Raw genomic sequence first — 57,172 nt, 5'->3', positions numbered from 1 at the left:
GGGATCGACGCGACGCTCAACGTCTACGTCAACGGCACCTTCCTCAAGCCCATCGACCTGACCTCCAAATACGCCTGGCTGTACGGGAACGAGGCCGGCCCCGGCAACTCCCCGGGAGCGGGCGGACCGCGTCACGTCTACGACGAGGCCAACCTCATGCTCGGGACCACCGTCCCGGCGGGCAGCAAGATCCGGCTGCAGAAGGACCCCGCCAACACGACCACGTACGCGATCGACTTCATCAACACCGAGCAGGCGTCGCCCATCGCCAACCCCGACCCCGCCAGGTACGCGGTGCCCGCGGGCTTCACGCACCAGGACGTGCAGAACGCGCTCGACAGGGTCCGCATGGACACCACGGGCGCCCTCGTCGGCGTCTACCTGCCGCCGGGCACCTACCAGACGGCGAGCAAGTTCCAGGTGTACGGCAAGGCGGTCAGGGTGATCGGCGCCGGCCCGTGGTACACCCGGTTCCGCGCCCCCTCGACCCAGGACAACACCGACGTCGGGTTCCGCGCCGAAGCGTCGGCCAATGGCTCGACGTTCGCGAACTTCGCCTACTTCGGCAACTACACCTCACGCATCGACGGCCCGGGCAAGGTGTTCGACTTCTCCAACGTCGCGAACATCGTGATCGACAACATCTGGAACGAGCACACCGTCTGCCTCTACTGGGGCGCGAACACCGACAACATCACGATCAAGAATTCCCGGATCCGTGACACGTTCGCCGACGGCGTCAACATGACCAACGGCAGCACCGACAACCTCGTCAGCAACAACGAGGCCCGTTCGACGGGCGACGACAGCTTCGCGCTGTTCTCGGCCATCGACGCGGGCGGGGCCGACGAGAAGAACAACGTCTACGAGAACCTGACGGCGATCCTGCCCTGGCGTGCCGCGGGCATCGCGGTCTACGGCGGGTACGCCAACACCTTCAGGAACATCTACATCGCGGACACGCTGACCTACTCCGGCATCACGATCAGCTCGCTCGACTTCGGCTACCCGATGAACGGTTTCGGCGCCGATCCGCCGACGCGGTTCGAGAACATCTCGATCGTCCGAGCCGGCGGGCACTTCTGGGGCGCGCAGACCTTCCCGGCGATCTGGGTCTTCTCCGCCTCGAAGGTGTTCCAGGGCATCCGCGTCAGCGACGTGGACATCGTGGACCCGACCTACAGCGGCATCATGTTCCAGACGAACTACGTCGGGGGCCGGCCGCAGTTCCCGGTCAAGGACACGATCTTCACGAACATCTCGATCACGGGCGCCCAGAAGAGCGGGGACGCCTATGACGCCAGGTCCGGGTTCGGCCTGTGGGCCAACGAGCTGCCGGAGCCCGGTCAGGGACCGGCGGTCGGTTCGGTGACGTTCAACGACCTGAAGCTGAGCGACAACGCCGTCAACGTGCGTAACACCACCTCCACCTTCACCATCACCACCAACCCATAGGAAAGCCACAGGACGGCCGACGATCAGGGCGCCGCCGGGAGGTCCACTTCCCGGCGGCGCCCGTCGTCTTCCCGGAAGGTGCAGCAAGTATGTCGATCCGCCCCGAATTACCGGCCACCGAATTCATCCGGCCCGCATACCTGGTAGGACGGAGGGAACGCCCGCCCTGTGAACTGCGGGTCTAAGGAGTTTCCATGTCAACCGAAGGCGCGGCCGCGCTCCTCATCTCGTTCGGCTCGCTCGGAACCGCCGTCGTCATCCACGCGATCGGCGAGCTCGACTACGACTACGCGCCCGTGTTCCGGCGCGAGCTCGCCCACGTGTGGGACAGCGGCCCCGCACCGCAGCTCATCCTCGACCTGGCCGGGCTCACCTTCTGTGACTCCACCGGGCTCGCCGAACTGCTGTGGACCCTGCGCCGGAGCCAGGAGACCGGAACCCGCCTGGTGCTGGCCGGGGTGGGCCGCACCCTGCGTCACATGCTGACCACCACCGGCCTGCTGCGCTACTTCACCATGTCCGCCTCCGTGGAGGAGGCCCTGCTGGACGAGTGACGCGAGCGGCGGAAGTCAGGCCGGTGGAAGGGTGATGTGCAGGCGGACGGTCGTGCCGGTCTCCTGGGCGGACCGGATCTGGACCAGATCGCACAATTGGTGGACCAGCCACATGCCCCGGCCGCTCAGCGGCCGGAAGCTCGGCATCCTGCGGCCGACCATGGGGTCGGCCATCACCCCGTCGTCATGGAACTCGCAGATGAGCGTGCCCTGCTGGACCCAGGTGCGAAGGGTTCCGCGCCCACCACCGTGGACGATGCTGTTGCCGGCCACCTCGGTGACCGCGACGAGCGTCTCCCGCCGCCGCTCGCCCCGCAGGCCGTACGGCATGGCGAAGGCGGACACCCTGTCCCGGACGGCCGCGAGGTCTCCCTTGCCGTAGAGGAACTCCTCGAACGGTTCGCCGACCGGATCCAGGTCGTCCCACAGGAAGGGTGCCTGAACGTAGTCCGGGTACGGCCGGTGGACCCCACTTTCCAGGACGAACGGGTGGCACTCGCTGATCGTCCGCATCGTCTCCGGGTCGATCGCGTCAGTGTCGTAGGGGCACAGCAGCCACCAGGCCGGCGAGCCGGTGAAGGCGAGATTCAGCAGCCACTCGTGGTAGCGCAGCTCGGCGATCTCCGCCGCGCCGCGCCCGCTCCAGTCGGTCTCGCCGATGCCGCGCACCGGGCGGCCCTGTCCGGTGCGCTCGCTGATCCACCGCTGCCAGGCGGGGATCAGCCGGGCGGGATTGCGGCCCAGTTCGGAGGCGTCCATGAACACCACGCGGGGGTCGGAGCCGGCCAGCTCGGCGCGCAGGATCTGCTCTTTGCTCTCGGGCACGGACACCAGGACGACCTCGTCTGCGGCGAGGGCGTCGTCGATGAAGGACAGGGCCCCGTCGAGGAACTGCGCCTCCCCCGAGTAGGAGTAGAGCTCGTGGCGGAGGCCCTCTGTCCGGTCCACACCGGTGACTTCGGTGGTCATGGCGTCAGCTCCACGGGTGCCTCGTAGCTGCCGTAGCCGAGCATCTCCCAGCACGAGCGCACCGTGGGGTTCGCGCCCTCGACCGTGATGCTGCGAACCGGGGCACGGGCGGCGACCTCCGCGAGAGCGCGCATACCCGCGGCGTCCATCAGCTCCAGCTCGTCGAAACGGAGCCGCAGCGCGGGAGAGAGCACCGCGGCGGCGGTCAGTGCGGCGCTGAACGCCGCGGCGCCGTCGGCGTCGACCACCCCGCACACACTCCAGCTACCCGGCCCCGAGTTGAACATCCGGAACGACGGCCCCGTCCACCTGCTGCCCAGCTCGTTGGGATGAACACACGCGACATGGTCCAGCGTGGCGGCGCCGAAGCGGTCACGACCGTAGGCGCAGACCATGATGGCCGCGCGGTCGGCCACGAACTCGTCCATGCGCAGCTCGTGGTCGATCAGCATGTCCGCGCCCGCGTCCGGCGGCACGAGCTGGTCCATCACGGCCAACACGCGAAGGGCGCGGTAACCCTGGCGTCCGGCCCGGTCCGCCTCGCGTCGCACCAGGCCCAGCATCGAGCCCATGTCGAGGGTGGGACCTGTGCCGCGGATCAGCCGCGGATCGACGACCACCGCGTCCCGCGGAGGACTCACGGACGGGGAGGGCTCCCTCAGCGACCCGACGATGACCACCTTGTCACCGAAGAGCTCTCCATCGGCCAGGAACGTCGAGGTGGCGGCCATGTATCCCTGGGCCGGGTCCACGATCCAGCACACATGCTCGCCGACATCCACCGGATCGAGCGTTGGCATGATCCCTGACTTCCGCACCGTGAACTCACCTCGCTCTCGCTGCGACACCCGGTGCCAGTTTATTGCGTGCGTCCGGCGCCCCCGGTCGCGGCAGAGGGGCCGGCGCGGTCACGGACGCGGGAGGCGATCACACGAGATCACGGGCGCAGGGGATCACGGGCACAAGGACCGCGAGATCAGGGGATCACCAGATCAGGGGGTCACCAGATCGGGTGGGCCGGGAAGGTCAGGGGGATTCCAGCGGGATGACGTCCTCGTCGTAGGCGGCCAGCAGGGCGGCCGCGACCTCCGTCACGTCAAGTTCCACGACGACCTCTTCGCCCGAGGCGACGCCGCGGTCCGACACGGCGAGGCCGATCAGCGCAAGGGACGCCGCGCGATCCCGGACCCGGGCCTGCTCCGCGGTCTCCTGGCCCACCTCCCCCTCCTCGTCACGGTCCCACGCGGCGACCGCGGCCCGTGCCAGGTCCCTGGACAGCCGGACGGTGAGACGCGCGACCTGGGGATCGAGGAAACGTCCGATCTCGGCGAGCACCGCCGAATCCTGGCGGTACCTGGTGTATTCCTGGCTCTCATCCACACCACGAGCCTACGCAGCATGCCGCCGCCGCTCAGCCCACCCACCACATGCGCATGGGACGTTCCCGGCCGCAGGGCTCGCGGCAGGGCTCGCCGGGGATCAGGTGCAGGTCCCGGGGGTGAGGAGCCGGCGGACAGCCGTTATCGATGAGAACGATCTCGCTAGTAAGGTTTCCAGTAGTGATCAAGGAGTTTCCCAGGGATATACCGCTGACCCGCGATAACGCAGCGCTCTGTGACTGCGATAACGCAGCGCTGTATGACTACTGAACTTCTGTGTCGCAGCTTCGGGGCCGACGCTGAGTCGGTGCCCTGTGGGCTCGATCCTGGTGCGATCCCCACCACCGCGATCGTGTTCTTCGCCTTCCAGCGGCATTTCGTGTCCGGCTTGTGTCGGCGGGTGCCGGCAGATGACGCCCGGGACGTCATGCGCGCGGTCGCGACCACGCCGGCCGCGACCGTAGGCGAACATCGATTTTGTTGTTACTTGACCGGCGACCAGCGGCAGCGACACCGAGGTGCCGGCCAGGTCGACGGTGACCTTGGTCCCGGTGCCGGTTTCGGCGTTGCCGAGGTCGGCGTTGGTGCCGGTCAGCACCAAGCCCAGCCGGTGTCCGGCCTTGAACTCGTAGTCCTGCGGCAGCATCTTCCAGGTGAGCTGGTACGGCCTGCCCGGCCGCAGCGGCGTCTGGCGGCTCAGTGACATGCGGTTCTGCGCGTCCATGATTCCGCGGGTGACCACGTGAAAGCCGGAGGTCATCGTGTTGTCGACGGCCTTGCGGTAGCAGCCGTCGTCGTCGGCCGCGCCCTGGCCGATGCAGTCCTTGGCGTCGAGGAACTTGAAGCCGTACGCGCGGTCCGGATTCGCGCCGATCTCGCTGTAGTTGATGCGGGTGTCGGTGCCGTAGTCGACGAGCAGGACGCCCAGGTTGGCGGTCGGCTTGTCCAGCTTGAGGCGCAGGCTCACCGACGGGGTACCCGACAGCCGTGTCGCGCTCTTCAGCGGCGCCGTCAGGAAGGCCAGCCGGTCGGAGTTGACGGTGCCCGGGTTGTCGGCCACGGCGTTCTCGCTCTGGGCGGTGTCGAGGTAGCCGCCGGTCCCGGTCGACGGGGTACGGCCCAGCGAGCCGTCCTGCCGCGGCCGCAGGGTCGTCGTCCGCGTGCGTGCCGGCCAGTCGGCCTGGGTGATCCAGCGGTCCGGGCCGAGCTGCACGTCGGCGCGCGGCCGGCGCATGATGTCGTTGTCCACGCCCATCAGTTCGTGGTCGAACCACTGGTGCAGGGTGTTGACCCATACCTCGCGGCGGGCCCAGAACGGGTCGAGGTGCCCGTACTGGGTCACCCACGCCTTGCGCTGCACCCCGCGGGGCAGCTTGGCCCACCACTCGGAGAACTGGTTGCCCATCACGTTGCGGTCCTGCATCCCCATCACCGAGAAGACGCTGGCGCGGACGTTACGCACGTTCGAGATCGGTCCGGTCCGGTAGTCGAGGTCGTGCCAGTAGGCGTTGTAGTTGCCGGTGGCGTCGTCGGAGCCCTCGGTCATGCGCTGGTGCGCCGCCGCGCATTTGGCGTCCGGGTCCTCATCGATCCACTTGGCCATGTACTCCTGGCCGCCCGTGAAGTCGGTCAGGGTGCCGTTGGCGCGCCACATGTCGTACCAGCTGCTGGGGCCCGCGAGCGGCACGATCGTCTCCAGCCCTTGCACCCCGGTGCCGGCCACGCCGATGGCCAGTCCTCCCTCATAGGAGTGGCCGATCATCCCGGTACGGCCGGTGCTCCAGGTGGCTTTGACCGGGGCGCCGTTGTCGTCGTAGGCGTTCGCCCGGCCGTTCAGCCAGTCGATGACCGCCTTGCCTCCCAGCACATCGGAGGGGCCGCCGGTGGTCGGGCAGCCGTCGGACAACCTCGTGCCGATCATGTCGACGGACACGTACGCGTACCCGCGCGGCACGAAGTAGTTGTCGTAGAACAGCGGGAACTTCGTCAGGTTCCCCTGCGCGTCGTACGTCTTGTGCTCCACCTCGAAGCCGGCGCCGGGCTGGTCGAAATACGGGCTCTGATGCATGATCACCGGGACCTTGAGCCCGGAGTCGCTCTCCTTCGGCCGGATGATGTCCACCCGGACCAGGTCCTTCTTGCCGTCGCCGTCGCTGTCGACCGGCGACTGCACCCGGACGTGCTCGCGGACGGCGTCGGCATAGGAGAAGACGGGCTGGGTGACCCCGCCGGAGACGTCGATCTTCGGCTCCGCCGTCGCGGAGGCGGCGGGAGCGTTGGCGACCACGAGCGCGGTCGCGATTGCGATCGTGGCGAGGAACCCTCGCCGTGGGGAGTCGGACATGGATATCCCTTGTAGACGGTGAAGTCATCGAGGCTGCACCCGCCCGGCACAGCGGAGCAGATTTGGTCACAGCGCATGCGGCCGTGTCACGAGGGTCCGGAGAGAACCTCATGACACGGCGCGGCTGGGCAGGTCAGGCGGCGTCGAGGGCTGCGGTGATCTTGCGGGTCATCTCGGCCAGGACAGGGCTGGGCTCGCCCTTGTGGATCTGGGCGCCTGTTTCGATGGCGACGATGACGGTGCTGCGGAAGTTCTCGGCCTCGGCCGGATCCTGCTTGAGCAGGCCCATGGCCGCGGTCAGCATCGGCAGCACGGTGTCGGCCAGGTCCGCGACGGACTTGCCGTCCAGGATGATGTCCCTGCTCTTCTCGGCCAGCACGCGTCCGACCAGGCCGGTGGCGGAGTTCAGAGCGATGCTGCCGTCGGTGGCGATCCGGTGGGCTCCGGGCTTGCCCGCGGCGCCGGCGGCGGCCATCAACGAGACGGCGCCGTACGCAGCGGTACGCAGGGTGCTCTTGTCCTGGTCGGAAAGGGTGACGGACATGGTGATGTGCTCCTTGAGGTCTGGTTCAGGAAGATTTCGATGGGAGAACGGCCGTGGGGTCAGTTGTCGATGGCCTGGTAGAGAGTGGTCCAGAAGTCGTGGATCAGCCGCGCCGGGTCCGGGACGGACAGTCCGACCTGGGTGAGCAGGACGCCGGTGAGCTGGTTGGCCGGGTCGGCGTACGCCGTGGTGCCGGTTCCGCCGTCCCAACCGAACTGGCCGAGCGGGGCGTAGTCGCCGCGGTAGGTGCGCACCGCCATCCCGAGGCCCCAGCCGCCCTGCTGGCCCTGGCCGAAGGACACCTGGACGCTGTTCCTGGCCAGGTCGTTGCGGGCGGCCGCCTGTTCGGGCGTGAGCCGGTCAGTGGTCATCAGCTCCACCGCGGCCCGCGACAGAATCCGCTCGCTGCCGTGCATGCCGCCGTTGAGCAGCATCTGGAAGTAGGCGTGGTAGTCATCGACGGTAGAGACCAGCCCACCGCCGCCGGAGGCGAAGGCCGGAGCCTGGCTGACCCGCCCGCCGACGGACTCGTCCCACACCACGAACTCGCCGCTCTGCGGGTCGGGGGCGTAGCTCGGCGGCAGCCGGTCGATCTGGTCGGCGGGCACGTGGAAGGAGGTGTCCTTCATGCCCAGCGGTTCCAGGACGCGTTCGCGCAGGAACGTCTCAAACGACTGGCCGGATACCCGGGCCACCAGCACGCCGAGCACGTCGTGGCTGATGTGGTACTGCCACTGCGCTCCGGGCTGGTACATCAGCGGCAGCTCGCCCAGGCGGCGCATCCACTCATCCGGCTCCGGCGTCTCCCCATGGCCGGTGAGCTCCCGCTCGAAAACCGCGTTCATGATCGGAGTGCCCAGCGCCGTCAGATCCATGCCGAGCCCGAAGGTGGAGGTCAGCAGGTCGCGTACGGTGATCGGCCGCCGCGCCGGCACGGTGTCCTCCAGCGGACCGTCTACCTGCCGCAGCACCCGCCGCTCAGCCAGCTCCGGCAGCCACTCCTGGACCAGGTCATCCATACGCAGCCGGCACTCATCCAGCAAAACCATCGCCGCCGCCATCGCCACCGGCTTGGAGGTGGAGGCCATCCGGAAGAGCGTGTCCCGGCGCATCGGCGCCCCGCCCTCATGCCGCATCGTCCCGAGCGCCTCGACGTGCGTCTGTCCACCTCGGCTCACAAGGGCGACCAGCCCGGGGATCTTCCCCGACTCGACATACCCCGCCAGCACCTCGCGCAGCCTGCGCAGCCCCGTCTCGGAGAACCCGCTGTTGTTGTTTCCCATCATGAATCTCCTTATCTACAGTGTTCGCTCCGCGGGACCCGTCCCGGCGTGACGCCTATGGCCTCGGCGAGCTGGAGCTCGGTCATGGGGACTCCCTCTGTGGTGCCACCGGCGCCGCAGATGTTCGGTAATCCCTGAACGACTGCAAAACTACATTGCGTTTATAAATTCGTCAACATGCAATGATGATCTATTTTGCCTGATCCTTCTAGGCAAATTAGCGAGCATTGCAATGATTGTGATGCTAAATGCAATGGGTGATCAGGCTTGCGTTGCAATGGATTTCGAGTGAATGCATGCTGCGCAGCGGAGTGTGCCGGGGCGCCGAGCTCCGCGCATGTCGACAGATGGGGGTCCCGGTAGCAATCGCGGAAAAATCCAACGAACCTACCTCTGACCCGCTCTGATGTGAGGTCACCGAGGGACTGGTGTGCCGGTCGGTAGACGCGGCGGGCCGGGCCGAGGATGCCGCCGACCTTGCCCGGATGCTCCAGGTCGACGCTGGTCGCGATATCCGTTGGATTCTCCGCGATCACTACCGGGATCCCCACAGGGCCGATGAACAGCCACGCTGCGGTCCGAGCTCTCCGCCAGATGATCGAGCCGATCACTCACGGCTACTTCGCCCCTGCTGACGCCGACCCGAGTGGGGAGCCTCGTTGGGTGTGTCGGCCAGACCTGCCGGCCCGCGGAACCGCGTCGGCGCCGTCCCGGGAAACTCGGCCAGGATGGCCGCCGTTACGTCGTCCTCGACAGGGAAGAAGGAATCGAGCCGCCTCTCGGGACCGGCGATGAACCCGGCGATGGTCGAGCCGACGAAATAGGCGAGTGTCCGCATCCAGGTCCCCCGTGGTGGTGATGGTGGTGCCGGTCCAGCATCGAGCGAGACCACGACCGGGAACAACGCCGGATTCCGCATGGCCTCGATAACATGCGGCTTATGACGCAGAGCGGGGCAGAACGAAGCTAAGGGACATTGAGATCTTCCTGACCCTCGCCGAGGAGTTGCACATCGGACGTACGGCATCCCGCCTTCACCTCACCCCCGGGTCTCGCGGCAGGGCACGCCGGGGATCAGGTGCAGGTCTCGCGGTAGGGCACGCCGGGGATCAGGTGCCGCCACTCCCGCTCCGGCAGGCCCGAGCCGGCCCGAGCGCAGACCGACTCGGCGAGCAGGGAGGGATCCACCGGCAGGCGGCCGACCGAGCCGTCGGGGGCCACCGCGTTGAGGGTCCGGCCGTCCGGGCCGAAAGCGAGATCCAGGACGTTGGCGCCGACCGGAAGGACCCCGATCTCCCGCTGGGCGGCCACGTCCCACAGGCGCACGTCGTCTCCCACCGTGACGAGCAGCCGCCCGTCAGGTGAGAACCGCAGGATCCGCTGGGCTCCTTGGACGCCCAGCGCGCCCAGCCGCGTGCCACGCCCGGCGTCCCACAGCAGGACCCGCTGGTCGTCGAGGCTCAGCGCCAGGACGCGGCCGTCGGGGGTGAAGGCGGTGGCCCGTACGTCCGGGCGGAAGGCCCGGCTCCCGGCGGGCACCAGGCCCGCCGTCCCGGTGGTCCCGCCCGTGCGCACGTCCCAGGTTCGGACCTTCCCGTTCCCCACGCCGGCCACGAGCGTCCGGCCGTCCGGGCTGAAGGCGAGGGTCGCGATCGGCTCGGTCCCGGTGTCCAGGGTGGCGAGGCCCCGGCGGGTGGCCACATCCCACAGGGTCACCGCCGAGCCGTCCCGGCGGGGAATGGCGAGCGTCCGGCCGTCCGGGCTGAACGCCCCGGCCGAACCCGCGTCGACGGCCAGCGGGCCGCCGATCGGGGCCAGACGGGTGGGGTCCCAGAGCCGGACCACTCCCAGGTTGGCGTAGGCGAGCACCCGGCCTCCGGGCGCGAAGACCGCGCTCTCCCAGCCGCTGCGTTCCCTCGGCACGTTCAGGGTGTCGGTGTGGGTGACGGCGCTGATGTCGATCGAGACGACCGAGCCGTGCTCGGTCGGGTAGCGAAGCGTGCGGCCGTCGGCGGTGAAGCGCGCCTTCCCCATGGTCGTCACGGGAAACCGCGCGGAGATGGTGCGGTCGGCCACCTTCCAGAGGTAGAGGGCCTCCTCCGCCTGCTCGGCGAGGAAGCGGCCGTCCGGGCTGAACCTGAGCGAGCCGTCGCCGACGCTCGCGAACGGCTCGCCCCGCTGCTTCCCGCGGGCCGGGTCCAGCAGCACGATCGAGGTGTCACCGCCGACCGCGAGCGTCGCGCCGTCCGGGCTGAACGCGATCCGCGGCGCCTCCCTTTCTCCTCGGGAGGTCACCGGGCCGTCGGTCCTGCGGGTGAACGCCCGTTTCCCGGCGGTCAGGTTCCACACCTCGACCTCGCCCTGACGCTCGGCCACTGCCGCCCACCGGCCGTCCGGCGACACGGTCGCCTCCGGCTCGAACCCGACGGACGAGACCAGCGGCTCTCCCCCGTCCAGCGGGCGCATCACCAGCCGGTCAGGGCCGATGACCGAGACGAGCCGCCGCGGTGACTCCAGCTCCGCCGTCGCCCCCTCGGGGATCGCCGGGCCGACGGCTCTGCCCGTGGCGCTGTCCCAGAGTCTGCCGCCGACCTCGACGGTCGAGCCGTCGGGGCTCGCCGCGGTCACGATGGCGTGCTTTCCCGTTCCCCCGAATGACCGGACCGGCCGGTGGGTGACCACGTCGTACATCCGCACCTCGCCACCGCCGGCCCGCACCAGCGTCCGCGCGTCGGGGGTCAGAACGTAGGAGGCGCCGGAGGTGGCGTCGGGATCGGTGAACACGTCGACCTTCGCCTGGGCCAGGGCCGCCTGCAGCGCGGAGCGCGCCTCCGGCACCTGGGCGATCCGCCAGGCGGCCACGCTGAGCCGCATGGCCGTGCGGGGGTCGGAGTCGCGCAGGCCGTCGGCGCGGGCGGCGACCGCCCTGGCGGCCGACTCGTCGCGCTGCCGCTCCAGATCCTCGGCCTGTCCGGCGAGAACCTGCTGCTGCCGCAGGGCGATCACGGTCACGCCCAGCGAGAAGACGAGCAGCACGGCCATCGCCGCGGTGGCCAGCCGCCTCCCGCGCAGACGGCGCCGCTCCACCGCCGAGGCGGCGTCGAGGAAGCGCCGTTCCCGGTGGTCGACGCCGAGATAGCGCCGCTCGGTCGCGGCCCAGTGCAGCGCTTCTCGCAGCGCGGCCCCCCGGTACAGGTCCGCCGGGGCCCGCCCGCGCTCCTCCCAGGACCTGGCCGCCTCGGCCAGTCTCCGGTGCACCGGCAACCCGTCGCGTTCGGCCTCAAGCCACTCGCGCATCCGAGGCCAGGCCCTCGGCAGGGCGGCACCGGCAGGGACGGCCGTGGTGCCCCGCCTGACCAGGAGTCCGGCGTCGGCGAAGCGGGCGATCACCGGCTCGTCCTCCGGACGGCACTCGACGCCGTGGACGGAGTCGTCACCGACCATGCGCAGCAGCACCCCGGGAGCGTCGGCCTGCGCGGCGGGCGACAGCCCGGCGAAAGCCTCCTCGGCGATCAGCCCGAGCGCGGGGGCGCCGGGCCCGGGCGGCGGCAGCCGGCCGCCGGCCCGCGCGCCCGCCGCGAGGTCCTCGTCCGTCTCCTCCCCTGCCGTCGTCACCTCCGGTCCGGGGTCGCCGTCCGTACTCGCCCCGGGCAGGACGGTCCCGGGCAGGACGGCCTCCCGTACGGCCGTGCCACCGAGCAGATCCATCAGCAGTTCGCGCGCGGTCGGACGGTCGGCGGCGTCCTTGGCCAGCGCGGCGGCCATCAGCGAGCGCAGCGGCTCGGCGACGTCTCCGAGGTCGGGATCGACGGTGAGGACCCGGTGCATCACGCCGCCCAGGCTCTCGGCCTTGAACGGGTCCTCGCCGGTGGCCGCGAACAGCGACACCCCGCCCCAGGCGAACACGTCCGCCGGAGTCCCGGCCCGCTGCCCGACGAACACCTCCGGCGCCATGAACGTCGGCGTCCCGGCGACGATCCCCGTCGGGGTCAGCGACATCTCCTCGGTCCTGGCCACACCGAAATCGATCATCCGGGGCCCGTCCGGGCCGAGCAGCACGTTCTCCGGCTTGACGTCGCGGTGGACCACCCCCGCCTGGTGGATCGCGGTCAGCGCGGTGGCCAGCGCGACGGCGAGCCGGTGCAGGGTCTCCCCGGTGTACGGCCCGGCCTCGCGGACCGCCTCCCGCAGGTTCGGCCCGGCGACGAACTCGCTGACGATGTACGGCCTCGGCGCGTCGAAGTCCGCCGCGAGGACCCGGGCCGTACAGAACGACGCCACCCGCCGCGCCGCCTGCGCCTCCTTGACGAACCGCGCCCGCAGCCCCGGATCGGACGTGACGTCCCCGTGCAGCGCCTTGATCGCTACCCGGTGACCCTCGTCGTCGTACGCCTCGTAGACGATTCCCTGGCCGCCCACGCCCAGCCGCCCGGCCAGCCAGTATCGGCCCAGTTTCGCCGGGTCTCCCGGAGCGAGCGCCGTCAATCCCATGGAGAGAACCCCCCGCTCCCGCCGACGTCACCCCTTAGACGCCGGTGCGTCCGGAGAAGTTGTGGAAGATGCGGTGAATCGCGCACACAGGGCTGACATGTGCGTCAAAATCTTCTTACCGCGAAAGTCCGCTAACCCCCCGAGAGTGGGTTCCGATGCGGAAGATGTTGCCGCGCATGACCGCGGAGTCGCTGCCCGAGAAGCTCGACGACCTGCCCGTGGAGTCGAAGGACTTCCTCCAACTCGTAGCCGTGGATTTCGGCGGGACCTACCACGTCTACCTCGCGGCCAAAGACGAACGGCTCAAGATGACCAGGCTCTCGATGAGCCTGCTCGCGGCCCCGTTCGCCGCGGCCATCGCGCTGGTGAGCGCGAAGGTGCTCGACCCGGTGGCGTTGACCTCGTGGGGCGGCGTGCCGTGGTACCTGTTCGCGATGGTCGCCGCGTTCGGGGTGCTGAACCTCCTGCCGTTCCTGCGACTGATCGAGGCGGTGAACGCGCACATGCGGACCGCGCGTGCGCTCAACAACTTCCGCCTGCTCTACGTGGTCCAGCTCAAGGACCACTTCTCGGCCCTCGGCTGGACCCCCAACCTGCCGGTCGACCCCCGCTATCCCGAGACCTACGCTCCGCTCGCCTGGCCGGGGGTCAACGTGATGATGCTGGCCCTGGTCAACAGCTCCTACGTGGCGGTCGGCGTGCTCGGGCTGGTCGGGACCGATCCCAACGCGGCTCTGCTCCTGGTGGTCATCGGGCTGCTCGCCCTGCTCCATTACTTCGTCTACTACGTCCGCGCCAACGTCTCCCGACAGCGCAGACTCCCACACAACCCATTCCATTTCCCCAATGTGGAGACCTGAATGCCCGACCTCCTCAGATTCACGTCTTGTGGGGAGACGTGGATCTGGCTGATGCGACACGTAAACAACACCGGCAGGCCCGCGGAGGACGACCGGGGCCCGATCATCGAAGCTCAGGCGGTGCTTTTCGAGATCGCCGGCCTCGGCTGGGACGATCCGATCCTGGAGTCCTTCGGCGACTCGGGGAAGATCCCGCTGTACGCCAGCAAGTTCAGCGAGTGCGCGGTCGTCCCGCCCTTCAAGTACAGCTACGGCGGCCGGCTCCGCCAGTTCCTCGGCGTCGACCAGCTCAACTGGGTCGCCGACGTGCTGCGCGCCAAGCCGTACACCAAGAGTGGCTGGATCTCCCTCACCGCCCCGGGCGAGTCTCCCGACGCGGTGCCCTGCCTGACCAGCCTGGCCTTCCGGCTCCGCGACGGGCGGCTGGCGATGACCGCCGCCTTCCGCTCGCAGAACGTGTTCACCTCCTACCTGAACTACGTGCCACTGCGTAGTATCCAGAGCGAGGTCGCCGGCGACCTCGGGGTGGGTTGTGGGTCAATGAGGGTCTTCGTCGACGTTCCGCACTTCTACGCCGCGGATGCGGCGACGGTCGGGGAGATCCTCCGGCTGTCGGAGCGCGATGGGCTCGGCGAGGGAACATCGGTACGAGGTCCTGCTCGTGGATTTGGACGGGACCGTGGTCGACTACGCCCGAACGGAGCGAGGCGCGCTTCATGAGGTCCACCACCGCTTCTTCCGGATGGGTCGCGCGGAGTTCCTGACGGCCTTCCACGCCGCCAACGAGCCGCTCTGGGCGGCCTACCGGGAGCATCGGATCACCCTGGCCGAGCTGCGGCTGGAACGCTGGGCCAGGATGGGCGCCCGCCCCGCCGTCGCGACCGCGTTCGAGGACGCGCTCGGCCGGAACGTGACCCTGTTCCCGGAGGCCAGGGCCGCCCTGCGGCGGTTGTCCCGGCGCTTCAGGCTGGCCTTGGTGACCGACGGCATCGCCCATGTCCAGCGGGCCAAGCTCCGCCGCACCCGCATCGGCGGGTTCTTCGAGCACGTGGTGATCGCGCCCGAGGTGGGGCTGCGCAAGCCCGACGGCGCGCTGCTCCATCACACCCTGAACCTGCTGAGGGCCAAAGCCGGCCAGGCGCTCATGGTCGGCGACTCCCCGGTGAGCGACGGCGGCTGCGCCCAGGCCGCCGGAGTGGACTTCTGCTGGGTGAACCGCACGGGAGCGCCGCCGGCCCCCGGCATTGCCGTGCACCGGACCGCCACCTGCCTCGCCGCCCTCTAGGCCCATCGGGTGGACGACGGAACCGGACTGGACATCACCGAGCAACGCCACCCGTAGCATTCGCTGCCAGGAGAGAAGACCAGGTCATGCCAGCGCTACGCGCACACAGCGCGAAATCTGACCGCTGCGGTCGGGGGCGGCTGGTACGCCGTGCGGCGCGTGGCGGTCTCGGCTCACGGAAGTGCGCACGGCCTGTCCGATGTCCGCTGCGGAGCGATCCTGACCGAGCTGGCGCGCAATCTGGAGGCCGAGACACGGATGGAAGGCCAGGTCTGGATGCGCGCCCCGTCGCAGCGGGCGTCGTAGCCCATAGACGGGCGTGGCGGCGTGGGATCTGGAGGGACGCACGTCGCCACGTCTGCCAGGAGTCATCCGGGAACTCCTGGCCCCGTTCCTCCCCCGTTCTCGGCGACTGCCGGTCTCGTGACCTGGCTGAGGTCGGCTCCGTTCTGGCGCGTCCCCACGCGCGCGATGCATCGTTGCCCCCACAGCGCGCATCGGCGGAGACGACGTACGCCAAGGGACACGAGCACGTCAGGCGGTCGAGGGTGGGGGAGGAATCACCCGGCATCGCCGGAGAAGCCATCGACGAATGTCATCGCATGGCACACCGCATCACGTTTGGGCATGTCAAAGCCCTTTTGTTCATCTGCTGAACATCGGGGCTCGTCAGGCTGCGTTGAAGTTGGGCCTTGCCGAAAGCCTGCCTGAAGGTAACTTCTGTAGCTAGATCTTCACAGCGCGCAGGCGATTCTGGCCGATGACCGTGATGTCCTCGACGTCGGAGGTGAGGACGGTCACCGGCCCGGGAAGGCGGAGCGCGGTGGCGCACACCATGGCGGCGACGGCGTATTTGTGACCGTGCAACCCGACCGCGGCGAGCAGCCGGGCCGCGTCACGGGCGATCTCCCGGCTGACGGGTTCGACACTCAGCCGGGAGAGGGTCCAGTCGTAGCGAGCCCGGTTGAGCCGGGGGTAGGACACCTCGACGAGAGTGGCGGCGCTGACGACGACGCGAACGTCCTCCTCCTCCGCCGCCACCAGCCAGTCGGTCAGCTCGGGCGTCTGGAGGATCGCCTTCGACAGGCCCTCGCAGTCCAGGACGAGTGATCCCGGCATCATGCGGCCGATGGGTGATCGCCACCCCGCGCCTCGGGTTCGGTCCGCAACAGGGCACGCTTGGCCTCCACCCCGGCGCGGTCCGCCGGACCGTGCCGGGACTCGGCGGCGGCGATGAGTTCGCGGAGATTGTCGCGCTCCACCTGCCGGGCCAGCGCCTTGGAGACGTACGCGGAAAAGCTGGCACCGCCGATCCGCGCCTGCACGGTTGCCGCCAATTCCTCGGGAATTGTGACGCTGAACTTCTTGGTTCCACCGCTCATGCCACCAGAAGTAGCATATTCAAGGCGATGAAACTCGATCCACCGTAGGACCCGGGTTTTTGCGTTCTGGATCACCGGAACCGGCGCAGTCGCAGGCTGTTGGTGACCACGAAGACCGAGGAGAAGGCCATGGCGGCTCCGGCGATCATCGGGGTGAGCAGCCCGAGGGCGGCCAGGGGGATCGCCGCCACGTTGTAGGCGAAGGCCCAGAACAGGTTGCCCTTGATGGTGCCCAGCGTGCGGCGGGACAGACGGATCGCGTCGGCGGCGACCAGGAGGTCACCCCGGACGAGGGTGAGGTCGGAGGCCTCGATCGCGACGTCGGTGCCGGTGCCCATCGCCATGCCGAGATCGGCCTGGGCCAGCGCGGCGGCGTCGTTGACGCCGTCGCCGACCATGGCGACGGTGCGGCCTTCGGCCTGGAGCCGTCTGATCACCTCCACCTTGCCGGCGGGCAGCACGTCGGCGACGACGTCCCGGATGCCCACGGCGTCGGCGACGGCACGGGCCACCGCCTCGCCGTCGCCGGTCAGCAGGATCGGACGCAGCCCCAGCCGGCGCAGGGCGGCGACCGCCTCGGCGGAGGTCGGTTTGACCGCGTCGGCGACGGTCAGCACCGCCCGGGCCCGACCGTCCCAGCCGACCGCGACGACGCTCTCCCCACGGGCACGGGCCCGGCCCAGCTCCCGTTCCAGCCCGTCCGGCAGGCGCTGGGACCACCGCTCCAGCAGGCTCGGCCGTCCCACGAGGACGGCGTGCCCGTCCACGACGCCCTGGACGCCGAGGCCTTCCACGTTCGCGAAGTCCTCGACACCGGCGGTGGAGCCCGCGGCCCGGGCGATCGCCCGGGCGATCGGATGCTCGGAGGCCGACTCCAGCGCTCCCGCCAGGCGCAGGACCTCCCGCGGGTCCTCGCCCTCGGCGGTGAAGACGTCTTTGAGAGTCATCTTCCCCGAGGTCACGGTGCCGGTCTTGTCCAGCACGACGGTGTCCGCCTCGCGGGTCGACTCCAGCACCTCGGGCCCCTTGATGAGGATGCCGAGCTGGGCGCCCCGGCCGGTGCCGACCATCAGCGCCGTGGGCGTGGCCAGGCCCAGGGCGCAGGGACAGGCGATGATCAGCACGGCGACGGCCGCGGTGAAGGCGGTCGTGGCGCCGTTGCCGGTGCCGAGCCAGAGCCCGAGGGTGGACAGGGACAGGACGATCACGACCGGCACGAACACTCCGGAGATGCGGTCGGCCAGCCGCTGCACCTGCGCCTTGCCGTTCTGCGCGTCCTCCACCAGCCTGGCCATCTGCGCGAGCTGCGTGTCGGAGCCGATCCGGGTCGCCCTGACCAGCAGCCGCCCGGAGGTGTTCACCGTCGCGCCGGCCACGGTGTCCCCGGGGCGCACCTCCACCGGGACGGATTCGCCCGTCAGCATGGAGACGTCCACGGCCGAGGAGCCCTCCTCGACCACGCCGTCAGTGGCGATCTTCTCGCCGGGCCTCACCAGGAACAGGTCACCGGCTGCGAGCTCGTCGATCGGGACGAGCCGCCCGGAGGCCAGTGTGACCTCCTTGGCGCCCATCGACAGCAGCGCCCGCAGCGCGGCGCCCGCCCTGCGCTTGGAGCGAGCCTCGAAATAGCGTCCGGCCAGGATGAAGGTGGTGACCCCCGCCGCGGCCTCGAAGTAGACGTTGCCCATCCCGTCACCGGGCGTCAGGGGGAACACGAGGTCGTGCCGCATGCCGGGCATGCCCGCCGTACCGAACAGGAGCGTCCACAGCGACCAGCCGAAGGCGGCGAGGGTGCCCAGCGAGACCAGAGTGTCCATGGTCGCGGTGCCGTGCCGCAGGTTGGTCCAGGCGGCCTCATGGAAGGGCCGGCCGCCGTAGACCACGACCGGTGCGGCGAGGCAGAGGGAGAGCCACTGCCAGCCGTCGAACTGCAGCGCCGGAACCATCGCCAGCGCGACGACCGGCACGGACAGGGCGGTCGAGACGGCCAGGCGCCGCCGGAGCGTGGCGAGCCCGTCACGCTCGCGCCCCTCCTCCCTCGCCGGCCCGGCGGCGGGCAGCCGGGCGGTGTAGCCGGCCTTGCGCACCTCGGCGACCAGGTCCGCGGGGCTGACGTCCCGGGGGTAGGAGACCTTGGCCTTCTCGGTGGCGTAGTTGACCGCCGCGGTCACGCCGTCGAGCCTGTTCAGCTTGCGTTCGATCCGGGCCGCGCAGGAGGCGCATGTCATGCCGCCGATGGCGAGCTCGACCTCGCCGCCGCCGTCCGACGGCCCGGTAGTGGTCATGGACGTCACGGTTTCTCCTTGTGCCTGGTCTACCATCGTGCGCGCCCGACGACCGCGGAGGGTAATCGGGGGGTACGAAAACGACGACCGGCTAGGAAACGAACAACGTCTGCGATGACTTCCGCGTCACGCGGTGATGGCTGGGCAGGATCGTCGGCCCGCGTCCGACGCGGGGAACGTCCGTGGAACGCCTCGGCGAGCAGGCCCACCGGTGGTGTTCAGCTCGGCGAGCAGGCCCACCGGCGTGTTCACCTCGGCGAGCTCCATCCCGCCCGGTCCTGACCCCCGTGACTCCGGTGCACGAAGGGTGCCAGCAGCCCGGGCACCGATTCCTCGGCGAACGCCAGCCCCTGCGGGACGGAGACGTCCCTGACCTTGTAGGCCTTCTTTCCAGCCGCCGTGGTGGCCGCGAGCGTGAGCAGGCCCGCTCTCCGCTGGAAGGGCGAACGGCTGACGGTCCAGCCGATGATCGCGCTACGGCGGAGCACCACGGTCCTGCGCCGGGCCGTGCCGTACCGGGTGACGAGGTAGCCACCGTGGAGACCGTGGCCCAGGTTGCGGTAGGCGTCGCGGGCCAGGAGCAGCCCGGCGGACAACCCGGTGAGCAGCAGGACCGGGCCGACCGGCCAGAGCAGATCCGGGATACGGCTCAGCCACGCGGCGAGCCCGGCAAACAGCGCCACGAGGACCAGCGGCGGCCAGAGCGCGTGGACGATTCTGCGGCGCAACGCTGCCCGGGGGTGGGGCCTGAGCGTCATGAGGGTCGGTGAGACGGCCTCGGCGAGCACCGCGGCGGCGCTGCGGTGGACCTCGGCGCGGGGGGACGGAGGCAGCAGGGCCGTCGAGTCGTCCTCGGCGAGCCCGGTGGCCACGGCGTTCAGCCTGGCGCCCCCGCCCCAGCGCAGCGGCAGCGGCTCGGCCACCTCGACCCCGCGCAGCCGCCGCTCCTCCAGCGACAGGGACCGGGTGGTCAGCAGGCCGCGCCGGACGAGCAGGGTGCGATCGGGCTCGCGGGTCAGGCGGAACCTCCACCAGGACTCGATGTAGAGCAGGAGCGTGCAGGATAGGCCGATCACCAGGACGACACCGGCGGAGACGGCGGCGACCGCGATCGGGTGCGTCATGGTGACGGCCCACAGGTCGCCGAGGAAACCGACCTCCGCGGGGTTGATGCCGAACATGTCCAGCACGCGGAAGAACAGGCCGAACGGGGCCAGACCGAGCGGCAGCGACCAACTGCTCAGCAACGCGTAGCCGATCCAGGCCGGGCGCAGCTCCGCGATGGCGGAGTCGGCGGGGGCCGCACGACCGAGCAGGCTCTGCCTGAGGCGCAGAGCGTCGGCCCGGGAGACCCCGTCGAGGGCGAATCCCTTCTCAGCGTCGTTCTGGCCGGTGCCGACTTTGACCGTGGTCAGGCCGAAGATCCGGTGGAGCGGATTGGCCGTCAGGTCGACGCTGCGCACCCGGTCACGCGGGACCGACCGATGCCTGCGGAAGAGCAGGCCCGAGCGCAACTCGACGCGTTCGCCGGTGACCCGGTAGCGGGTGGTGGCGTAACGGAGCAGGCCGATCACGCTGATCACGGCGAAGGCGACGAGGATCGAGCCGAGAGTGATGGCGGTCTGCAGATTCAGCCGGTCGCGGGCGACCAGGGCGGTGATCGCCAGGGGTGCCAGCGGCCCGGCCACCCAGCCCAGGCTCAGCCACGGCATCCGCGGATCGAGACGCATCCACTCCGCGCCGTGTTTCCCCTGTTCGCCGTGCTCACCGTGTTCGCGGGCAGTCGCCCACGGGTGTCCTGCGGCATCGGCGGGAACTCCGCCGGGCTCTCCTGCGCGGCGCCTTCGGCCGGTGGTCGTCTCATCGCGGTTCACGTGGCATCACCGGGGGTGTCCTGGGTCCGCGCGGTGAGCCGCTCGACGAGGGTGACGGCGAGGGCGTGATCCAGCCCATTGATCTTTATCGCGCCCGCCGCCGAGGCGGTGGTGACGGTCACCCCGGCCAGGCCGAAGATCTGCTGGATCGGGCCCCGGACCGTGTCGACGGTCTGGATCCGCGACATCGGCGCGACCCGCCACTTCTGCCAGATCCATCCGGAGGAGGCGTAGACCGCCTCATCGGTGATCTCCCAGCGGTGCACCCGGAAACGCACACGTGGCATCACCAGCGCGTAGACGATCCCCGGCAGCGCGATGACCAGCGCCGGCAGCAGCAGCCAGAACCGGGCGGGCGGGATCAGGAGAGCGAGCAGGACCAGCACCAGGACCGGGGGCGCCACGATCACGGCCGCCTGGCTCGTCCACCACCCGATCGCCCTGCCGTCCACCGGATGCCGGGGCGGGCGGAGCCTGAGGTCCCCGCCGGCCGCGGCGCCCCACGCTCCGGACTCCGGATATCGGGCCGCCTGACCGCCGACACCTGTCTCGCCGATCTCCATCACCACTCTCCCGTCCTCACGGCCCGCGCCCGGTGGATCACCTCGGTGAGCGATCATGATTTCTGGTCGCATGTCTCATTTTTTGGCCGTGTGGCCAAAATCTAGCACACGCGGCCAGGATTCTCGGATCCAGTTCTCGGCGGGCGCGGTCGCCCGGCGGAAGGCGCGCGCCGCGGGGAGAAGCCCCGGGAGCGCACGCCTCCCGCGGGACGATCAGGCCGGCAGGCCTCTGATCCGCTCCGCGGCCGGGTCGTAGAGGGGTTCGGCGGTGACGACGGCACCCACCCAGACGCCGGTGACGCCGACCTCGACCCGGTCACCGGGGACGGTCTCGGCCGGCAGGTAGGCGTAAGCGATCGAGCGCTCCACGCGATGGCCGTACCCGCCGCTGGTCACCCGGGAGGCCGGCTCGCCGCCCACCCGGACCGGCTCCCCCCCGAGGCAGACCTGACGGGGGTCGTCGAGGACGAGACAGACCAGGCGCCGCCCCGGGACCGCTTCCAGCGCGGACCGGCCGAGGAAGTCCTTGTCCCGAGCCACCGCGAAGCCGAGGCCCGCCTCGGCGGGGGTGGTCTCCGGGGTGATGTCCAGGCCCCAGACCCGGTAGCCCTTCTCCAGGCGCATCGAGTCGATCGCCCGGTAGCCGGCCGGGCGCATGCCGTACGGCGTGCCCGCCTCCATGAGCGCGTCCCACAGCGTCAGGCCGTATTCCGACGGGCAGTACAGCTCCCAGCCGAACTCGCCCACGAACGTCACCCGCTGGGCCAGCACCGGGACGTTCCCGACGCTGATCTCCCTGGCCTTCATGTAGCCGAAGGTCAGGTCGTCGTCGGACAGCCTGCCGAGGATGTCCAGCGCGCGCGGACCCCACAGGCAGTAGCAGGCGTGGGCCGAGGTGACGTCCCGGACGTCGAGGTCGTGGCCGCGCAGCCAGGCCGCGTCGTGGACACCGAAGGCGGTGCCGGTGACGAGGCGGAAGCGGTCCTCGGCCAGGCGGGTGACGGTGAGGTCGGCCTCGATGCCGCCGCGCTCGTTCAGGAGCTGGGTGTAGACGATCGAGCCGGGGGGCCGGTCGAGCTGCCCGGCGCACACGCGCTGCAACCTCACCAGAGCCTGATGTCCAGATATTTCAAGCTTTGAGAATGAGGTCTGGTCGAACAGCCCGGCCGCGTCCCGCGTGGCCAGACACTCCTGCCGGATCGCCGGCGACCAGACGCGGCCGGCCCATCCGGCCGGGCGCACCTCCCGCGCCGACGCCCCCTGCGCCGGCGACTCCCATGTCGGCGACTCCCGTATCGGCGTCTCCAGCGCCTGCGTCCCCTGCGCCGGCGACTCCCGTATCGGCGACTCCCGTATCGGCGACTCCGGTGCCGGCGTCTCCAGTGCCTGCGTCCCCTGCGCCGGCGACTCCCGTATCGGCGACTCCCGTATCGGCGACTCCGGTGCCGGCGTCTCCAGTGCCTGCGTCCCCTGTGCCGACGCCTCCGGTGCCGACGTCTCTCCTGCCGGTGTCTCCCGCGTCCGGGGCGATGGGCCCGCGTTGGACTCGAACCAGTTGACCCGCTCCCAGCCCGCCTTCTCGCCGAACGCCGCGCCCAGCTCCGCGTGCCGTACCCACGCCGGAGAGCGGCGCAGCGGACGGGCGGCGGTGCGCTCCTCACCCGGGTAGACGATGTCGTAGTACTTCGAGTAGGAGTCGAGCGCCTTGGCCCGCGCCCACGACGCGGACCGGGCATGGCCACCGAAGCGGCGCAGGTCCATGCCGAACACGTCGTATTCGGGCGAGCCGTCCACGATCCACTCGGCCATGACCTTGCCCACGCCGCCCGCGGCGGCCAACCCGTGGACGCAGAACCCGGCCGCCGCCCACAGACCGCGGACCGCGGTCTCGCCGAGCAGGAACTCGCCGTCCGGGGTGAAGGCCTCGGGTCCGTGGACGACCTTCACGATCCCGGTACGGCCCAGCGCGGGAACCCTCCGCACCGCCGACTCCCACGATTCCTGAAATTTCGGCATATCGGCAGCGAATAGTGTCCGAGGCTCCGCCAGCGGGTGCGCCGCGTCCCAGATCTCCGGGGTCCGGATGTATCCCCCGACCAGGATGCCCCCGCGCTCTTCCCTGAAGTAGACGATGTTGTCCGGGTCCCGGACCGTGGGCATAGAGGAGGGAACGTCGAAAGGCTCGGTGACGACATACTGGTGCTTGATCGGAACAACGGGGATGTCCACCCCGGCCAGCCGCCCGACCCACCCGCTGGCCGCGCCCGCCGCGATGACCACGGTGTCGGCCTGGACCGACCACTCTTGCGCGCCCTCGCCGCCCTCGGAGGCCTTCGCGACCGACGCGAGACGGACACCGGAGACCTCGCCGCCCACCACGTCGAGTCCCGTCACCCGGACACCGGTGAAGATCCGCACACCCAGCTTCTCCGCCCCGGCCGCCAGCGCTTTGGCCAGCAGCGCCGGGTCGAGCCAGCCGTCTCCCGGCAGCCAGAGCGCGGCCCGCACGTCACGCGCGTCGAGCAGCGGCAGCATCTCCTTCGCCTCGGCCCCGGAGAGCACCGACAGGCCCAGGCCGTAGGTCTCCCCGGCTCCCGCCAGCCGCAGCGACTCCTCCACCCGCTCGGGCGTGGTCGCCAGGCGAAGGCCGCCCACCCCGTGCCAGCCGGGGTCCATTCCGGTCAGCTCGGCCAGCTCGGGATAGAGACCGGCCGAATACATGATCATCTTGGTCTGGGTGACGGTCGAGCGGAGCTGGCCCACGAATCCGGCCGAGTGCCAGGTGGTCCCCTCGGTCAGCTCGTGCTGCTCGACCAGGATCACCTCGCTCCAGCCGAGCCTCGCCAGATGGTAGGCCACGCTGCATCCGGCCACCCCGCCGCCGATCACGACGGCCCGTGCGGAGTTGGGAAGTTCCAAGGTCGGCAACCCCTCTGTAACAACTCACTCGCATAATCGGATCAATGGTCTGAAGGTAGGCCAAAGGAGTGCGGCATGCCAGATGCTCTCGCGGACGTCCGGAAATGGGCCGGACAGCCCGTTACCGAGACACCGATCAAGGGTGGGTTCAGCCACCGGATCGCCCGGCTGGACGCAGCCGACGGACAGCGATGGCTGCTGCGGGTGCTCGATCCGAGGGTCGCGGAGGCCGGGCTCGGCATCCCCCTCGACCAGGAGATCGCCAACACGCTGCGCGCGGCCGAGACCGGAGTCGGCCCGCGGGTCCTGCACCGGATGCCCGGTGCCCTGCTGCTGGAGTATCTCGACGGCCTCACCCTGAGCGCGCACGACGTGCGGACGCTCCCCGGCTCGATCGCGGCCGCCTGCCGCCGCCTGCACTCCGGGCCCCGGTTCGTCAACGACTTCTCCATCTTCCGCAAACTCGACGAATTCCTCGCCATCTGCCATACCCACGAACTGCGTACACCCGACGGCTTCGAGGACCGGTTGCCGGCCGCGGCGGAGATCGAACGGGCGCTGGCCGCCGACCCGCTGCCCTCGGTGCCCTGCCACAACGACCTGTTGCCGGCCAACCTCATCCGGTGCGGCATGGAGATCAGGATCGTGGACTACCAGCTCTCCGGGAACAACGATCCGGCCTTCGAACTGGGCGACATCGCCGCCGAGGCGGATTACGACCCCGACCTGACCGGCCGGCTGACCCGCGCCTACTTCGGCGAGAGCGATCCGCGGCTGATCTCCAGGGTCCGGCTCAACCTGATCATGTCCAACCTGACCTGGTCCCTCTGGTTCGCCGTGCACCACGGGCTGCTGGGGGAACAGGCGGCGGCGGCCGACTTCGACTACGACGCGGAGGCGGCCGACAAATTCGCGCGAGCCGTACGGGACCTGGACGGATCGGGGTTCGGGCGGCTCGTCGACGACGTCCGGGGCGGGCGCACACCGGGCGCCCCGGATTCCCCACCCCGGGGTGACTCCCCAGCCTCGCGGGTAAGACCCCCCATGTAAGACGCAAGGAGGCTTGAATGACCAAGCCAGTGCCAACCACGGACGCAGACGCCAAACGGCTCGCCGAGCTGGGCTACAAGCAGGAGCTCTCTCGCAGCTGGAGCGGCTTCTCCAACTTCGCCATCTCCTTCTCCATCATCTCCATCCTGGCCGGCTGCTTCACCACCTTCGGGCAGGCCTGGAACAACGGCGGCCCGATCGCCATCGCCTGGGGCTGGCCGCTGATCTCGATCTTCATTCTGATCATCGGCCTGTGCATGTCCGAGCTGGTGTCGGCCTATCCGACCGCCGGCGGGATCTACTGGTGGGCCGCCAAGCTGGGCAGGCCGATCCACGGCTGGTTCACCGGCTGGTTCAACCTCATCGGGCTGATCGCGGTCACCGCCTCGGTGGACTACGGCTGCGCGACGTTCATGAACATCACGGCCAACCGGTTCGTCGAGGGCTTCGAGGTCTCCCTGGGCAACACCTTCATCCTGTTCACGATCATCCTCGTGCTGCACGCGCTGATCAACATCTTCAGCCACCGGCTGATCTCCGTGCTGCAGAACGTCTCGGTCTGGTGGCACGTGTTCGGGGCGGCCGTGGTGGTGATGATCCTGGCCTTCGGCCCGGACCGGCACCAGTCGCTGTCGTTCGTGTTCACCGAGCGCTTCAACAACTCCGGCTTCTCCGACACGTCGTTCTGGTTCTACGTGCTGCCGCTCGGCTTCCTGCTGACCCAGTACACGATCACCGGCTTCGACGCCTGCGCGCACGTTTCCGAGGAGACCCACGGCGCCTCCACCGCGGCGGCCCGCGGGCTCTGGCAGTCGATCTTCTACTCGGCGATCGGCGGCTGGGTGCTGCTGCTGGCGTTCCTGTTCGCGGCCACCGACGTGGACGCGGTGAACAAGGAATTCGGCTTCGTGGGAGCCATCTTCACCTCGTCGCTCACCCCGGTCCTGGCCACGGTGATCTTCGGTATCTCCACGCTCGGGCAGTTCTTCTGCGGGATGAGCTGCGTGACCTCGATGTCCCGGATGACGTACGCGTTCTCGCGGGACGGCGGCATCCCCGGCTGGCGGCTCTGGTCGAAGGTGGACAAGAACCGGACCCCGGTCAACGCGATCGTGTTCGGCTGCGTCGCGGCGCTCGTGCTGACCCTGCCCGCCCTCTACAAGGCTCCGACCGGCACCCCGCTGGCGTTCTACGCGGTGGTCTCGGTCGCGGTCATCGGCCTCTACCTCGCCTTCGCCATCCCGATCTGGCTCCGGCTGAGGATGGGGAACCGCTTCCAGCCCGGCCCGTGGACGCTGGGGGCGAAGTACAAGGTCATGTGCTGGATCGCGGTGATCGAGATCGTGGTGGTCTCGATCTACTTCATCATGCCGCTGGCCCCGGCGGGCGTGCCGTTCAACAAGGACGACCCGGCCACCCCGGGAGACGAGACGTTCACCTGGACAGCGGTCAACTACGCGCCGATCGTGGTCGGGCTGATGGTCCTCGGGGTGGGCCTGTGGTGGGCGCTGTCGGCCCGGCACTGGTTCACCGGGCCGCGCCGTACGGTCGACGAGGACCAGCCGGCCCTCTGATCTCCCGCCCCTGGATCAGCTCGCCTCGAAGGCCTCCGCCACCGCGGTCCGGACCCGGTCCATGACTCCGGTGGTGGAGGTCTCCCGGCCCAGCGAGGTCATGTCGACCTCCGGCATGCCGCAGGCCACCGCCCAGCCCCACGGGGCCAGGTCGCCGTCCACGTTGAGGGCGAACCCGTGGCTGGTCACGCCCCGGCTCTGCCGCATGCCGATCGAGACGATCTTCCGGCCCGTCTCGATCGTCCACACGCCCGTGAGCAGCTCCGAGCCGGGCGGGGTGTCACGGCGCTCGGCGGGGACGCCCAGCGCGCCGAGCGCCCGGACCAGCCGGAGCTCGACCTCGCGGACGTAGTCGACGATCCCCTCGTCCTCGCCGAGCTTGACGATCAGGTATCCGACCAGTTGGCCCGGGCCGTGGTAGGTGAGCTGCCCGCCGCGACCCGTGCTCACGACCGGGATGCCGTGGGAAGGGTCGGGCAGGTGCTGCTCGGACGTGCGCCGACCGATGGTGTAGACCTGCGGGTGGCTGAGGAGCCAGAGTGTGTCGGGGCGCTCGTCGCGCTGACGCTGACCGACCAGGTCGGTCATCCGCTCCATGGCCTTCTCATAGTCGACCAGGTCGTCCTGGACGAGTGACAGGGGGCGTTGCCTCATGCCCCCAGCTTATTTTCAGTAGCGGACCGCGGGCGCCTTGGGGACGAGGATCCACATGAGCACGTAGACCACCCACAGCGGTCCCGGGATGAGCGAGAGCAGCAGCCACAGCACCCGGACGAGAGTGGGCGACCAGCCGAGGCTCTCGGCGATCCCGCCGCACACGCCGGCGATTATCTTGTGGTTTCTCGAACGGTGCACGTTGTCTCCCCGGATCGTTGTTCTTCACCTGTCCAAACGAAGGACGAAGACACCCACGTTCCCCGGCCGTCCCTGAGAAAACCCTGTCAGGGTCGATCCCAGGGCCGGACGGCCCGGATGACCAGATGACCCGGATAACTATTCGTGCACCTCCAAGTCATGGGCCTAGGCGAGGCTGCTTGATCACGGTACGTTCCGCCTTAGCACGCATGGGACCCCCAAGTTCCACCCCCCCAAGGAGCGTTATGCGCCTGCGCCTACGACGCAATCTGTTCCGGACCGCCACCCTGGTCACGGCCGCCGCCCTCCCGCTCGCCTTCACCCCGCCCGCGAGCGCGACCCCGACCACCACGGCCGGGACCGGTCTATCCGACGTCCTGGCCAATGCCCTTTCCTCCCAGGTCAAGGGCAAGAACGTGAAGAAGCACCTCGACAGGCTCCAGGAGATCGCCACCGCCAACGGCGGTACCCGCGCCGCGGGCACGCCCGGATACGACGCGTCCCTCGCCTACGTGAAGGACAAGCTGCGGCGGGCCGGCTACCGGGTCTCCACCACCGACGTGGAATACCCCGTCAACTGGGAGGAGTTCTCCCCCTCGGTCCTGGAGCAGGTCACGCCGGAGGCCAAGGCCTACGCCAACCCCGCCGACTTCGTCACGGTCGTCTCCTCGAGCGCCGGGGACGTCACCGCGCAGATCCAGGTGGTCGACGCGGTCATCCCGACACCGCCGAACCCCAACACCTCCACCGCGGGCTGCGAGGCCGCCGACTTCGCCGGGTTCGTACCCGGCCGGATCGCGCTCATCCAGCGGGGCACCTGCCCGTTCGTCGACAAGGCCACCAACGCCAAGGCGGCCGGCGCGGCCGGTGTGATCTTCTTCAACGAGGGACAGCCGGGCCGCACCGACCCGTTCCAGTTCGACATCAGGGAGTGGCGCTTCGGCTTCCCGGTCGTATTCGCCTCCACCGCCGTCGGCCTCGACCTGGCGGACACCCCTGGAACGACCGTCCACCTGAAGGTCGACGCGAAGACCACGGTCGGTAAGACCAGGAACCTCATCGCCGACTCCCCCTGGGGCGACAGGGACGAGGTCGTGATGGCCGGCGCCCACCTGGACAGCGTCACCGAAGGCCCCGGCATCAACGACAACGGCTCCGGCAGCGCCGCCATCCTGGAGACCGCGCTGAAGCTGGCCCACCTGCCCACCAGGCACAAGGTGCGGTTCGCCTTCTGGGGCGCCGAGGAGCTGGGCCTGCTCGGCTCCGACCAGTACGTCGCCGGGCTGTCCCAGGCCGAACGGGACAGGATTCGGCTCTACCTGAACTTCGACATGATCGCCTCGCCGAACGACGTCACCTTCCTCTACGACGGCGACGACTCCGACGCCGAGGGTTCCGGAGCGGGCCCGGCCGGATCGGCCGAAATCGAGAAGCTGCTGGAGAGGTTCTACGGCAAGCGCGGCCTGGGCTTCCGGGGCACCGACTTCGACGGCCGCTCCGACTACGGCGCGTTCATCGCGGCGGGCATCCCGGCCGGCGGGATCTTCACCGGTGCCGAGGGCATCAAGACCGCCGAGGAGGCCGCCGCGTTCGGCGGTACGGCGGGCGCCCCCTACGACCCCTGCTACCACGCGGCCTGCGACACCATCACCAACATCAACGACGCGGCGCTCGACCGCAATTCCAGGGCGATCGGCTACGCCGTCGCGTTCTACGCCTACGACCTGTCCACCATTCCCGACCGTGACGCCGCCGCCCTGGCGAAGTCCGCCACGGCCGCCGAGCGGGCGCCGGAGAACGCGGCCCGCTGACCCGTGTCCCGCGGATCTCACTGACGGCCGCCGCAGGCGGCAGATCCGAAGGCCACCGCCCAAGCGCACCACCACGCTGTACGGCGCGCACCCGCCAGGTGCGCGCCGCTCGGGGGACCCACGCAACCTCCCAACCCGAGGAGCATGATGCGCAACCTGTGGACCATCGGGATGGCGGCGATCCTGGCCATCCCCCTGGCGCTCACCACGCCGGCCGCGTCGGCGGCCGTCCCACCGGACATCTCGCTGGCCAACGTGAAGGCACACCTGGCGCAGCTGCAGTCCATCGCCACCGCCAACGGCGGCAACCGCGCCCACGGCCGGCCGGGCAACCTCGCCTCGGCGAACTACGTCAAGGGCCTGCTCGACGGCGCCGGGTTCACCACCACCCTGCAGACGTTCACCTACAACAGCGCGACGGGCTACAACGTCATCGCCGACTGGCCGGGCGGTGACCCCAACGACATCCTCATGGTCGGCGGCCATCTCGACAGCGTGACCGCCGGGCCGGGCATCAACGACAACGGCTCCGGCAGCGCCGCCATCCTGGAGACCGCGCTGGAGGTCTCCCGGCAGGCCCTGACGCCCACCAAGCATCTGCGCTTCGCCTGGTGGGGTGCCGAGGAGCTGGGGCTGCGCGGCTCGCAGTACTACGTCACCAACCTCCCCGCCGCCGAACGGTCCAAGATCAAGGGCTATCTGAACTTCGACATGGTCGGCTCGCCCAACGCCGGCTACTTCGTCTACGACGGCGACAACTCCGACGGCGTCGGCTCGGGTCCCGGCCCGGCCGGCTCCGCCCAGCTGGAGGCGACGCTCCAGGCCTACTTCACCTCGATCGGCGTGCCCACCCGGGGCACCGACTTCGACGGCCGCTCCGACTACGGGCCGTTCATCAACGTCGGCATCCCGGCGGGCGGCACGTTCACCGGCGCCGAGGGCATCAAGTCCAGCGCCCAGGCCACCCTCTGGGGCGGCACGGCGGGGCAGGCGTTCGACTCCTGCTACCACCGGGCGTGCGACACCTCGGCGAACATCAACGACACCGCGTTGAACCGCAACGCCGACGCGATCGCCTACGCGGTATGGACGACCGCCACGGCGGTCCCGCCCACGGTCGTCTGGCAGGACACCTTCGAGACGGCGACCGGCTGGACCGCCAACCCCGCCGGCACCGACACCGCCACCCTCGGCCAATGGGAACGCGGCGTCCCCCAGGCCACCACCTCCAGCGGCGCCAAGCAGCTCGCCACCCCCGTCAGCGGCAGCAACGACCTGGTCACCGGCCGCCTGGCCGGCACCTCCGCCGGCGACCACGACATCGACGGCGGCACCACCACCATCCAGTCCCCGGCCATCACCCTGCCGTCGGGCGGCCCGCTCAAGCTCGGCTTCTCCTGGTACCTCGCCCACGGCTCCAACGCCTCCAGCGCCGACTACCTGCGCGTGAAGGTCGTCGGCTCCACCACCACCCAGGTCTTCCAGCAGCTCGGCGCGGCCACCAACCGCAACGGCGCCTGGGCCACCGCCGAGGCCGACGTCTCCGCCTTCGCCGGCCAGAGCGTCCGCATCCTCGTCGAGGCCGCCGACGCCTCCACCGCCTCCCTCGTCGAGGCCGCGATCGACGACGTCAAGATCACCAAGTAGGCGCGGGCGCGGCTCCCGCTCCACGGATGGGAGCGGGAGCCGCGCCCGGATGATCAGTCCCCTTCGTGGACGTAGCCCCGGAGCGAGGACTCCGATCCCGCCTTGACGGTGAAGGCGGACTTCCTGTTGATCTCGCTGAGGCGACGGCCTTCGATCTGGTTGCCGCCGGGATCGCTGGTTGCCGCCGGGATCGGCCGTCCGGTTCACAGTCATCTCAAACCAATGACCGAGTCACGGAAAGTCCCACGCTCCGCTAGCCTCGCGTAGGTTACGCACGCACTGGGACGGAAGGTACCCAAGTTGATCGGCTGGTTCGAAGCGGTGGTCCTCGGACTCGTTCAGGGATTGACGGAATTTCTGCCGATCTCCTCCAGTGCCCACATTAGGGTCGTTTCGGCCTTGTTCGGGTGGCAGGATCCGGGAGCCGCGTTCACCGCGGTGATCCAGATCGGCACCGAGGCCGCGGTGGTCATCTACTTCCGCAAGGAGATCTGGGAGATCATCTCAACCTGGGTCCGCGCGTTGTGGACACCTGACCTGCGCAAGCACCACGCCGCCCGGATGGGCTGGTACATCATCGCCGGCACCCTGCCGATCGTCGTGCTCGGCCTGCTGTTCAAGGACAGCATCGAGACCGTCTTCCGCGACCTGCGACTGATCGGCACCACGCTGATCGTCTTCGGTCTCATCCTCTGGCTCGCCGACCGCACCGCCCGCAACAGGCTCACCCTGGACAAGCACCTCAGCTTCACGCACGCCCTGATCTACGGCTTCGCCCAGTCCCTGGCCCTCATCCCGGGCGTCTCCCGCTCCGGCGGCACGGTCAGCGCGGGCCTGCTGCTCGACTACCGCAGGGAGGAGGCCGCGAAATACTCCTTCCTGCTGGCCATCCCGGCCGTGCTGGGCGCGGGCCTCCTGGAGCTGTTCAAGATCGGTGACGGCAGCGCCCCCGACTGGGGCCCCACGATCCTGGCCACCGTGATCTCGTTCGCCGTCGGCTACGCCGCGGTGGCGTGGTTCCTGAAATACATCAGCACCCACCGCTTCACCGGGTTCGTGATCTACCGGATCATCCTCGGCATCCTCATCATCGCCCTGGTGAGCTTCGACGTCCTGTCCCCCACGGCCTGAGGCCGCCGCACGGCCCGGGTCCGAGGTCCGAACGTCCCATGGGTCCGGGGTCCGAGCGCCCCGTGACCTGAGGGCACCCGGCCGGCCGCCGGGCCCTTCCCGGCGCCGGCCGTACCGGCGGAAACAGCCCTCGCGGGATCAGACGATGACAGAGCGGTAATGAGTCGTCAGCCGTCCCTCGTCGTCCAGGACGTGGAAGGCGAGCGCGGGCGGCAGGTCGAGGTGGACGTGGTCCTGCGGGTGCGCGCGGGGCTCCCAGGGGAGCCGGAGCGTGGAGACGACCCCGGGTGCGACCAGCAGGGGCCGCCCGGCGAAGGTGGTCGCCGCCGGAGTGTGGGCGTGCCCGCACAGGAAGGCGGCGATCTGGGGGTGGCGGTCCGCCAGCTCGGCGAGTCCCTGTTCGCCGAACTGGCGGAGGCTGTCGATGTAGGCGCTGTGCAACAGGGCCGGCGGATGGTGGAAGGCGACCAGAACGGGCACCTCGTCCGGGGTCTGGGCGAGCACGTCCTCCAGCCAGGCCAGCGTCTCCTTCTCGAGAAGACCCTCGTCCTTTCCCGGCACCGATGAGTCGCACAGCGCGATGACGAATCCGGCGGCCCGGTGCACCTGGTTGACCGGCGCCGCCGATTCCGGCTGCAGCAGCAGGGAGCTCCGGAACGCGGCGCGCTTGTCATGGTTGCCCGGACAGATCAGCACCGGGTGCCGTGAGGTCAGCAACTGACGGGCCTGTTCGTACTCGGCCGGCAGCCCATGGTCGGCGATGTCCCCCGTGACCAGGACGGCGTCCAGGTCGTAGGGAAGGCCCTCCAGGTAGTCCATGACGGCCCGGGTGCGCTCGACGCTGCGCGGCTCACTGTCGATGTGGATGTCGCTGAGATGGGCGATCACGATCATCTCGGGGGCTCCTTCCGGGAGTGGTGCGGGATGGGGCGAGGACGGCCGGATGACCCCGGCCTGTGCGTCTCGCGTCTTCGACGTCCCGCGTCTTCGACGTCGGCGAGCCGGTCCGCCGCCGCGACCATCAAACCCCGGCCAAGAATCTACCGTGCGGCCCCATCATGGAAAGGTCCAGTTGTGTGCTGATCCGGTGGTCCAATTTCCGGGTGCCGGCCACGCCCGCCTGCCCTTAGAGACCTGGCCGACCAGGGCGAGCACGGTTCCGGTCAATGGCGGCCGTTGGAGACGGGCACGGGCTGCGCGACCTGTGGCGCCGCGGGCGGCCTGCGGTAGGTCGTCAGGGTGAACAGCAGCGCGACAAGACCGAAGGCGGTCGCCAGGACGGCGATTCCCGCCCTGCCGTACCGGTCCAAGGCCAGGCCGCCGGCCAGGGCGGCCAGGAAGACGCCCACGTACTGGGTGGCGGCCAGCAGCCCGAGCCCCACCGAGACGTTGCCCGCGACCGAGGTGACCATCCGGTGCTGCTGGGCGGGGGCTATCAGCCAGCCGAGCGCACCCCAGAGGAAGGCCCAGACGAGGGCGACGGGAAGGCTGGCGGTGGCCACCGGAACCAGGGCCACGGAGACGGTGATGCCCGCGATGCCGAGGAAGACCATCAGCCGGGGGCCGTAGGCGTCGGTGAGGCGGCCACCGAAGAGGTTGCCGATGATCCCGCCCAGGCCCCAGGCCCACAGGACGGCCGGGAGGGGGATGTCCAGCATGGAGCCCAGGTAGGTGTAGAGCGTGAAGGCCGCGGCGAAGGTGAGCGCCTGGGTCGCCAGGATGGCGAGCACTCCCCGGTCGGCGAGCGGGGCGAGCCGGTCGCGCAGGCTCGCGGGGACCCCGAGCCGGACCTCGGGGACGGCGGCGGCCACTCCCGCAAGGGCGAGCACGCCAAGCGCCGCGACCAGCCACAGGGTGGCGCGCCAGCTCAGCGCGGTGCCCAGCCAGGTGCCGATCGGCACGCCCAGCGCGGTGGCGACGGTCAGCCCGCCCATCACCAGCGCCAGCGCGCGTCCCCGCCGTTCGGGCGGGGCCAGGGCGGTGGCGACCGCCGAGGCGGTCGGGGTGAACAGTGCCGCACCCGCCGCGGCCAGCACGCGGGTGAGGAGAACGAGGGCGAAGCTGGAAGCCAGCGCGGTCAGCGCGTTGCCCACGACGAACACCCCCATGGCCGCGAGGAGCACATGCCGCCGCGCCATCTTCGAGGTGAGCGCGGCCAGGATCGGCGACAGCAGCGCGTAGGACACGGCGAACACGGTCACGAGCTGACCGGCGGCGGCCGGGGAGACGGCGAGGGAGCGGGAGATGGGGAGCACGAGACCGGCGGTGACGAAGGTGCCCGTGCCGATGGCGAACGTGCCCAGGGCGAGGGGGTACAGCCGAGGATTCACGAAACCTCCGAAATGGTTTGATGTCCTTCAAACTGTCCTATAGTTTGATCATTGTCAAACCATTTGGCCGAAGGCAAGGTGAGGAAGATGAACCGGTTGCCGCAACCCGCCATGGAGGACTTCCGGCTCGCCGACGTCCTGCGTGCCCTGGCCGATCCCGTCCGCCTGGAGGTCCTCGTCCGGATCTCCGGCGGAGGAGAGCATCCCTGCGTGCAGACGGGCGCCTCGCTGGGGGTGCACAAGTCGACCATGTCGCACCACTACCGGGTCCTGCGCGAGGCGGGCATCACCAGCACCCGCCAGGAAGGCCGTATCAAATACCTCAGCCTTCGCCGCGACGAGCTCGACAGCCGCTTCCCCGGCCTGCTCGACGCCGTCCTCGCCTCGGCCCCGCCACGACTCGACGCCGCCCTCACATCGGCCCCGCCACGAACGGCCTCCGACGCCTCGTCGCAGGAAACCCCGCGAACGGCCGCCCCGGCCTCCCCTTAGCGGGCCCCGCGAACACCGCTCCCGCCGGCGTTGGTCACCCGGTCGGCAGGACTGACGGGGTCAGCGTGACGTGGGGAATGCGGCGCGCGGTTCGGCCCCACATGAACGCGGTCACCTCGCGGCCCCTGACCGAGAGGATGACGACCACGATGAGGACTGCGACGCTGAGCGCGCCGTAGGCCGCGACGAATTTCTTCACCCTGCCGAAGGCCTGTCGGGTATGCGGGTGGTTGACGTGGCCGGCCTCGGTCGTGGTGCGGTTGGGGGTTTCCATGTCTCCACCTTCCTTCGTGTTGTCCGGTATGGACTCGAAGTTAGGGAGTGCGCAGGTGGGGCGGTATGGGCCTGGACGCACGGTTGGGTGGGTCTGGACCTACTTAAGGCCTAATCTGACGGGAATCGGGCTCCGTGCGCTGCACAGTGGACTCACCACACCGTTTCCGGCCGGTTCGGCGTAGCGCGGGACCCGCGGAGGCCCACGGTCGGGTCATGAAGTAAGAAGGAGAATCATGAGACAGCCGGTGTCCTGGGTGGCGAGCGCCTGCGTGGGGTTCGTGCGAGCGTGCGTCGTGGTGGTCGTCGCCATGCTGGTGCCGGCCGTGTGGGCCGCTGCCGTGGTGCTGTGGATCTGGTGGTGGGGCGGAGACCCGTGGTCGGGGATAGTGCCGCTCTTGTGGGCGTGTATCGGCACGCTCGCCCTGTCCCGCCCGGTGTGCCGGATGGTCCGCTCCCTCGTCGCGAAGTGGACGGGCACCGTCATTCCCGCCGGATACCGGCAGGCCGGGCCGGTGACACGGATGTCAACCGGGTACTGGTGGAACGGATACTCCTACGAGCGCACCGATCGGGACGCTCGCCAAGATCAGAAGATGCGGATCTGGTGGAGCGATCCCGCCACGTGGCGTGATCTGCGGTTCACAGGGATCGCGCCCGTCACCGTGGGCGTGATCGCGGCTGTCCCGCCGGCCGGAGCCGCGGCGGCGGTCCTCGGGTTGTCCCAGCCGGCGCTCTCCGCACGCCTTGCCGGGGTGCTCGGCCTGGTCGTGGCGATCGCCGGCGCCCCGTACGCGTGGCGGGCCGTCGAGCCGGTAGCCGTCCGCTTCCTGCGCGCGTCGCCTGCGATGACGATGGCCGACAGGGTGGATGAGCTGACGGCCCAGCGCGCGGACACAACGGTCGCACAGGCCGCCGAGATCCGCCGGATCGAAAGGGACCTGCACGACGGAGCGCAAGCACGCCTGGTCGCGCTCGGGCTGTCGTTGGCGACCGCGGAGAAGCTGATGGAAACCAACCCTGACCAGGCCAGGGCGCTGATGCGGGAGGCGCGCGTCGGCGCGGCCACGTCACTGACCGAGCTGCGTGACCTGGTCAAGGGGATCAGCCCGCCGGTGCTGAACGAGCGAGGGCTCGTCGACGCCGTCCGCGCTCTCGGCTTGGACAGCCCGCTCGAAGCGACGGTGGACGCCGACGTTCAGCTGCGTCTGGACCCGCCGATCGAGTCCGCCCTGTACTTCGGAATCGCCGAACTGCTGACCAACGCGGCCAAGCACGCCCACGCGTCCCGGGCGCGGATCTCCATCGCCCGGGACGACACCGCCGTCATCGTCGATGTCGAAGACAACGGCCGGGGTGGGGCCGGCGTGAACGCCGGCGGCGGACTCGACGGGCTACGCCGCCGCCTGGCGGCCTTCGACGGCACCGTGGAGATCACCAGCCCGGCGGGCGGTCCGACCCGCGTGAGAATGGTGGTGCCATGCGAATCGTTGTAGCCGAAGACCTCTACCTCCTGCGCGACGGGATGGTCCGCCTCATCGAGGCGTACGGGCACCAGGTGGTCGCGACGGCGACCACCGGACCCGAGACGCTCGACGCGCTGCTGAGGTGGCGGCCGGATGTCGCCATCGTCGACGTCCGCATGCCGCCGACCCAGTCGGACGAGGGCCTGCAGGCTGCTCTTGCCGCCCGCGGCGAGGTTCCCGGACTGCCGATCTTGATCCTTTCTCAGCACGTCGAACAGCTGTACGCGCGCGAGCTCCTGGCCGACGGCTCCGGTGGCATCGGCTATTTCCTCAAAGACAGCGTGTTCGACGCCGACCAGTTCATCGATGCGCTGGAACGCGTCGCCGGTGGCGGGACCGCCATGGACCCGGCCGTCATCGCCAAACTGCTGTCCAGCGGATCCTCCAACCGACGGCTCGGACAGCTCACCGAACGGGAACACTCCGTGCTCGGCCTCATGGCCGAAGGATTGTCCAATCAGGCCATCAGCCAGCGACTCTTCCTCAGCGAAAGCGCCATCAGCAAGTACACCACCTCCATTTTCGGCAAACTCGGCATCACCGATGACGACAACAACAACCGCCGCGTCCTCGCCGTCCTCACCTACCTGAACAAGCCCTGATGTACTTCTCGGGCCCAGCGGCGGGACAGATCCCAGACCAGAGAAGCCACGTCTTAAGCATGTTGCGATCGTCATGAACGACCGATTCCGAGAGAAGATCGCCGACACGCCTCACGGGGTGGCCGCAGCCGTCGAACCCTTCTCACAACCCGTTCTCGCACAAATCCTCGAACCGGATGGTTCTGAGAAACGTTGCGGACGGCCCTTCTCGCGCACCACCACGTCACCGCAGGCCAGGTGCGGGTTCGTTGGATTCCGCCCCACTGTTACCGGGACCCCTCCGGTCTCGGGGAGACTGGCCGGGTGCGTTCCGACTGGTCCGGCCTTCCCGTCCGCCACGTTCTGCCCGAGCTGCTCGCGGCCCTGAACGAGCGCGGCGTCGCCGTGCTCACCGCGCCTCCCGGCACAGGCAAGACCACCCTCGTCCCGCTCGCGCTGGCCGGGCTCCTCGACGGCTCGCCCCCCAGGCGGGTGATCGTGGCCGAGCCCCGCCGGATGGCGGCGCGGGCGGCGGCGCGGCGGATGGCGTGGCTGCTGGAGTCGGAGGTGGGCGCGGAGGTCGGCTTCTCGGTCCGCGGCGAGCGCAGGGCCGGCGCGAAGACGGTCGTCGAGGTCGTCACCACCGGAGTGCTCCTGCAACGGCTCCAGCGCGACCCCGAGCTCGACGGCGTGGACACGGTGCTGATCGACGAGTGCCACGAACGCCACCTGGACGCCGACACCGCGCTGGCCTTCCTCCTCGACGTCCGCGCCACCCTCCGCCCCGACCTGCGGCTGGTGGCCACCTCCGCCACCGCCGACGCCGCCCCCTGGGCCCGGCTGCTCGGCTCCGACGCCCCGGACGCCCCGGACCGCCCGGACGCCCCGGACCGCCCGAACGGCCCGGACGGCCCGGACGGCTTGGGCGGCCCTGAAGGCCCGGAAGGCTCGGACGGCCCGGCGACGGCCGTACCCCATGAGGACGCGACGCGGGCGGCGCCGATCGTGCACGCCAGCGGTGCCATGCACCCGGTCACGACCGTCTGGGCGCCGCCGCCCCGGACGGTGACGCCTCCGCGGGGTCTGCGGGTGGATCCCGCGTTCCTGTCCCACGTCGCCGACGTCGTACGGCGCGCGCTGCGGGAGCACGAAGGGGACGTGCTGTGCTTCCTGCCGGGCGTCGGGGAGATCGGCAGGGTGGCGGCGACGCTCCGGGACCTCGACGTCGACGTCGAGATCCTTCAGGTTCACGGTCAGGCCCCGGCACGCGTGCAGGACGCCGTGCTCTCGCCCGGCGGCGACCGGCGGGTCGTGCTCGCCACCTCCGTCGCCGAGTCCAGCCTGACCGTCCCCGGCGTCCGGATCGTGGTCGACTCGGGTCTCGCCCGCGAGCCCCGCACCGACCACGCCCGCGGCCTGGGCTCGCTCACCACCGTCCGCGCCTCCAAGGCCTCCGCCACCCAGCGCGCCGGCCGGGCCGGGCGTGAGGCCCCCGGCGTGGTGTATCGGTGCTGGTCGTCGGCCGAGCACGACCGGCTCCCCGACCACGCCCAGCCCGAGATCGCCCTCGCCGACCTGACCGGCTTCGCCCTCCAGGCCGCCTGCTGGGGCGATCCCGCCGCCACCGGCCTGGCCCTGCTCGACCCGCCACCGGCCGCGGCGATGGACGCAGCGCGGCGGATCCTGCACGCCCTGGGCGCCCTCGACGACCGGGTCACCGCCCGGGGACGCCGGATGGCCGCCGCCGGGGTCCATCCCCGCCTGGCCAGGGCTCTGATCGACGTCGGCCCCCGGGCCGCCGAGGTGGTGGCGCTGCTGTCGGAGCAGCTCCCTCGGGACGCGGGCGACGATCTGGTCGCGTTCTGGCGTTCCGCCCGGCGGGGCGACGACGGTTTCTCCGCGCGCTGGCGCCGGGAGGTCCGGCGCCTGTCCCAGGCGAGCTCGGACGCTTCCCCGGCCGGGCACGGTACGGCGTCGGCAGTGGGCGACGACGCCGTGGCCGGGCTGGTCGTGGCGCTGGCCTACCCCGAGCGGGTGGCCAGGCGGCGGGGCGGCTCCTATCTGATGGCGTCGGGAACGGCGGCGGACCTGCCCCAGGGCTCACGGCTGGCGAGCGCGCAATGGCTGGCCGTCGCGGTGGCGGATCGGCCCGCGGGATCGGCCGCGGCCCGGATCAGGCAGGCCGTCGTGATCGACGAGGAGATCGCCAGGCTCGCCGCCGCGCCCCTGCACCGCTCCGGCGAGGAGGTGGTGTGGCAGATCCCGCCCGGCGAGCGGCGTGGTGACGTCTCGGCCCGCCGGGTGGAACGCCTCGGCGCCATCGAGCTGTCCTCGGTCCCGCTCCGCGACGCCGACGTCCGGCCCGCCGTACTGGACGGGCTGCGCACCGAGGGCCTGGCGATCCTGCGCTGGACGCCCGAGGCCGTCGCGCTGCGGGAGCGCCTGGCCTTCTGCCACCGGACTCTCGGTGCCCCGTGGCCCGCGACGGACGACGCCGCCCTGATCGACGCGGCCGACCGGTGGCTGGAGCCCGAGCTGTCACGTGCCCGCCGCCGGTCCGACCTGGAACGGCTGGACGTGGCCTCGGCACTGCACCGATTGGTCCCGTGGAGCGTGCGTCTGGAGGACACGGCCCCCGAGCGGATCGAGGTGCCGAGCGGGTCACGGATCAGAGTCGACTACTCGGGCGACCAGCCGGTCCTCGCTGCCAAGCTGCAGGAGCTGTTCGGCTGGGACGAGGCGCCGCGCGTGGCCGGGGTGTCGCTGGTGATCCACCTGCTCTCCCCCGCGGGACGGCCGGCGGCCGTCACCGCCGACCTGGCCTCCTTCTGGCGGGGGGAAGGCTACCGCTCGGTCCGCGCCGAGCTCCGGGGCCGCTATCCCAAACACCCCTGGCCCGAGGACCCCCTGTCCGCCGTCGCCACCCGCCGCGCCAACCCCCGCCGCTGAGATACCGGGCTGTTTCACCGGCGGGGGCCTATGAAACAGCCGCTCCGGCATAGCGCGTAGACGCGAAAACGTGTTGCCGCAAATCCCCCCAAAATATATGATTTTGCGCTCGTGATCACAGTGGTGGAGAGGGTCCTGCCCGCCCGGCTGGGGACAGGATTCCGATGGTTGCTGGCGTCGAGCTGGCTGACGAATCTCGGTGACGGGGTCGCGGCCGCCGCAGGCCCGCTGCTGATCGCGACGTTGACCCGCGATCCACTGATGATCTCGCTGTCGGCCCTGGTGGGCTGGGCGCCGCCGCTGCTGTTCGGCCTGTATGCGGGCGTGCTGTCGGATCGGCACGACCGGCGCAGGATCGTGCTCGTCGCGAACGCGGTGCGGGCCCTGGTGCTCGCGACGCTCGTCGCGCTCATGGTGACCGGCACGGTGACCGTGGTGACGGCGCTGGTGGCGCTCACGCTCCGGTCCATCGCCGAGGTGTTCGCCGACAACGCGACGGCCACGCTGACGCCCATGATGGTCGGCAAGGACGATCTCGTCATCGCCAACGCCCGCCTGGGCACGGGATTCATCACGCTCAATCAGCTCGCCGGGCCGCCGATCGGCGCGGCGCTGTTCGGCCTGGGCTTCACCTGGCCGTTCGCGGGCCAGCTGCTCCTGGTGGTGGCGGGGATCGTCCTGGTCTCCCGGCTCACGTTGCCACCGCACGGCCGACAGGGCGCCGACCCCGAGCCCGACACCGTACGAGAACTCATCGCCGGGTTCAGCTGGACCATCCGGCACGCGGCGATCCGCACGCTGGCGCTCACGATCCTGATCTTCAACTTCACGTTCGGCGCGGCCTGGTCGGTTCTCGTCCTCTACACCCGGGAACAGCTCGGCCTCGGCGGCATCGGCTTCGGCCTGATGACCGCCATCGGCGGGATCGGCGGCCTGGTCGGCACCGGCCTGTACGGGGCCATCACCCGCAGGGTGAGCCTCGGCGCCCTGATGCGGATCGGGCTCATCATCGAAACGCTCACCCACCTGGGCCTGGCCCTGACCCATTCGCCGTGGGTCGCCGGGGGCATCTTCCTGCTCTTCGGCGCGCACGCGTTCATCTGGGGCACGACCTCGGTCACCGTCCGCCAGCGCGCGGTCCCGCGCGAGCTGCAGGGCCGGGTGGGCAGCGTCAACACCATCTGCGTCTACGCCGGTCTGGTGGTCGGCTCGTTGATCGGCGGTGTGCTGGCCACCCGCTTCGGTGTCGCGGCGCCGTTCTGGTTCGCCTTCGCCGGCTCCGCGGTGTTCGTGGTGCTGCTGTGGCGGCAGCTCATGCACATCGCCCACGACGACTGAGCCACCACTTCCCGGTTTGATGTATCGGCATCATCGGTCGTAGTCCCTGGTTCCGCCGCAGGCCTGCGCGGGGAGCCTTGAGCACGCGGTTGGCGATGTCCGCCGGCTAAGACGCTCAGTCACGGCATGATCGACAGGCCACACCGGACAGTGTCCACGCGGCCCACCACCGGCTGGTCCGCACCCCGGTGTACGCGAAGGAGGAGGAAAGGCGGCAGGTCACATGCCGTGGGCTCTGAGCACCTCGCGGACGGCGGGCCAGGACGGGTCGAGCGGGACCGTCGGGGTGGCGCCGACGCCCAGGTCCTTGAAGCCGCTGGAGGTGGAGACGCACACCACCGGGCCGTCGAAACGCTCGCCGAGCTTGCGATACCCGGCCAGCGCGGCGGCGCTGGAGAGCTCGTGCCACAGGCCCCGGTGGGCGAGGTCGCGCTGGGCGGTGGCCATCTCCTCGTCGGTGAGCAGTACGGCCCCGCCGCCGCTGTCGCGGACCGCGACGACGCCGCGGTAACCGTTGACCGGGCAGTCGATGGCGTAGGCCAGGCTCTTGCGGACCTCTACCGACACGGCGGGCCGGCCGGTGGCCAGCGCGCGGGCGAGCGGGCCGCCGGCGACCGGTTCGCAGGAGAACATGCGGGGGGTGGCGGAGGTGACGCCGAGGCGGTGGAGCTCGGCGAAGCCCTTCCACACCCCGTAGATCAGCTCGCCGTACCCCGTCGGGACGAAGACGACGGCGGGCACGCCGACCTGGCGGTGGAGCTCGTAGGCGATCGTCTTGTAGCCCTCGGGGCCGAAGCCGTGCCCGGTGTGGGTGACGCTCAGGTTGCTGACCGGGTGGAAGCCCAGCTCGTCCGCGATCCTGCGCATCAGCGGCCAGCGCTCCCCCGCCGGGACCGGCAGCACGACGGCACCGTAGGAGCGGATGAAGTCGCGGATCGCGGGCGGGGAGTCCGCCGAGGCGAGGATGATGCAGGGCAGCCCCGCGCGGGCGGCGTAGGCGGCGGCCGAGGCGCCGTGGTTGCCGGAGGAGGCCGCGACGACTCCCGGGGCTCCCGCGCCGAGCGCCCCGCTGACCGTGCAGCGGTTGAGCCGGTCCTTGTGGCTCCAGGTCGGATTACGGGACTCGTCCTTCAGGAAGACTCCCTCGACCTCGATCAGCGGGGTGCCTCCCTCGCCCAGCGTGGGCGCGTGCAGCGGCGGTAGCAACGGGGCCCAACGGCCCAGGTCAGGGCCGATCTCCTGGTCGAACAGCCCGGCCGGGACCTTGTCGTAGGCATAGTCGACCTCGACCGGGTACGCGATCTCGGGAGTGCTCGTCTCCGGGCAGCCGCGGGTCATCGGGGGCCAGAGCGGATAGGTGATCGAGGGGTCTCCCAGCGACCGCTGTCCCACCGCCAGCGAATCTTCGTTCATGCCTCCGAATCGTATTGCTCGCCGCCACCCGCGATGAGCTATCGTAGTGATATCACTTCGATAGCAGAGGCGGATTTCATGGAACGTCGTGCCTTCCGGATGAACGGATTCGCCGTCCTGGTCGGGCTCCTGGCCCTCGGGATCGTCATGGCCGCGGCCGCAGCGGCGGGTGGCACACCATTCCTGGTCGCCGCCGCGGCCGTGTGGGGATTGATCACGGTCGTGACGGCCACCGGGTTCGTGGTGGTCAACCCGAACGAGGCGAAGGTCGTGCAGTTCCTCGGCCGTTACGTCGGCTCGGTGAGCGACGCGGGCCTGCTGTGGGTGCTACCGTTCACCACCAAGCGGCGGATCACACTCCGGGTGCGCAACTTCGAGACGGCGAAGCTCAAGGTGAACGACGCCGACGGCAACCCCGTGGAGATCGCGGCTGTCGTCGTCTACAAGGTGATCGACACCGCCACGGCCGCCTTCTCCGTCGACGACTACGAGGAGTACGTGGCGATCCAGTCCGAGGCCGCCGTCCGGCACCTGGCCACCAGCCACCCCTACGACGCCCACGAAGAGGGGCGCACCAGCCTGCGCGACGGCGCCGAGGTGGCCGCCGAGCTCACCGCGGAACTGAGCGACCGCACCCGCCTGGCCGGGGTGGAGGTGCTGGAGGCCCGGATCACCCACCTCGCCTACGCGCCGGAGATCGCCCAGGCCATGTTGGTGCGCCAGCAGGCCACCCAGGTCGTCGCGGCACGCACCCAGATCGTCGCGGGCGCGGTGGGCATGGTCCAGCTCGCGCTGACGAGGCTGGCCGAGGAGGGCGTCGTGGAGCTCGACGAGGAGCGCAAGGCGCAGATGGTGTCCAACCTCCTGGTCGTCCTGTGCGGCGACCGGGCGACGCAGCCGGTGGTCAACACCGGCAGTCTGTATGGCTGAGCGCAAGAAGATCCTGCTCAGGCTCGATCCGGCCGTCTACGAGGCGATCGCCAAGTGGGCGGCCGACGACCTGCGCAGCATCAACGCCCAGCTCGAATACGCCCTGCGCCTGGCTCTGCGGGGGGCGGGCCGCGACGTCAGACGGGCCGAGCGGGAGAAGGCTCAGGGAGACGATACAGAGCGGGATAACGCCGGTGAGCCGGACAAGTCACCTGATTGAGACATGAGAAGCTTCCGCTGGCGCATTCGCCGGACCACACTCGGTTCATGTCGTGGGTGGGAAAGTCCGCAGTGGAGATCGCGGAGGCCGTGCGACGGGGGAAGACCACCGCGCCGGAGGTCGTCGAGGACCACCTCCAGATGATCGCCAAGTACGACGGGCGCATCGGGGCGTTCCGCAAGGTCCGGGCCGAGCGGGCGCTCGCCGAGGCGCGAGCCGTACAGGAACGGGACGACCTGGCCACACTGCCGCTCGCCGGGGTCCCGGTCGCGATCAAGGACAACGTCCCGATCCGGGGCGAGGCGACGCGCAACGGGTCGGCGGCCACGCCGAACACCGCCGCGGCCGAGGACCACCCGGTGGTGGCCAAGCTCAGGGCGGCGGGCGCGGTGGTCGTGGGGATCACCAACGTGCCGGAGCTGTCCCTGGCGGGATTCTCCGACAGCGTCTACGGGGTGACCCGCAATCCCTGGGACCTCAAACGTACCCCCGGCGGATCGTCGAGCGGCAGCGCGGCGGCGGTGTCCGCCGGGATGGTCCCGCTGGCCCACGGCACCGACGGGCTCGGCTCGCTGCGCATCCCGGCCGCCTGCTGCGGGCTCGTCTCGATCAAGCCGGGCCAGGAGGTGGTCCCGGCGCCCGTGAACGACTGGCACGGGATGTCGGAGAACGGCCCGATGGCCACGACCGTGGCCGACCTCGCCCTGGCACTGGCGGTGATGGCCGGTGACATGTCCCTGGCGACGCCCGATGAGAGCGAGTCCCTCGAAATCGGCAGCGCCATCGACGACTACCCCGGCGGCCTCACCCCGGCGGAGCCGCTGACGCTGCGGATCGCGGTGGCCCCGACGCCGCTGCCGCCGGGGCTGGCGGTGGACGCCGAGTTCCAGAAAGCGGTGATCGAGGCGGCCGACATGCTCGGCGCCGCGGGGCACACCGTGGTCGAGCACGACGCGCGGATGCCCGGCTGGCTCGGCTCCGCCACGATCACCGCCTGGCTCGCGTGCGCCGGAGAGGACGTCGCGGGGCTCGACCCGCGCAGGCTGGAGCGCCGCACCAGATCGCTCGCGAGGGCGGGACGGCTGCTGGCCAGGATCGGGATGGACGGCGCGGCCGGCCGTGACCGCTGGCGCGCCTACGGAGCCGACCAGTGGCTCGGCAACGCCGACGTGCTCATCACCCCGACGCTGGCCGCCGTTCCCCCACCCGCAGGGCGCTGGGGACGCCGCGGGCTGCTGGCCAACGTGCGCACCAACGTCACCTACGCCCCCGCCACCGGGGTCTGGAACATGGCCGGCTGGCCCGCCATGACCGTCCCGTACGGCTGGCATTCCACCGGGATGCCCATCGGCGTCCAGCTCGTCGCCGCTCCGGGCGGCGAGTCCCAGCTCCTGGCTCTGGCGGCCCAGCTGGAGAACGCTCACCCCTGGCTCCGCCACGCCCCACTCGACTGACGGCCCTGCTCACCGACTCCGCTCACCGGCTTGGTCGACCGGCTCCGCTCACCGACTCCGCTCACCGGCCCGGTCGGCCGGCCCTGTTCACCAGCTCGATCGGCCGACTCCGCTCACTGACTCCGCTCACCGGCCCGGTCGGCGGCCACCGGGGGTTCCGGGATGGCGGGTCGCCCTCTCCCGGAACCCGTGGGACGGGTCAGACGCCGGTGGGATGCCAGACGGTCTTGGTCTCCAGGAAGGCCGTCAGCCGCCGGGTGCCGGGGTCGGCCGACCAGTCGGTCACCGCGGGGCGCAGGACGCGCTTGAGGTTCTCCGCGGCCGCCTCTTCGCATGCGATCGCCAGGTCGGGGTCGGCGACGCCGGTGAGGTCGACGGCGTTGACGTCCATGTGCGCGGCCAGCCAGGGAGCGATCTCCTTGACCGATCCGGTGAGGATGTTGACCACGCCGCCGGGCAGGTCGGAGGTGGCGAGCACCTCGGCCAGGGTGATGGAGGGCAGCGGGGCCCGCTCACTGGCGATCACCACACAGGTGTTGCCCGTGACGATCACCGGGGCGATCACCGAGACGAGCCCGAGCAGGGGCTCGTCCGGGGCCACCACCGCGACCACGCCGGTCGGCTCCGGCGAGGAGATGTTGAAGTACGGCCCGGCGACCGGGTTGGCGGACCCGGCCACCGCTGCGATCTTGTCGGCCCAGCCGGCGTACCAGACCAACCGGTCGACGGCCGCGTCCACGACGGCTCCGGCCTTCGCGGTTCCGGCCTCGGTCAGCTCGGCGACGAACTGCGCCCGGCGGCTCTCCAGCATCTCGGCGATCCGGTAGAGGATCTGTCCCCGGTTGTACGGCGTCGCGGCGGACCAGCCTCCGAAGGCCTTGCGCGCGGCGGAGACCGCGTCGCGGGCGTCCTTGCGGGACGCCTTGGACGCGTTGGCCAGGAAGTCGCCCTTGGAGGAGGTCACGACATAGGACCTTCCGCTCTCCGAACGCGGGAACGCCCCGCCGATGTACAGCTTGTAGGTCTTGCGTACGGCCAGCCGTACGGGCTCGCGACCACTCGGCCGCTCCGCCTTACTCATCTCCCCGCCCTCTCCACGTGCTCTCCTGCTGCGCCAGCCGTGCCGGCACGAAGATCTGGCCACAGCGGCTCACCCCGCACCGGTGGGCGAACCAGCCCCGCAGCACCGGACGACCGGCACGGGCGAAGTCATGGCCCCGGGTGCTCTGGGCGCGGCGAACGCGGCGCTTGGTCCTGCGATGGTCACACATCGAGATACGCCTCCAACCCGTGGCGTCCGCCCTCTCTGCCGTATCCGGACTCCTTGTAGCCGCCGAACGGGGAGGTGGGGTCGAACTTGTTGAAGGTGTTGGCCCAGACGACGCCCGCGCGGAGCTTGTCGGCCATCCATAGGATGCGTGACCCCTTCTCGGTCCACACACCCGCCGACAGGCCGAACGGGGTGTTGTTCGCCTTCTCCACCGCTTCGGCCGGGGTGCGGAAGGTCAGCACCGACAGGACCGGGCCGAAGACCTCCTCGCGGGCGATCCGGTGCGACTGGGCGACGCCGGTGAAGATGGTCGGCGGGAACCAGAAACCCCGGTCGGGCAGCGAGCACACCGGGGACCAGCGTTCGGCGCCCTCCTGCTCACCGAGGTCGGACAGCTCGCGGATCTTGGCCAGCTGGGCGGCGGAGTTGATCGCCCCGATGTCGGTGTTCTTGTCCAGCGGGTCGCCCAGACGGAGCGTGCCGAGCCGGCGCTTCAGCGCGTCGAGCAGCTCCGTCGCGATCGACTCCTGGACCAGCAGCCGGGAGCCCGCGCAGCAGACGTGCCCCTGGTTGAAGAAGATCCCGTTGACGATGCCCTCGACGGCCTGGTCGAGCGCGGCGTCGTCGAACACGATGTTGGCGGCCTTGCCGCCGAGCTCCAGGGTGACCTTCTTGCCCGTTCCCGCGACGGAGCGGGCGATCAGGCGGCCGACCTCGGTGGAGCCGGTGAAGGCGACCTTGTTCACGTCCGGGTGGTTGACCAGGGCCGCGCCGGTCTCGCCCGCGCCGGTCACGATGTTGACCACACCGGGCGGCAGGTCGGCCTGCCGGCAGATCTCCGCGAACAGCAGGGCGGTCAGCGGGGTGGTCTCGGCCGGCTTGAGAACGACCGTGTTGCCGGTGGCCAGCGCGGGAGCGATCTTCCAGGCGAGCATGAGCAGCGGGAAGTTCCACGGGATGACCTGGCCGGCGACGCCGAGCGGCCGGGGGTTCGCGCCGTATCCGGCGTGGTCGAGCTTGTCGGCCCAGCCCGCGTAGTAGAAGAAGTGCGCCGCGACCAGCGGCAGGTCCACGTCACGGGACTCGCGGATCGGCTTTCCGTTGTCCAGGGTCTCCAGCACGGCCAGCTCGCGTGAACGCTCCTGGATGATGCGGGCGATCCGGAAGAGGTATTTCGCCCGCTCGGAGCCGGGCATCGCCGACCAGGTGCCGAACGCCTCGCGCGCGGCCCGGACGGCCCGGTCCACGTCCTCTTCGGAGGCGACGGCCACCTCGGCCAGGACCTCCTCGGACGCGGGATTGATCGTTTTGAGGGACGTGGCCGTCCCGTCGGCGAACTCGCCGCCGATGAACAGGCCGTAGGACGGCTTGATGTCGACGACGTCGCGGGACTCGGGGGCCGGTGCGTATTCGAACATCGATCAGTCCAAGGTGAAGTAGTCGGGACCCGCGTACCGGCCGGTGGCCATCTTCTGACGCTGCATCAGCAGGTCGTTGAGCAGGGTGGAGGCGCCGAGGCGGAACCAGTCGGGGGTCAGCCAGCCCTCGCCGACGGTCTCGTTGACCAGGACGAGCATCTTGATGGCGTCCTTGGTGGTCCTGATGCCGCCCGCGGGCTTCACGCCGACCTTGCGTCCGGTCGCCGCGAGGAAGTCACGGACCGCCTCCAGCATGACCAGCGTCACCGGGAGGGTCGCGGCGGGCTGCACCTTGCCCGTGGAGGTCTTGATGAAGTCGCCCCCGGCCAGCATGGCCAGCCAGGAGGCACGCCGTACGTTGTCGTAGGTCGACAGTTCGCCGGTCTCCAGGATCACCTTCAGGTGCGCGTCGCCGCAGGCGGCCTTGATCGCGGCGATCTCCTCGAAGACCTTCGTGTAGTCGCCCGCGAGGAACGCGCCCCGATCGATCACCATGTCGATCTCGTCGGCTCCGGCCGCCACCGCGAACGCGGTGTCGGCGACCTTGACATCCAGGGAGGAACGCCCGCTGGGGAAGGCCGTCGCGACGCTGGCCACCTTCACACCGGAGCCGCCGAGCGCGTCGACGGCCTGGGCCACCAGATCGGGGTAGACGCAGACCGCGGCCACCTTGGGCACGGTCGGGTCGCTCGGGTCGGGACGGACCGCCTTGGCGCACATCGCGCGGACCTTGCCCGGCGTGTCGGCGCCCTCAAGGGTCGTCAGGTCCACCATACGTATCGCGAGGTCGATGGCCTCTGCCTTGGCCGTCGTCTTGATGGATCGGGTGCCGAGCGTCGCAGCCCGCTGGTCGGCGCCCACACGGTCGACACCGGGCAGGCCGTGCAGGAAAGCCCGCAGCGTGACGTTGGACGCGGCCACGTCGGCGAGCGAAGTAGTCATAGTTGACACCTCTCCAGAATGCCGACTGGTGTGATTACTTCCAAACTGGACGCTGCCCAGTCCCGTCACTCGTTTTCGTCAACATTCGCCGAGTTCAGCGACGGGGGCGGGCGCCACGGCCCGAAGAGGCGGAACACCGCGGCGGAACGGGGCGGAAACGAGGGCCGGGCGTCGCGACCGGTCGTCCCGAAACGAGCGGTAAGGCGGCCGGCCGGCACGGCCTAGGTAGTCCGGGATCGTGGAGTGCCGGTAGATAAGGCATCTGTCCGATGTGGGGGTAGGCACCTTAGGACGAACCTTGAGTGTGTAAGGAAACCGCACCACTCAAGGAGGAACCCGAAATGGGTCCCGAGCTTCACTACCAGATGATCATCAGCCGCACCGCCGAGCTCCGCACGGAGGCGGCCGACCACCGCCGCGTCCGTCAGGTGGAGGCGGCCAAGAAGGAGCGCTCCGAGGGCGGCCTCCGCCGGAGCCTCTTCGGCAAGTTCAGCGCGGCATGACCCTGTCACGAGAGCCCGGCCGTCTCCTCCCGTCCGGCCGGGCCTCTCAGGCTCCGTAGCCCTTTCTCTCCGGCCTCCGCACCCCTTTCGCTGAACGATAAATAGGGCGATAGCTACGCATAAGGCATGACATGCTGGACGACATGATGGGTCGGGCGGTAAGCCCCGTCTTCGTAGGACGGGAGGCGGAGCTCGCAGGCCTGACCGAGGCCTTCGAGCAGGCACGCGGCAACGCGGCCGCGGCCGTCCTGCTCGGCGGCGAGGCGGGGGTCGGCAAGACCCGGCTGATCGGATGCTTCTCCGAGCAGGCCGCCCGGGAGGGCGCGCACGTCCTCATCGGCGGCTGCGTGGAACTGTCCACCGAAGGTCTCGCCTACGCGCCGTTCACCGCGGCGATCCGCCAGCTCGTCCGCGAGTACGGCGCCGAAGAGGTCGCGGCCCTGCTGCCCGACGGCGCGGCACGTGACCTGGCCCGGCTACTGCCGGAGTTCGGCGAACCCAGCGGCGACGTGGAGAGCGACACCGCCCGCGCGCGGCTCTTCGAACAGATCCTCAACCTGCTGGAACGCCTGGCCGAGCGCCGCCCGGTGATCCTGGTCATCGAGGACATCCACTGGGCCGACCGCTCCAGCCGCGACCTGATCGCCTTCCTCAGCCGGAACCTGCGCTCCGCGCCGGTGCTGATGATCCTCACCTACCGCTCCGACGACCTGCACCGCCAGCACCCGCTCCGGCCGGTGCTCGCCGAGCTCAACCGGGTGGACGGGGTCCTCCGGCTGGACCTGCCCCGGCTCACCCGGGACGAGGTGGCCGCCCAGATGGCCGGCATCCTCGGCACGGTCCCCGAGTTCGCCAGGGTCGGCAAGATCTTCCAGCGCAGCGAGGGCATCCCCCTCTTCGTCGAGGCGCTGGTCGAGTCCGGCGGCGACTACTCCTTCCCCGACTCCCTGCACGACCTGATCATCGGCTCCGTCGAACAGCTCCCCGACGAGACCCAGCGGATGCTGCGCATCGCCGCCGCCGGCGGGATCCGGGTGGGCCACGCGCTGCTCGCCGCGGTCAGCGGCCTGTCCGACGTGGATCTGGAGGACGCGCTGCGGCCCGCCGTCGCGGCCAACGTGCTGCAGGTCGCCGACGGACGCGCCTACGTCTTCCGGCACTCGCTGATCCGCGAGGCCGTACACGAGGAGCTCCTGCCCGGCGAGCACGTGCGGATGCACGCCCGCTTCGCCGAGGAGATCGGCAGAGACCGCACGCTGGTCCCGCCCGGCCGGGCCGCCATCGAGATCGCCCACCACTGGTACTCCGCCCGCGACGACCTCTGGGCCCTCATCTCCGCCTGGGAGGCCGCGGGCAAGGCCGCCAAGACCTTCGCCTACAACGAGAAGCTCCAGTTGCTGGAACGGGTGCTCACCCTGTGGAGCAAGGTCCCCGACGCCGCGGAACGGATCGGTGTGGACCACACCACGGTCCTGGAGCAGGCCTCGGAGGCGGCGCACGCCTGCGGCGAGATCGAGCGGGGCACCAGGTTCGTCAAGGCCGCCCTGGACGAGCTCGACGAGCGGACCGAACCCGGGCGGGTGGCCGAGCTCGTCGTCCGCCGGGCGCAGTTCAAGATGTCCAAGCGCAAGCCCGGGGCCCTCGACGACCTGCGCTACGCCGAACGGCTCGTCCCCGGACCGGAGCCGGAGCGCGCCTCCGTGCTGTCCAAGCTGGGCTCCTTTCTGATGTTCAGCGGCGAGGTGGCCGAGGGAACCGCCCTCACCGAGGAGGCCTTGGAGATCGCCCGCCGGCACGGCGACGAGTATCTTGAGGCCGACCTGCTGCTCAACCTCTCCGTGGGCTGCTCGATCGCCGGAGACCTCGACACCACCATCACCCTCAACTCCACCGCCCAGGCGATCGGCGAGCGCGTCGGCTCCGGCCGCATCGTGCTGCGCGCCATCGCCAACAACGTCGACGCGCTCAACAACATGGGCCGCTCGGCCGAGGCGATCGAGCTGGCGCTCGAAGGCGAGCGGCTGGCCAGGAAGTACGGCCGCTACCGCATCTCGGGCACGTTCATGGCCAACAACCGCGCGGAGGCGCTGGAGGCGCTGGGCCGGTTCGCCGAGGCGGCCGAGGTCGTCGAGCAGGCGCTCACCATGGAACCGACCCTGCGAACCCGGCACCACCTGCGCCGGGTTCGCGCGGACGCGGCGGTCGCGCGCGGCGAGACGGACGTGGTCAGATCCGTCCTGAACGAGGTGGAGGCCTTCAGCATCCAGGAGGAGTTCACCCAGGAGCTGACGACCAACGCGCGGCTCAAAATGGGCCTGCACCTGCTGAGCGGCGAGCCGCTGACCGCGCTGGGGGTGGGCGAGGAGGTCGTCCGTACCGCGCGGATCATGAGCAAGCCCATGCTGGGCTGGCGGATGCTCGCCCTGCTTTCGGCGGTCTGCGAGGCCGCCGAGACGATCGCCCCCCAGCGAGCGGCGACGCTGCGGGCCCAGATCGAGGAGGCCGGGGCCGCGATGTCGGTGGACAGCCCGGTGGCGGAGGCCTACCGCCTCGGCCTCGGCCGCGACCACGATGCCGCGGCCACCGCGTGGGAGCGGCTGGGCCGCCCCTTCCAGCGCGCCAAGTCGCTGCTGTTCGCGGCGCGGGCGGCGGCCGGCACGGGCGACCGCGAGGGCGTGGCCGTACGGCTGCGCACGGCCTACCCGCTCGCCGTCGCGCTGGAGGTCCCCCCTCTGATCACCGAGATCGAGTCGCTGGCCCGCAGGGTCGGGGTGGCACTGACGCAGGAGGCGGCCCCGAACGCCGACCCTCTGCTGACCCCGCGCGAGCAGGAGGTGCTCCGGCTGGTCGCCCAGGGGCGGTCGAACCGCGACATCGCCGCCGAGCTGTTCATCTCGGCCAAGACCGTAAGCGTCCACGTCTCCAACATCCTGGGCAAGCTCGGGGTCTCCACCCGGGGCGAGGCCGCCGCGGCCGCCCACCGTCTCGCCCTGATCGGCTGACCTGCCACATCATTGACCGGATCAGGTCCGGGGGCGGTGACGGGCAGGCGAACCAGACGACGTTGCCCGCCGCGTCGCGGCAGGCACCCCGGCCGGTGGCGATGAGGCCGACCAGGAGCAGGCCACGTCCGCCGTCACTGTCGGCGTCGGCGGCACGGACGAAGGGCACGCTGGTGGCCGAACCGTCATCGATGACCTCGACATGAACGAGACCGCCGCCCAAGCCCAGACACACCATGAGCGATCCGAAGGCAACTGAACCCTGCGGTCAGTCGCGGGAGCGACGCCGGATGATCGCATCGCTGATCTGCTGTGCCGCATACAGTTCGGGCGCCACCCACTGCAGGGTCGCGTCGCCTGGATCCCCAGGCTCGGCGATCGCCTGCGGCAACGGTTCCTCATCCCTGCCCGGCACCCAGGTCCCCGGCTCCGGCCGCTCAGGCAGACGCTGGAATCGACCGGTCGACTTCCCATCGCTCGTCATGATCCGTTAAACGCTGTCCACCTTTGCGGGGTTCCCGAACCCCGATGACGCTGCTACACGGCTTCGCCGAGGGCATTAGAGTCAGCTTCTACACCCTTCCGATATACCGACTGTCGGTATATAAAGATCCTGTGTCTAAGTTACGTTCCCTGCAGGAGCCTTCGTTCCTCATCCTGACCTCCCTGGCACACGAGACCCAGCATGGCTACGGCATCATCACCGACGTCGAGCGCATCTCCCACGGTGAGATCCGGCTGAGGGCCGGCACCCTGTACGCCGCCCTGGACCGGCTGCAGGCCGAAGGGTTGATCGCCGAAGACCGGGAGGAGATTGTCGACGGGCGGCTTCGCCGCTACTACCGGCTCACCGAGGAAGGCGGCCGACGCCTGGCCGCGGAGGCGGCGCGGCTGCAGCGCAACGCCCGAACGGCGGTCACCCGGCTGCGTACCCACCAGGTCGGAGGGACCGCGTGAGCGACCTGGAACGCCACTATCGCCGGCTTCTCCGCCTCTACCCTCGCGATCACCGAGCCAGGCACGAGGAGGAGATGCTCGGCGTGCTCATGGCGGCGGCGAAACCCGGCCGCCGCCACCCGCATCCGCAAGACGTGGCCGACCTGATCAGTGGAGCGGCCGCCATTCGCTTACGCCGGCCCATCAGTCCGCAGTCTCTGATGTGGTGGCGCGATGCGGCCCGCGTCGCCGCCGCCCTCGGACCGCTGGTACTGCTGATCCAGCAGTTCCCCGAGGCTGTCCGAGACATTGGGAGGTATATCCAGCGAGGACCGGAGCCAGGGGTGCTATCGACGGGCACCGTCGTCGAGCAGACACTCGGGCTACTGGTCTACGTCGTGGTCACAGTGCTCGCCTGGCATGATTACAGGCGGATCCCGGCCGGCCTGGCTTGGACATGGACCATCTGGCTCGGCTCGGACATGATCATCCCGAGTTCGTACACCTGGAGTTCCAGTCAGCTTCTCCCTCTTGGGCTGCTCCTACTTTCGTACGCGACCGTGGCCGTGCTGCTAACGGGAACCGCCCATCCACGGCGCGGAGTGCAACTGGTCGGCCGGCGCAGAATCCTGATCTGGTTCGCCGTCGTTCTGGGGGCCACCACAGTCATACGGCTGTGGCCAGCCACGGGAGCGGCACAGCTGTTGTGGGAGTTGGTTCCGCTCGGTCTGACGGCGATCGCCTGCGGGATGGCCGCACGATCCCCACTGGGGCGCAGGAGCATCGTGCTGCTCGCTCCTGTTTTCCTCCCTGTTGCACTGATGGGCGTCCTCTTTAAAGCGATGTGGTCGTGGTTGGCGGAGTCATCCAGTACCGGCGTCACGCAGGCGATCGTCGTGGTGTGTGCAGCCCTGGCCGTCTTTGGGATCACCGTCCACCTCGCGGGCCGACGCCAGGCCGCCAGTGCACCGCCACGCGAAGCGGCTCAACCATGACGAAATCGCGTTCGCGCGCGATTGTGGGATAGTTCGCCGGCCTGTCGCTGCTGGCGGCAGACGCTACTGTCGCCGAGCAGATGGCCTCTCGCGGCGATGGAGTGGACAAGAGCACCTGGTGGGACCGGCACGAGCTGATGTTCGGACATCATCACAGGTCCCGCGCCGGGCAATCCCCCGGAGATGAAGTCGTCCGCTTCCCCGACGGGTCCAAGGCGACGACCGTGGACGACAGAGCGGACTTCGACGAGTGGCCACCGCCGCGTCCGGAGGGCCCGATCCTCAGGCGGAACGGCGGAGGCGGCGGATCGGGAGACGACCGTTTCGTCTCCAGCAGTTGGAGCCTGTGGCTGTGGCCCCTGCCACCGCCCGAGCCGTTCGAGTTCGCGGTCGAATGGCCCCTCTACGAGGTGCCGCTGACGTTCACCGAACTCGACGGCGCGGCCATCGCCGCCGCCGCCGGCCGCGCGCAGCCGTACTGGCCCTGACCTTCCCCTCGGCCGGACCGGGGACGTGCTCCGGATATGTCACCGGTGGCCGTCAGGGTGCCCGCGTGATCATGAACAACGATCCCTCATATGTCATGTTCTTCAGGGACGCCGCCGGTCCTGTGGACCAGTTCGTGACCAGGATCGGCGGCGGTCCCGACTGGGTCGGGGATGCGCAGTGGCCGCTCTGCGCCAGATGGGACAACCCGATGGCGTTCGTCGGGCAGTTCCGGCTGCCGGGGGATGAGCTTCGCATGGCCTACCTGTTCATGTGCGGCGACTGCGAGGAGACCTGGGAGCCCGAGGCGGGCAAGAACGCGTTGATCATCCAGCCCGGCCGGGTTCCGTCGTTCATCACGACGATGGTTCCTCTTTGGGTACCGTCGACGGGCGGCGGGGCGCTGATCGACCTGGAACCCGCCGGTCCCGGTGACCTGGACGGCTTTGAGTCCAGGATGTATGGATCACCGGCCTGGCTGCGGGATGAGGAGTATCCACCGGGTGGCCCCTGGTCGTTCCTCTTCCAGCTGGACTCGTTCAGCGAGGAGTACAGCCCTCTGGACTTCGGTGACGGTGGTGTGGGCTACGGGTTCATCAGCGGCGACGAACAGGAAGGCCGCTTCCTGTGGCAGTCCGTCTGAGACGGGCGGCCGGCCGTGTTCCCCGAGATGCCTTCACCACACATTCGCGTGAATGCCTTCACGGACACTCCGGCACACCCTCGCCGGCGTGCTCTCCCCGGTGTGCGAGAGATACGGGACCGCTTGTCCCGGTCGGCCGCAGGACCACGAGCGTGACGACCGCCAGGGCCAGGAAGATCAGCGCGCCGACCGCGGCGACCGCGTGCAGGCCGTCGGTGAAGGCCGCACGGACCGCGTCGAGGTCCACGGCCGCGGCGACCGCGGCGGCGACGGAGTCGGCGTCGACGCCCGGCGGGAGCGCCCCGCGGAAGACGGCGGTGCCGAGGCTGCCCAGCGCGGCGATGCCCATGGCGACGCCGAACTCACCGCTGGTCTCCGACAGCGAAGCGGCCGATCCCGCCTTCTCCACCGGCGCGGCGGTCATGACGATGCCGTTGCCGAGCCCCATGGGCAGCGCGATTCCCGCCGAAGCCAGCACCAGCCCGGCCACCAGCGGCGCGATCCCATCGGCCGAGGGCACCTGGGTGTGCAGGACCAGGCCGACGGCGGCGATCACGAGTCCGGCGGCCATCACGTAGGCGGGAGCGACCCGACGGGCCAGCGCGGGACCCGCCGACAGGGCCACGATCATCACCAGGTTCTGCGGCAGCAGCCACAGGCCTGCGGCGAGCGGGGACAGCCCGGAGACCGACTGCAGATACGTCGTGGACATCAGCGTGGTGCCCGCCATCACGATGCCGCCGAGCAACAGGATCGCCAGCGTCGCGGTGAAGACCCTGTCGGCGAACAACCGCAGGTCGAGCAGCGGGTCGGCGAGTCGGCCCTGACGGCGGACGAAGGCCACGCCCACGGCCAGGCCGACGACAACGGCGGCGAGGGGCAGCGGGTGCCAGCCGTTCCTGGCGACCTCCTTGAGCCCGTAGATGACCGGCAGGATCGTGCCCAGGGACAGTGCGACGCTGGTCGGGTCCAGCCGTCCGGCCGACGGGTCGCGGTACTCGGGCAGCAGCACGGGACCCGCCACCAGCACGACCACCATGAACGGCACGCCCAGCAGGAACGCCGAACCCCACCAGAAGTGCTCCAGCAGCAGCCCGCCGACCAACGGGCCGATGGCCATGCCGACCATGAAGCAACCGAACCAGATCCCGATGGCCGCCCCCACCTGCTTGGGATCGCCGAACATGGTGCGGATCAACGCCATCGAGGACGGCAT

General features: G+C 70.1%; 49 protein-coding genes (2 of these 49 cut by a window edge). 24 read left to right on the top strand and 25 right to left on the bottom strand.

Annotation, left to right across the window (positions count from 1 at the left end; genetic code table 11):
* Both ACQPYK_RS04710 and ACQPYK_RS04705 read left to right on the top strand, forming a co-directional pair.
* Positions 1–1,455, top strand: the 3' end of a protein-coding gene (locus tag ACQPYK_RS04710) for a discoidin domain-containing protein (RefSeq protein WP_433250755.1). Its footprint begins 1,875 nt before the window's first position; only the last 1,455 of its 3,330 coding nucleotides appear in the window; its start codon lies beyond the left edge, outside the window; its stop codon occupies positions 1,453–1,455.
* Positions 1,456–1,649: 194 nt separating this feature from the next.
* Entirely contained in the window at positions 1,650–2,009 is a 360-nt protein-coding gene (locus tag ACQPYK_RS04705; protein WP_433250752.1) for an STAS domain-containing protein, read from the top strand.
* A gap of 15 nt (positions 2,010–2,024) precedes the next feature.
* Here the strand turns inward: ACQPYK_RS04705 and ACQPYK_RS04700 are convergent, their stop codons facing one another.
* From ACQPYK_RS04700 to ACQPYK_RS04665, 8 genes are all read right to left on the bottom strand, one after another.
* On the bottom strand, positions 2,025–2,978 hold the full coding sequence (locus ACQPYK_RS04700; RefSeq protein WP_433250749.1) for an anti-sigma factor RsbA family regulatory protein: 954 nt from the start codon (positions 2,976–2,978) through the stop codon (positions 2,025–2,027).
* Positions 2,975–3,778: an MEDS domain-containing protein gene (locus ACQPYK_RS04695; protein WP_433250746.1), complete on the bottom strand. Its 804-nt coding sequence runs from the start codon at positions 3,776–3,778 to the stop codon at positions 2,975–2,977. The genes ACQPYK_RS04700 and ACQPYK_RS04695 overlap by 4 nt, the downstream gene beginning before the upstream one ends.
* A 226-nt stretch (positions 3,779–4,004) precedes the next feature.
* Positions 4,005–4,358 carry a hypothetical protein gene (locus ACQPYK_RS04690; RefSeq protein WP_433250743.1) on the bottom strand — a complete coding sequence of 118 codons (354 nt, stop codon included), beginning with the start codon at positions 4,356–4,358 and terminating at the stop codon, positions 4,005–4,007.
* A gap of 183 nt (positions 4,359–4,541) precedes the next feature.
* Positions 4,542–6,701, bottom strand: coding sequence for a CocE/NonD family hydrolase (locus ACQPYK_RS04685; RefSeq protein ID WP_433250740.1), 2,160 nt, complete (start codon positions 6,699–6,701; stop codon positions 4,542–4,544).
* 133 nt (positions 6,702–6,834) lie between these two features.
* Entirely contained in the window at positions 6,835–7,245 is a 411-nt protein-coding gene (locus tag ACQPYK_RS04680) for a hypothetical protein (RefSeq protein ID WP_433250737.1), read from the bottom strand.
* Between the two features lie 59 nt (positions 7,246–7,304).
* Entirely contained in the window at positions 7,305–8,531 is a 1,227-nt protein-coding gene (locus ACQPYK_RS04675) for a serine hydrolase domain-containing protein (protein ID WP_433250734.1), read from the bottom strand.
* 604 nt (positions 8,532–9,135) lie between these two features.
* Complete coding sequence (locus ACQPYK_RS04670) at positions 9,136–9,366, bottom strand: hypothetical protein (RefSeq protein ID WP_433250731.1); 231 nt, start codon at positions 9,364–9,366, stop codon at positions 9,136–9,138.
* 236 nt (positions 9,367–9,602) lie between these two features.
* On the bottom strand, positions 9,603–13,019 hold the full coding sequence (locus ACQPYK_RS04665) for a WD40 repeat domain-containing serine/threonine protein kinase (protein ID WP_433250728.1): 3,417 nt from the start codon (positions 13,017–13,019) through the stop codon (positions 9,603–9,605).
* Positions 13,020–13,195: 176 nt separating this feature from the next.
* Between ACQPYK_RS04665 and ACQPYK_RS04660 the strand changes: the two genes are divergently transcribed.
* The 3 genes from ACQPYK_RS04660 to ACQPYK_RS04650 are packed head-to-tail and all read left to right on the top strand — an operon-like array spanning position 13,196 to position 15,164.
* A complete protein-coding gene (locus ACQPYK_RS04660; RefSeq protein WP_433250725.1) occupies positions 13,196–13,879 on the top strand; it encodes a hypothetical protein in 684 nt (227 codons plus the stop codon).
* Between the two features lie 51 nt (positions 13,880–13,930).
* A complete protein-coding gene (locus ACQPYK_RS04655) occupies positions 13,931–14,599 on the top strand; it encodes a hypothetical protein (protein WP_433250722.1) in 669 nt (222 codons plus the stop codon).
* The gene (locus ACQPYK_RS04650) at positions 14,541–15,164 is read left to right on the top strand and encodes an HAD-IA family hydrolase (RefSeq protein ID WP_433250719.1); all 624 of its coding nucleotides are present in this window, start codon (positions 14,541–14,543) and stop codon (positions 15,162–15,164) included. The genes ACQPYK_RS04655 and ACQPYK_RS04650 overlap by 59 nt, the downstream gene beginning before the upstream one ends.
* Before the next feature lie 726 nt (positions 15,165–15,890).
* Here the strand turns inward: ACQPYK_RS04650 and ACQPYK_RS04645 are convergent.
* The 6 genes from ACQPYK_RS04645 to ACQPYK_RS04620 all read right to left on the bottom strand — a co-directional run bounded on the left by ACQPYK_RS04645 (position 15,891) and on the right by ACQPYK_RS04620 (position 24,187).
* The gene (locus ACQPYK_RS04645; RefSeq protein ID WP_433250716.1) at positions 15,891–16,286 is read right to left on the bottom strand and encodes a DNA-binding protein; all 396 of its coding nucleotides are present in this window, start codon (positions 16,284–16,286) and stop codon (positions 15,891–15,893) included.
* Positions 16,283–16,546, bottom strand: a complete 264-nt coding sequence (locus ACQPYK_RS04640) for a CopG family transcriptional regulator (protein WP_433250713.1) — start codon at positions 16,544–16,546, stop codon at positions 16,283–16,285. Before ACQPYK_RS04640 ends, ACQPYK_RS04645 begins: the two co-directional genes overlap by 4 nt.
* Positions 16,547–16,617: 71 nt before the next feature.
* Positions 16,618–18,831: a heavy metal translocating P-type ATPase gene (locus tag ACQPYK_RS04635; protein WP_433250710.1), complete on the bottom strand. Its 2,214-nt coding sequence runs from the start codon at positions 18,829–18,831 to the stop codon at positions 16,618–16,620.
* 248 nt (positions 18,832–19,079) lie between these two features.
* Complete coding sequence (locus ACQPYK_RS04630; RefSeq protein WP_433250707.1) at positions 19,080–20,561, bottom strand: PH domain-containing protein; 1,482 nt, start codon at positions 20,559–20,561, stop codon at positions 19,080–19,082.
* Between the two features lie 140 nt (positions 20,562–20,701).
* Positions 20,702–21,268 (bottom strand): PH domain-containing protein, encoded by a 567-nt coding sequence (locus ACQPYK_RS04625; RefSeq protein WP_433250704.1) that lies wholly within the window; start codon positions 21,266–21,268, stop codon positions 20,702–20,704.
* A 213-nt stretch (positions 21,269–21,481) separates the two neighbouring features.
* Positions 21,482–24,187, bottom strand: coding sequence for an FAD-dependent oxidoreductase (locus tag ACQPYK_RS04620; RefSeq protein ID WP_433250701.1), 2,706 nt, complete (start codon positions 24,185–24,187; stop codon positions 21,482–21,484).
* 75 nt (positions 24,188–24,262) lie between these two features.
* Between ACQPYK_RS04620 and ACQPYK_RS04615 the strand changes: the two genes are divergently transcribed.
* Positions 24,263–25,237 (top strand): phosphotransferase, encoded by a 975-nt coding sequence (locus ACQPYK_RS04615; protein WP_433250696.1) that lies wholly within the window; start codon positions 24,263–24,265, stop codon positions 25,235–25,237.
* Between the two features lie 17 nt (positions 25,238–25,254).
* The gene (locus ACQPYK_RS04610; protein WP_433250693.1) at positions 25,255–26,811 is read left to right on the top strand and encodes an amino acid permease; all 1,557 of its coding nucleotides are present in this window, start codon (positions 25,255–25,257) and stop codon (positions 26,809–26,811) included.
* 15 nt (positions 26,812–26,826) lie between these two features.
* Here the strand turns inward: ACQPYK_RS04610 and lipB are convergent, their stop codons facing one another.
* Both lipB and ACQPYK_RS04600 read right to left on the bottom strand, forming a co-directional pair.
* A complete protein-coding gene (gene lipB, locus ACQPYK_RS04605; protein WP_433250690.1) occupies positions 26,827–27,465 on the bottom strand; it encodes a lipoyl(octanoyl) transferase LipB in 639 nt (212 codons plus the stop codon).
* A gap of 15 nt (positions 27,466–27,480) precedes the next feature.
* Positions 27,481–27,666, bottom strand: coding sequence for a PspC domain-containing protein (locus ACQPYK_RS04600; protein WP_433250687.1), 186 nt, complete (start codon positions 27,664–27,666; stop codon positions 27,481–27,483).
* 245 nt (positions 27,667–27,911) lie between these two features.
* On the opposite strand from ACQPYK_RS04600, the gene ACQPYK_RS04595 reads away from it, so the two are divergent.
* The 3 genes from ACQPYK_RS04595 (at position 27,912) to ACQPYK_RS04585 (ending at position 32,255) form a co-directional block, all read left to right on the top strand.
* Positions 27,912–29,477, top strand: a complete 1,566-nt coding sequence (locus ACQPYK_RS04595) for a M28 family metallopeptidase (protein WP_433250684.1) — start codon at positions 27,912–27,914, stop codon at positions 29,475–29,477.
* A gap of 144 nt (positions 29,478–29,621) precedes the next feature.
* Positions 29,622–31,124 carry a M28 family metallopeptidase gene (locus tag ACQPYK_RS04590; RefSeq protein WP_433250681.1) on the top strand — a complete coding sequence of 501 codons (1,503 nt, stop codon included), beginning with the start codon at positions 29,622–29,624 and terminating at the stop codon, positions 31,122–31,124.
* Between the two features lie 300 nt (positions 31,125–31,424).
* On the top strand, positions 31,425–32,255 hold the full coding sequence (locus tag ACQPYK_RS04585; RefSeq protein ID WP_433250678.1) for an undecaprenyl-diphosphate phosphatase: 831 nt from the start codon (positions 31,425–31,427) through the stop codon (positions 32,253–32,255).
* 138 nt (positions 32,256–32,393) lie between these two features.
* Here the strand turns inward: ACQPYK_RS04585 and ACQPYK_RS04580 are convergent, their stop codons facing one another.
* Together ACQPYK_RS04580 and ACQPYK_RS04575 are read right to left on the bottom strand one after the other, a co-directional pair.
* Positions 32,394–33,149 carry a metallophosphoesterase gene (locus ACQPYK_RS04580; protein WP_433250675.1) on the bottom strand — a complete coding sequence of 252 codons (756 nt, stop codon included), beginning with the start codon at positions 33,147–33,149 and terminating at the stop codon, positions 32,394–32,396.
* 269 nt (positions 33,150–33,418) lie between these two features.
* A complete protein-coding gene (locus ACQPYK_RS04575) occupies positions 33,419–34,585 on the bottom strand; it encodes an MFS transporter (RefSeq protein ID WP_433250672.1) in 1,167 nt (388 codons plus the stop codon).
* An 87-nt stretch (positions 34,586–34,672) separates the two neighbouring features.
* On the opposite strand from ACQPYK_RS04575, the gene ACQPYK_RS04570 reads away from it, so the two are divergent.
* Positions 34,673–35,077: an ArsR/SmtB family transcription factor gene (locus tag ACQPYK_RS04570; protein ID WP_433250669.1), complete on the top strand. Its 405-nt coding sequence runs from the start codon at positions 34,673–34,675 to the stop codon at positions 35,075–35,077.
* Between the two features lie 34 nt (positions 35,078–35,111).
* On the opposite strand, the gene ACQPYK_RS04565 is transcribed toward ACQPYK_RS04570, so the two are convergent.
* Positions 35,112–35,351, bottom strand: a complete 240-nt coding sequence (locus ACQPYK_RS04565) for a hypothetical protein (RefSeq protein WP_433250667.1) — start codon at positions 35,349–35,351, stop codon at positions 35,112–35,114.
* Positions 35,352–35,586: 235 nt separating this feature from the next.
* Here ACQPYK_RS04565 and ACQPYK_RS04560 point away from each other — a divergent pair, with 235 nt between their 5' ends.
* The 4 genes from ACQPYK_RS04560 (at position 35,587) to ACQPYK_RS04545 (ending at position 41,744) form a co-directional block, all read left to right on the top strand.
* Entirely contained in the window at positions 35,587–36,846 is a 1,260-nt protein-coding gene (locus ACQPYK_RS04560; RefSeq protein ID WP_433250664.1) for a sensor histidine kinase, read from the top strand.
* Positions 36,831–37,478: a response regulator transcription factor gene (locus tag ACQPYK_RS04555; RefSeq protein ID WP_433250661.1), complete on the top strand. Its 648-nt coding sequence runs from the start codon at positions 36,831–36,833 to the stop codon at positions 37,476–37,478. Before ACQPYK_RS04560 ends, ACQPYK_RS04555 begins: the two co-directional genes overlap by 16 nt.
* Positions 37,479–37,781: 303 nt before the next feature.
* Positions 37,782–40,406, top strand: a complete 2,625-nt coding sequence (locus ACQPYK_RS04550; protein ID WP_433250658.1) for an ATP-dependent RNA helicase — start codon at positions 37,782–37,784, stop codon at positions 40,404–40,406.
* Positions 40,407–40,517: 111 nt separating this feature from the next.
* The gene (locus ACQPYK_RS04545) at positions 40,518–41,744 is read left to right on the top strand and encodes an MFS transporter (protein ID WP_433250655.1); all 1,227 of its coding nucleotides are present in this window, start codon (positions 40,518–40,520) and stop codon (positions 41,742–41,744) included.
* Between the two features lie 219 nt (positions 41,745–41,963).
* Here ACQPYK_RS04545 and ACQPYK_RS04540 read toward each other — a convergent pair whose 3' ends face one another.
* Entirely contained in the window at positions 41,964–43,157 is a 1,194-nt protein-coding gene (locus tag ACQPYK_RS04540) for a threonine synthase (protein ID WP_433250653.1), read from the bottom strand.
* 78 nt (positions 43,158–43,235) lie between these two features.
* On the opposite strand from ACQPYK_RS04540, the gene ACQPYK_RS04535 reads away from it, so the two are divergent.
* From ACQPYK_RS04535 to ACQPYK_RS04525, 3 genes are read left to right on the top strand one after another with little or no spacing between them, the layout of a single operon-like run.
* A complete protein-coding gene (locus ACQPYK_RS04535; protein ID WP_433250650.1) occupies positions 43,236–44,087 on the top strand; it encodes an SPFH domain-containing protein in 852 nt (283 codons plus the stop codon).
* Positions 44,080–44,307 carry a hypothetical protein gene (locus tag ACQPYK_RS04530; protein ID WP_433250647.1) on the top strand — a complete coding sequence of 76 codons (228 nt, stop codon included), beginning with the start codon at positions 44,080–44,082 and terminating at the stop codon, positions 44,305–44,307. The genes ACQPYK_RS04535 and ACQPYK_RS04530 overlap by 8 nt, the downstream gene beginning before the upstream one ends.
* A gap of 47 nt (positions 44,308–44,354) precedes the next feature.
* Positions 44,355–45,761: an amidase gene (locus ACQPYK_RS04525; protein ID WP_433250644.1), complete on the top strand. Its 1,407-nt coding sequence runs from the start codon at positions 44,355–44,357 to the stop codon at positions 45,759–45,761.
* 199 nt (positions 45,762–45,960) lie between these two features.
* On the opposite strand, the gene ACQPYK_RS04520 is transcribed toward ACQPYK_RS04525, so the two are convergent.
* The 3 genes from ACQPYK_RS04520 to deoC all read right to left on the bottom strand — a co-directional run bounded on the left by ACQPYK_RS04520 (position 45,961) and on the right by deoC (position 49,391).
* Positions 45,961–46,842, bottom strand: a complete 882-nt coding sequence (locus tag ACQPYK_RS04520) for an aldehyde dehydrogenase family protein (RefSeq protein ID WP_433250641.1) — start codon at positions 46,840–46,842, stop codon at positions 45,961–45,963.
* A gap of 182 nt (positions 46,843–47,024) precedes the next feature.
* The gene (locus tag ACQPYK_RS04515) at positions 47,025–48,449 is read right to left on the bottom strand and encodes an aldehyde dehydrogenase family protein (RefSeq protein WP_433250638.1); all 1,425 of its coding nucleotides are present in this window, start codon (positions 48,447–48,449) and stop codon (positions 47,025–47,027) included.
* Positions 48,450–48,452: 3 nt separating this feature from the next.
* Complete coding sequence (deoC, locus tag ACQPYK_RS04510) at positions 48,453–49,391, bottom strand: deoxyribose-phosphate aldolase (protein ID WP_433250635.1); 939 nt, start codon at positions 49,389–49,391, stop codon at positions 48,453–48,455.
* A 341-nt stretch (positions 49,392–49,732) separates the two neighbouring features.
* Between deoC and ACQPYK_RS04505 the strand changes: the two genes are divergently transcribed.
* Together ACQPYK_RS04505 and ACQPYK_RS04500 are read left to right on the top strand one after the other, a co-directional pair.
* Positions 49,733–49,894: a hypothetical protein gene (locus ACQPYK_RS04505; protein WP_433250632.1), complete on the top strand. Its 162-nt coding sequence runs from the start codon at positions 49,733–49,735 to the stop codon at positions 49,892–49,894.
* A 131-nt stretch (positions 49,895–50,025) separates the two neighbouring features.
* Positions 50,026–52,896, top strand: coding sequence for an AAA family ATPase (locus ACQPYK_RS04500; protein WP_433250629.1), 2,871 nt, complete (start codon positions 50,026–50,028; stop codon positions 52,894–52,896).
* Positions 52,897–53,164: 268 nt separating this feature from the next.
* Here the strand turns inward: ACQPYK_RS04500 and ACQPYK_RS04495 are convergent, their stop codons facing one another.
* On the bottom strand, positions 53,165–53,287 hold the full coding sequence (locus tag ACQPYK_RS04495; RefSeq protein ID WP_433250626.1) for a hypothetical protein: 123 nt from the start codon (positions 53,285–53,287) through the stop codon (positions 53,165–53,167).
* Positions 53,288–53,511: 224 nt separating this feature from the next.
* Here ACQPYK_RS04495 and ACQPYK_RS04490 point away from each other — a divergent pair, with 224 nt between their 5' ends.
* The 4 genes from ACQPYK_RS04490 to ACQPYK_RS04475 all read left to right on the top strand — a co-directional run bounded on the left by ACQPYK_RS04490 (position 53,512) and on the right by ACQPYK_RS04475 (position 55,956).
* Positions 53,512–53,853, top strand: coding sequence for a PadR family transcriptional regulator (locus ACQPYK_RS04490; protein ID WP_433250623.1), 342 nt, complete (start codon positions 53,512–53,514; stop codon positions 53,851–53,853).
* A complete protein-coding gene (locus tag ACQPYK_RS04485; protein ID WP_433250620.1) occupies positions 53,850–54,827 on the top strand; it encodes a hypothetical protein in 978 nt (325 codons plus the stop codon). Before ACQPYK_RS04490 ends, ACQPYK_RS04485 begins: the two co-directional genes overlap by 4 nt.
* Positions 54,828–54,907: 80 nt before the next feature.
* A complete protein-coding gene (locus tag ACQPYK_RS04480; protein WP_433250617.1) occupies positions 54,908–55,315 on the top strand; it encodes a hypothetical protein in 408 nt (135 codons plus the stop codon).
* A gap of 65 nt (positions 55,316–55,380) precedes the next feature.
* Complete coding sequence (locus ACQPYK_RS04475; protein WP_433250614.1) at positions 55,381–55,956, top strand: hypothetical protein; 576 nt, start codon at positions 55,381–55,383, stop codon at positions 55,954–55,956.
* A 58-nt stretch (positions 55,957–56,014) separates the two neighbouring features.
* On the opposite strand, the gene ACQPYK_RS04470 is transcribed toward ACQPYK_RS04475, so the two are convergent.
* On the bottom strand, positions 56,015–57,172 hold the 3' portion of the coding sequence (locus ACQPYK_RS04470; protein ID WP_433250611.1) for an MFS transporter. The gene runs 333 nt beyond the window's last position; the window shows 1,158 of its 1,491 coding nt (coding positions 334–1,491); its start codon lies off the right edge, out of view; it ends in the stop codon at positions 56,015–56,017.

It is taken from the genome of Streptosporangium sp. CA-135522, from assembly GCF_050949235.1.
GTDB lineage: Bacteria > Actinomycetota > Actinomycetes > Streptosporangiales > Streptosporangiaceae > Streptosporangium.
This window is presented reverse-complemented; position numbering and strand designations above follow the sequence as displayed.

What these genes read in the sequence shown, in the direction of transcription:
- ACQPYK_RS04685 (WP_433250740.1), bottom strand. Translation starts at nt 6,701, where the DNA reads ATGTCCGACTCCCCACGGCGAGGGTTCCTCGCCACGATCGCAATCGCG.
- ACQPYK_RS04505 (WP_433250632.1), top strand. Translation starts at nt 49,733, where the DNA reads ATGGGTCCCGAGCTTCACTACCAGATGATCATCAGCCGCACCGCCGAG.
- ACQPYK_RS04520 (WP_433250641.1), bottom strand. Translation starts at nt 46,842, where the DNA reads ATGAGTAAGGCGGAGCGGCCGAGTGGTCGCGAGCCCGTACGGCTGGCC.
- ACQPYK_RS04705 (WP_433250752.1), top strand. Translation starts at nt 1,650, where the DNA reads ATGTCAACCGAAGGCGCGGCCGCGCTCCTCATCTCGTTCGGCTCGCTC.
- ACQPYK_RS04665 (WP_433250728.1), bottom strand. Translation starts at nt 13,019, where the DNA reads ATGGGATTGACGGCGCTCGCTCCGGGAGACCCGGCGAAACTGGGCCGA.
- ACQPYK_RS04565 (WP_433250667.1), bottom strand. Translation starts at nt 35,351, where the DNA reads ATGGAAACCCCCAACCGCACCACGACCGAGGCCGGCCACGTCAACCAC.
- ACQPYK_RS04590 (WP_433250681.1), top strand. Translation starts at nt 29,622, where the DNA reads ATGATGCGCAACCTGTGGACCATCGGGATGGCGGCGATCCTGGCCATC.
- ACQPYK_RS04535 (WP_433250650.1), top strand. Translation starts at nt 43,236, where the DNA reads ATGGAACGTCGTGCCTTCCGGATGAACGGATTCGCCGTCCTGGTCGGG.
- ACQPYK_RS04515 (WP_433250638.1), bottom strand. Translation starts at nt 48,449, where the DNA reads ATGTTCGAATACGCACCGGCCCCCGAGTCCCGCGACGTCGTCGACATC.
- ACQPYK_RS04635 (WP_433250710.1), bottom strand. Translation starts at nt 18,831, where the DNA reads ATGACCACTACCGGGCCGTCGGACGGCGGCGGCGAGGTCGAGCTCGCC.
- ACQPYK_RS04525 (WP_433250644.1), top strand. Translation starts at nt 44,355, where the DNA reads ATGTCGTGGGTGGGAAAGTCCGCAGTGGAGATCGCGGAGGCCGTGCGA.
- ACQPYK_RS04625 (WP_433250704.1), bottom strand. Translation starts at nt 21,268, where the DNA reads ATGGAGATCGGCGAGACAGGTGTCGGCGGTCAGGCGGCCCGATATCCG.
- ACQPYK_RS04645 (WP_433250716.1), bottom strand. Translation starts at nt 16,286, where the DNA reads ATGATGCCGGGATCACTCGTCCTGGACTGCGAGGGCCTGTCGAAGGCG.
- ACQPYK_RS04675 (WP_433250734.1), bottom strand. Translation starts at nt 8,531, where the DNA reads ATGATGGGAAACAACAACAGCGGGTTCTCCGAGACGGGGCTGCGCAGG.
- ACQPYK_RS04580 (WP_433250675.1), bottom strand. Translation starts at nt 33,149, where the DNA reads ATGATCGTGATCGCCCATCTCAGCGACATCCACATCGACAGTGAGCCG.
- ACQPYK_RS04555 (WP_433250661.1), top strand. Translation starts at nt 36,831, where the DNA reads ATGCGAATCGTTGTAGCCGAAGACCTCTACCTCCTGCGCGACGGGATG.
- ACQPYK_RS04500 (WP_433250629.1), top strand. Translation starts at nt 50,026, where the DNA reads ATGCTGGACGACATGATGGGTCGGGCGGTAAGCCCCGTCTTCGTAGGA.
- ACQPYK_RS04610 (WP_433250693.1), top strand. Translation starts at nt 25,255, where the DNA reads ATGACCAAGCCAGTGCCAACCACGGACGCAGACGCCAAACGGCTCGCC.
- ACQPYK_RS04595 (WP_433250684.1), top strand. Translation starts at nt 27,912, where the DNA reads ATGCGCCTGCGCCTACGACGCAATCTGTTCCGGACCGCCACCCTGGTC.
- lipB (WP_433250690.1), bottom strand. Translation starts at nt 27,465, where the DNA reads ATGAGGCAACGCCCCCTGTCACTCGTCCAGGACGACCTGGTCGACTAT.
- ACQPYK_RS04570 (WP_433250669.1), top strand. Translation starts at nt 34,673, where the DNA reads ATGAACCGGTTGCCGCAACCCGCCATGGAGGACTTCCGGCTCGCCGAC.
- ACQPYK_RS04630 (WP_433250707.1), bottom strand. Translation starts at nt 20,561, where the DNA reads ATGCGTCTCGATCCGCGGATGCCGTGGCTGAGCCTGGGCTGGGTGGCC.
- ACQPYK_RS04540 (WP_433250653.1), bottom strand. Translation starts at nt 43,157, where the DNA reads ATGAACGAAGATTCGCTGGCGGTGGGACAGCGGTCGCTGGGAGACCCC.
- deoC (WP_433250635.1), bottom strand. Translation starts at nt 49,391, where the DNA reads ATGACTACTTCGCTCGCCGACGTGGCCGCGTCCAACGTCACGCTGCGG.
- ACQPYK_RS04680 (WP_433250737.1), bottom strand. Translation starts at nt 7,245, where the DNA reads ATGTCCGTCACCCTTTCCGACCAGGACAAGAGCACCCTGCGTACCGCT.
- ACQPYK_RS04640 (WP_433250713.1), bottom strand. Translation starts at nt 16,546, where the DNA reads ATGAGCGGTGGAACCAAGAAGTTCAGCGTCACAATTCCCGAGGAATTG.
- ACQPYK_RS04655 (WP_433250722.1), top strand. Translation starts at nt 13,931, where the DNA reads ATGCGACACGTAAACAACACCGGCAGGCCCGCGGAGGACGACCGGGGC.
- ACQPYK_RS04615 (WP_433250696.1), top strand. Translation starts at nt 24,263, where the DNA reads ATGCCAGATGCTCTCGCGGACGTCCGGAAATGGGCCGGACAGCCCGTT.
- ACQPYK_RS04480 (WP_433250617.1), top strand. Translation starts at nt 54,908, where the DNA reads ATGGCCTCTCGCGGCGATGGAGTGGACAAGAGCACCTGGTGGGACCGG.
- ACQPYK_RS04560 (WP_433250664.1), top strand. Translation starts at nt 35,587, where the DNA reads ATGAGACAGCCGGTGTCCTGGGTGGCGAGCGCCTGCGTGGGGTTCGTG.
- ACQPYK_RS04530 (WP_433250647.1), top strand. Translation starts at nt 44,080, where the DNA reads ATGGCTGAGCGCAAGAAGATCCTGCTCAGGCTCGATCCGGCCGTCTAC.
- ACQPYK_RS04695 (WP_433250746.1), bottom strand. Translation starts at nt 3,778, where the DNA reads ATGCCAACGCTCGATCCGGTGGATGTCGGCGAGCATGTGTGCTGGATC.
- ACQPYK_RS04660 (WP_433250725.1), top strand. Translation starts at nt 13,196, where the DNA reads ATGACCGCGGAGTCGCTGCCCGAGAAGCTCGACGACCTGCCCGTGGAG.
- ACQPYK_RS04700 (WP_433250749.1), bottom strand. Translation starts at nt 2,978, where the DNA reads ATGACCACCGAAGTCACCGGTGTGGACCGGACAGAGGGCCTCCGCCAC.
- ACQPYK_RS04670 (WP_433250731.1), bottom strand. Translation starts at nt 9,366, where the DNA reads ATGCGGACACTCGCCTATTTCGTCGGCTCGACCATCGCCGGGTTCATC.